39 protein-coding genes (2 of these 39 cut by a window edge) are annotated in these 57,671 nt (G+C 45.2%); 34 read left to right on the top strand and 5 right to left on the bottom strand.

What is annotated here, in order from left to right; translation table 11 throughout:
* The 14 genes from ctaG to V8F51_RS09475 all read left to right on the top strand — a co-directional run.
* A protein-coding gene (gene ctaG, locus V8F51_RS09540; protein ID WP_337099965.1) for a cytochrome c oxidase assembly factor CtaG crosses the window boundary here: on the top strand, positions 1 to 586 show its 3' portion. 314 nt of this gene lie to the left of the window's left edge; 586 of the gene's 900 nt are visible here — the last part of the coding sequence; the start codon falls outside the window, past its left edge; the stop codon is at positions 584 to 586.
* A gap of 59 nt (positions 587 to 645) precedes the next feature.
* Positions 646 to 1,107 carry a DUF420 domain-containing protein gene (locus tag V8F51_RS09535; protein WP_337099964.1) on the top strand — a complete coding sequence of 154 codons (462 nt, stop codon included), beginning with the start codon at positions 646 to 648 and terminating at the stop codon, positions 1,105 to 1,107.
* Between the two features lie 171 nt (positions 1,108 to 1,278).
* Complete coding sequence (locus V8F51_RS09530; RefSeq protein WP_337099963.1) at positions 1,279 to 2,007, top strand: hypothetical protein; 729 nt, start codon at positions 1,279 to 1,281, stop codon at positions 2,005 to 2,007.
* 30 nt (positions 2,008 to 2,037) lie between these two features.
* Entirely contained in the window at positions 2,038 to 2,424 is a 387-nt protein-coding gene (locus V8F51_RS09525; protein ID WP_337099962.1) for a GntR family transcriptional regulator, read from the top strand.
* A 17-nt stretch (positions 2,425 to 2,441) separates the two neighbouring features.
* The gene (locus V8F51_RS09520) at positions 2,442 to 3,356 is read left to right on the top strand and encodes an ABC transporter ATP-binding protein (protein WP_337099961.1); all 915 of its coding nucleotides are present in this window, start codon (positions 2,442 to 2,444) and stop codon (positions 3,354 to 3,356) included.
* 17 nt (positions 3,357 to 3,373) lie between these two features.
* The gene (locus V8F51_RS09515; RefSeq protein ID WP_337099960.1) at positions 3,374 to 4,279 is read left to right on the top strand and encodes an ABC transporter ATP-binding protein; all 906 of its coding nucleotides are present in this window, start codon (positions 3,374 to 3,376) and stop codon (positions 4,277 to 4,279) included.
* The gene (locus tag V8F51_RS09510) at positions 4,272 to 5,591 is read left to right on the top strand and encodes an ABC transporter permease (RefSeq protein WP_337099959.1); all 1,320 of its coding nucleotides are present in this window, start codon (positions 4,272 to 4,274) and stop codon (positions 5,589 to 5,591) included. The genes V8F51_RS09515 and V8F51_RS09510 overlap by 8 nt, the downstream gene beginning before the upstream one ends.
* A 1,039-nt stretch (positions 5,592 to 6,630) precedes the next feature.
* On the top strand, positions 6,631 to 7,575 hold the full coding sequence (locus tag V8F51_RS09505) for a glycoside hydrolase family 43 protein (RefSeq protein WP_337099958.1): 945 nt from the start codon (positions 6,631 to 6,633) through the stop codon (positions 7,573 to 7,575).
* 280 nt (positions 7,576 to 7,855) lie between these two features.
* On the top strand, positions 7,856 to 9,280 hold the full coding sequence (locus V8F51_RS09500) for a family 43 glycosylhydrolase (RefSeq protein WP_337099957.1): 1,425 nt from the start codon (positions 7,856 to 7,858) through the stop codon (positions 9,278 to 9,280).
* A gap of 236 nt (positions 9,281 to 9,516) precedes the next feature.
* Positions 9,517 to 10,800, top strand: a complete 1,284-nt coding sequence (locus tag V8F51_RS09495; protein WP_337099956.1) for an alpha-L-fucosidase — start codon at positions 9,517 to 9,519, stop codon at positions 10,798 to 10,800.
* Between the two features lie 398 nt (positions 10,801 to 11,198).
* A complete protein-coding gene (locus V8F51_RS09490; RefSeq protein ID WP_337100231.1) occupies positions 11,199 to 12,113 on the top strand; it encodes an ABC transporter permease in 915 nt (304 codons plus the stop codon).
* 16 nt (positions 12,114 to 12,129) lie between these two features.
* A complete protein-coding gene (locus V8F51_RS09485) occupies positions 12,130 to 13,023 on the top strand; it encodes a carbohydrate ABC transporter permease (RefSeq protein ID WP_337099955.1) in 894 nt (297 codons plus the stop codon).
* 108 nt (positions 13,024 to 13,131) lie between these two features.
* On the top strand, positions 13,132 to 14,793 hold the full coding sequence (locus V8F51_RS09480; protein WP_337099954.1) for an extracellular solute-binding protein: 1,662 nt from the start codon (positions 13,132 to 13,134) through the stop codon (positions 14,791 to 14,793).
* A gap of 658 nt (positions 14,794 to 15,451) precedes the next feature.
* Complete coding sequence (locus V8F51_RS09475; RefSeq protein ID WP_337099952.1) at positions 15,452 to 18,922, top strand: carbohydrate binding domain-containing protein; 3,471 nt, start codon at positions 15,452 to 15,454, stop codon at positions 18,920 to 18,922.
* 190 nt (positions 18,923 to 19,112) lie between these two features.
* Here V8F51_RS09475 and V8F51_RS09470 read toward each other — a convergent pair whose 3' ends face one another.
* Positions 19,113 to 19,952 (bottom strand): helix-turn-helix transcriptional regulator, encoded by an 840-nt coding sequence (locus tag V8F51_RS09470; protein ID WP_337099951.1) that lies wholly within the window; start codon positions 19,950 to 19,952, stop codon positions 19,113 to 19,115.
* A gap of 150 nt (positions 19,953 to 20,102) precedes the next feature.
* Here V8F51_RS09470 and V8F51_RS09465 point away from each other — a divergent pair, with 150 nt between their 5' ends.
* The 8 genes from V8F51_RS09465 (at position 20,103) to V8F51_RS09430 (ending at position 33,298) form a co-directional block, all read left to right on the top strand.
* Positions 20,103 to 22,553 (top strand): glycoside hydrolase family 2 protein, encoded by a 2,451-nt coding sequence (locus tag V8F51_RS09465; RefSeq protein ID WP_337099950.1) that lies wholly within the window; start codon positions 20,103 to 20,105, stop codon positions 22,551 to 22,553.
* A gap of 60 nt (positions 22,554 to 22,613) precedes the next feature.
* Positions 22,614 to 24,995, top strand: a complete 2,382-nt coding sequence (locus V8F51_RS09460) for a glycoside hydrolase family 95 protein (protein WP_337099948.1) — start codon at positions 22,614 to 22,616, stop codon at positions 24,993 to 24,995.
* Positions 24,996 to 25,133: 138 nt separating this feature from the next.
* Entirely contained in the window at positions 25,134 to 27,437 is a 2,304-nt protein-coding gene (locus V8F51_RS09455) for a helix-turn-helix domain-containing protein (RefSeq protein WP_337099947.1), read from the top strand.
* A 328-nt stretch (positions 27,438 to 27,765) separates the two neighbouring features.
* Positions 27,766 to 28,620, top strand: a complete 855-nt coding sequence (locus V8F51_RS09450; protein ID WP_337100230.1) for an ABC transporter permease — start codon at positions 27,766 to 27,768, stop codon at positions 28,618 to 28,620.
* 12 nt (positions 28,621 to 28,632) lie between these two features.
* A complete protein-coding gene (locus tag V8F51_RS09445; RefSeq protein WP_337099946.1) occupies positions 28,633 to 29,529 on the top strand; it encodes a carbohydrate ABC transporter permease in 897 nt (298 codons plus the stop codon).
* Positions 29,530 to 29,638: 109 nt separating this feature from the next.
* Positions 29,639 to 31,306 carry an extracellular solute-binding protein gene (locus V8F51_RS09440; protein ID WP_337100229.1) on the top strand — a complete coding sequence of 556 codons (1,668 nt, stop codon included), beginning with the start codon at positions 29,639 to 29,641 and terminating at the stop codon, positions 31,304 to 31,306.
* A 146-nt stretch (positions 31,307 to 31,452) separates the two neighbouring features.
* Positions 31,453 to 31,656 carry a hypothetical protein gene (locus tag V8F51_RS09435; protein ID WP_337099945.1) on the top strand — a complete coding sequence of 68 codons (204 nt, stop codon included), beginning with the start codon at positions 31,453 to 31,455 and terminating at the stop codon, positions 31,654 to 31,656.
* Positions 31,657 to 32,032: 376 nt separating this feature from the next.
* Complete coding sequence (locus tag V8F51_RS09430) at positions 32,033 to 33,298, top strand: glycoside hydrolase family 1 protein (protein ID WP_337099944.1); 1,266 nt, start codon at positions 32,033 to 32,035, stop codon at positions 33,296 to 33,298.
* A gap of 37 nt (positions 33,299 to 33,335) precedes the next feature.
* On the opposite strand, the gene V8F51_RS09425 is transcribed toward V8F51_RS09430, so the two are convergent.
* A complete protein-coding gene (locus V8F51_RS09425; RefSeq protein ID WP_337099943.1) occupies positions 33,336 to 35,018 on the bottom strand; it encodes a sensor histidine kinase in 1,683 nt (560 codons plus the stop codon).
* Positions 35,019 to 35,122: 104 nt separating this feature from the next.
* On the opposite strand from V8F51_RS09425, the gene V8F51_RS09420 reads away from it, so the two are divergent.
* The 7 genes from V8F51_RS09420 to V8F51_RS09390 all read left to right on the top strand — a co-directional run bounded on the left by V8F51_RS09420 (position 35,123) and on the right by V8F51_RS09390 (position 47,148).
* Positions 35,123 to 36,730, top strand: a complete 1,608-nt coding sequence (locus V8F51_RS09420) for a response regulator transcription factor (protein WP_337099942.1) — start codon at positions 35,123 to 35,125, stop codon at positions 36,728 to 36,730.
* Between the two features lie 116 nt (positions 36,731 to 36,846).
* Positions 36,847 to 38,385 carry an ABC transporter substrate-binding protein gene (locus V8F51_RS09415; RefSeq protein ID WP_337099941.1) on the top strand — a complete coding sequence of 513 codons (1,539 nt, stop codon included), beginning with the start codon at positions 36,847 to 36,849 and terminating at the stop codon, positions 38,383 to 38,385.
* A gap of 220 nt (positions 38,386 to 38,605) precedes the next feature.
* Complete coding sequence (locus tag V8F51_RS09410) at positions 38,606 to 39,568, top strand: ABC transporter permease (protein WP_337099940.1); 963 nt, start codon at positions 38,606 to 38,608, stop codon at positions 39,566 to 39,568.
* 17 nt (positions 39,569 to 39,585) lie between these two features.
* Positions 39,586 to 40,473 carry a carbohydrate ABC transporter permease gene (locus V8F51_RS09405; RefSeq protein ID WP_337099938.1) on the top strand — a complete coding sequence of 296 codons (888 nt, stop codon included), beginning with the start codon at positions 39,586 to 39,588 and terminating at the stop codon, positions 40,471 to 40,473.
* A 33-nt stretch (positions 40,474 to 40,506) separates the two neighbouring features.
* Positions 40,507 to 42,783 (top strand): beta-glucosidase family protein, encoded by a 2,277-nt coding sequence (locus V8F51_RS09400; protein WP_337099937.1) that lies wholly within the window; start codon positions 40,507 to 40,509, stop codon positions 42,781 to 42,783.
* Between the two features lie 34 nt (positions 42,784 to 42,817).
* The gene (locus tag V8F51_RS09395; protein WP_337099936.1) at positions 42,818 to 44,587 is read left to right on the top strand and encodes a family 43 glycosylhydrolase; all 1,770 of its coding nucleotides are present in this window, start codon (positions 42,818 to 42,820) and stop codon (positions 44,585 to 44,587) included.
* A 41-nt stretch (positions 44,588 to 44,628) separates the two neighbouring features.
* Positions 44,629 to 47,148 carry a glycoside hydrolase family 3 N-terminal domain-containing protein gene (locus tag V8F51_RS09390; RefSeq protein ID WP_337099935.1) on the top strand — a complete coding sequence of 840 codons (2,520 nt, stop codon included), beginning with the start codon at positions 44,629 to 44,631 and terminating at the stop codon, positions 47,146 to 47,148.
* Positions 47,149 to 47,621: 473 nt separating this feature from the next.
* Here the strand turns inward: V8F51_RS09390 and V8F51_RS09385 are convergent, their stop codons facing one another.
* A complete protein-coding gene (locus V8F51_RS09385; protein ID WP_337099934.1) occupies positions 47,622 to 49,646 on the bottom strand; it encodes a kelch repeat-containing protein in 2,025 nt (674 codons plus the stop codon).
* Between the two features lie 224 nt (positions 49,647 to 49,870).
* Positions 49,871 to 50,188, bottom strand: a complete 318-nt coding sequence (locus V8F51_RS09380) for an ArsR/SmtB family transcription factor (protein WP_337099932.1) — start codon at positions 50,186 to 50,188, stop codon at positions 49,871 to 49,873.
* A 147-nt stretch (positions 50,189 to 50,335) separates the two neighbouring features.
* Here V8F51_RS09380 and V8F51_RS09375 point away from each other — a divergent pair, with 147 nt between their 5' ends.
* The gene (locus tag V8F51_RS09375) at positions 50,336 to 50,707 is read left to right on the top strand and encodes a nuclear transport factor 2 family protein (protein WP_337099931.1); all 372 of its coding nucleotides are present in this window, start codon (positions 50,336 to 50,338) and stop codon (positions 50,705 to 50,707) included.
* Between the two features lie 93 nt (positions 50,708 to 50,800).
* Here V8F51_RS09375 and V8F51_RS09370 read toward each other — a convergent pair whose 3' ends face one another.
* Entirely contained in the window at positions 50,801 to 51,670 is an 870-nt protein-coding gene (locus V8F51_RS09370; RefSeq protein ID WP_337099930.1) for an AraC family transcriptional regulator, read from the bottom strand.
* 158 nt (positions 51,671 to 51,828) lie between these two features.
* On the opposite strand from V8F51_RS09370, the gene V8F51_RS09365 reads away from it, so the two are divergent.
* From V8F51_RS09365 to V8F51_RS09350, 4 genes are all read left to right on the top strand, one after another.
* The gene (locus V8F51_RS09365; protein ID WP_337099929.1) at positions 51,829 to 53,589 is read left to right on the top strand and encodes a sensor histidine kinase; all 1,761 of its coding nucleotides are present in this window, start codon (positions 51,829 to 51,831) and stop codon (positions 53,587 to 53,589) included.
* A complete protein-coding gene (locus V8F51_RS09360) occupies positions 53,582 to 55,204 on the top strand; it encodes a response regulator transcription factor (RefSeq protein ID WP_337099928.1) in 1,623 nt (540 codons plus the stop codon). The genes V8F51_RS09365 and V8F51_RS09360 overlap by 8 nt, the downstream gene beginning before the upstream one ends.
* Before the next feature lie 114 nt (positions 55,205 to 55,318).
* The gene (locus V8F51_RS09355) at positions 55,319 to 57,007 is read left to right on the top strand and encodes an extracellular solute-binding protein (RefSeq protein WP_337099927.1); all 1,689 of its coding nucleotides are present in this window, start codon (positions 55,319 to 55,321) and stop codon (positions 57,005 to 57,007) included.
* A gap of 104 nt (positions 57,008 to 57,111) precedes the next feature.
* On the top strand, positions 57,112 to 57,671 hold the 5' portion of the coding sequence (locus V8F51_RS09350) for an ABC transporter permease (protein WP_337099926.1). It continues 343 nt past the right edge of the window; 560 of the gene's 903 nt are visible here — the first part of the coding sequence; it begins with the start codon at positions 57,112 to 57,114; its stop codon lies off the right edge, out of view.

Below are 57,671 nucleotides of genomic sequence, written 5' to 3'. Positions count from 1 at the left end.
CAAAGCATTCGCTGCAGCCTTCTGGAGCAAGTTCAGCAAGCTGATGCATCCTATTGTTACGTTAGTTTTGTTCAATATGCTGTTTTCTATCTATCATGTACCGATGATTCATGATTACGTCATGACGCATTTCACTGTTCATCGTCTCTATTATTTGATTCTGTTCATTACTTCATGCATGATGTGGTGGCAGATTACAAGTCCCGTATCAGAGTGGGGCCGACTGACGGATCTGAAGAAGATGGCTTATGTATTCGCTAACGGCGTATTGCTTACGCCTGCGTGCGCTCTTATTATTTTTGCCAAAGAATCTATGTATGCAATCTACAGCGATCCAAGCGTATGGGTAACGGCTATGGGCTATTGCGTATCGGGTGACCCTAGCAGACTTCTTGATCTGGGCGGCTTGGGCGGAGGCCCTCAATTCTTCAACATGATGAATGTTGTGGAGGACCAACAGCTCGGCGGTATCGTGATGAAGCTTGTACAAGAGCTGATGTACGGTATTATCCTGGCGTATATTTTCAAGCTATGGTTCAAGAAAGAGCATACCGAGGATGAGTTGCCTAATCCAGGCACCGCTTAATGAATAGATAAGGCATGTGCTGAACCAATATTATTATGATTACAATAGGTGGGGGATTTATGGACAAGTTTACGATTGTGCCTTCAATTAGCACTTTCTTTATCGTTCTGAGCGGCATACTTGTCGCGATTGGATGGCGTCTGGCGATTAAGCGCAAGCTGGAGCAGCATCAGAAGGTTATGTTCGCTGCGGCTGTCTCGGCGCTGCTGTTCTTCATTATTTATGTATCGCGTTCGGTGTTCCAAGGGAATACGGAGTGGGGCGGACCGGATGAATTGAAGCCTTATTATCTCGTCTTCTTGCTGTTCCATATTGTGACGGCGACAGTCGGCGGGGTATTCGGTATCACGACACTGACGCTGGGCTACCGCAAGAAGTTCGCAAAGCACCGTAAGTGGGGCAGAGTAACATCGGTGGTATGGTTCGTAACCTCGATTACGGGCACGGCGGTATATGTGTTGCTGTACCTTATGTATCCGGGCGGCCATACGAAGCCGGTTTTCGACGCTATTTTTGGCTAATATAGGTGTAAGTGAACTAGGCATATCAGACGGTTAATTCGTCAGATGTGCTTTTTTTTTTGCTGCAAAAAAATAAAAAGGAAGTCATTGACAACTGTGTATATCGTGAGTATACTGTGTATAAAGATATATACAGTATACTTACTGATCACATCGAGGGGAGCCAATAAGGTGAGCAAATGGAAAGGTGCATGGTTTCTTGCCAAGCAAGAGTTAGTGAGGGATCGATGGAGGAGCATTATAATGGTGGCGATGATCGGATACATCCTTTTGTTCACCCTTCCGGTATTTATTGATTCACTGACAGATAGTGAAGAGGACTCTATGTCATGGTTCACAGACTTCATTTACTTATCGTTGCTGCCTTGCCTGGGCTTCGTCCTTAATAACACGATGATGAATTACTTCAAGAAGGATACCTACTCGAAAAAGCTCGCATACTTGCGAACATTGCCTATCACACCGCAGCAGATTGCATTAGGCCGACTCATTCAACTAACAATTGTTTTATTCGCAGCACAGCTCATCTATTTCATAGCGCAATATGTCATCATCCATTTCGCTTCTTCCGTAGTCATCGATATTGGCGACTTCGTTTTATATGCAATATTCTGGTTCGGATATTCGCTTACGATTGCAACCTCTTATGTGTACTGGGAGATGGGGTACAGCGGTAAAATTTATATGGTTGTTTGCACCTTGGTAGCGATTCTCTTCCTAGGTATTGCAATAACGATAACTTGGCTAGGTCAAGGCAATATCGTCATTGGAATATTGGAAGCAATCGAAGAGGGCAAATGGTGGATTGCGCTTATTACCCCGGCAATCTCTGCAATAACGATTCCTCTCGGTTACCGTGTGCTTTCGAATCGAATTGCCAAGCGCAACTATATCGTCTAGATGAATTGAAACTAAGAAGAAGGTGAAGCCATGCGGTTGCCCATACAAATTAACGAGCAAAGCGCCGAGCCGCTCTATCATCAAATAGAAGTTCAACTGCGGGCTTTAATCGTAAGCGGACAATTGCAAGAGGGCACGCTGCTGCCATCGATTCGAGAATTGGCACAAACGGTGAAGTGCAGCGTAATAACGGTTAAGCGAGTATACAGTGACTTGGAGGCAGAAGGTTTACTGAGAACTAGGCAAGGAACTGGCACTTATGTAGCTCTGGTTGGCGAGCAGGAACGTGATCGACACCGGTTATCGGCTGTGACCGAGGCGATGGAGCAAGCGATTATCGCCGGCAAGCGAGTTCAATGTACGGAAGAGGAGCTTCAGTTGCTGTTCAAGGAAGCGATGAATAAGCATTTTGATTAGGGCAGGAGGCTATTGCGATGACAGAAGAGTTGGCGGTTAAGATGAAGGGCGTCGTACAGAAACGCTCGAACTTTCATCTAGGACCGATGGATCTTATGATTCCAAAAGGCTATATTACTGCGATTGTCGGACCGAACGGCAGCGGCAAGAGCTCAACCTTCAGACTGCTGCTCGACTTGGTTAAGGCGGACGAAGGCAGCATTGAGCTGCTGGGACAGCAGGTAGGCAATGGCGTGGATATCGAGCTGAACAAGAGGATCGGTTATTTGCCGGAAGAGTCTTGGACGCATGAAGAGAAGATGAAAGCAACCGAGAAGGCGGAATTCCAGCGGTTCTGGTACGACAATTGGGATGTGAACCGTTATCAGGAGCTGCTGAGAGTTCTAGAGGTGGATCCGAATCAAATGCTTGGCAAAATGTCCAAAGGCAGTCGGCGCAAGTTCGAATTCGCCTTGGCCCTTGCACATGGACCGGAGCTTCTGCTCCTCGACGAGCCATCCTCGGGGCTTGATCCTCTGGCTTGGAAGACGATGATCGATGTGCTGCACCGGTACATGGATCGCGGCGATCGGACGATACTGATGACTTCGCATATCGTCGAAGAAGTGAAGCGCCTTGCCGATTACATTGTCTTCATGTCGCAAGGACATGTGCTCGGCATGTATGAGAAGGATGAGCTGTTCAGCAGCTGGTTCATCTACTTCCTTAGCGGAGATGAGCTAACGGCTGGAGTGGCAGCGAAGATGCCGGGGCAATGCGGTGTCGAGCATGCAGGGGGAACAACCTACCGCATTACGACGAATCAAGCCGGGCAAGCCGAGCAATGGTGTTCCGAGCAAGGACTTACGTTAGTTAGCAGGCAAGCGATGGAGCTGGATGAAATTATGGCCGCTCTATTAATGAAAGATAGATTGAACGCGAGATCCAACTAAAAGAGGGGAGCAATAACATGAATCCATTAAAGGTTGAGCAGATCGTTAAGCAATATGGGGAGAAGACGGCTGTAAACGGCATTAGCTTCGAGGTAAGCGAAGGGGAAATATACGGATTGTTAGGCGCCAATGGTGCGGGAAAAACAACGACGATGCGTATGGTATTAGGTCTTATTTATCCCGATGAGGGCAATATCTATTATCACGGCAAGCCTTACAGCAGCGAGCAATTGAAAGGTCTTGGCTATCTGCCTGAAGAGAGAGGTCTCTATCCAAAGGTTCGCGTAAGCGATCAAATCATATACTTAGCGCAATTGCGCGGCATGTCGAAGAAGGACGCGGACGCCAACCTGAAGCGCTGGCTCGATCGGTTCGAAGTGCCCGAGTACTACAACAAGAAGGTTGAAGAGCTGTCTAAGGGTAATCAGCAGAAGATTCAATTCATCGCATCCGTTATCCATAATCCGAAGATCATCATTCTCGACGAAGCTTTCAGCGGACTCGATCCGGTTAACGTGGAGCTGCTGAAGTCGACGGTTAAGGAGCTTCGCGATTCCGGCACAAGTATTCTGTTCTCGACTCACCGTATGGAGCATGTCGAGGAGTTATGCCGCAACATTACGATTCTTCATCGTTCGAATGCCGTTCTTAAGGGCAGCTTGAAGGAAATTAAGAAGCAATTCCCGAAAGAACGCGTCATCCTGAGCACGGAGAGTGAAGTGACGGGACTGGAACAAATTCCAGGTGTAACTGGCGTTACGCGTCATGAGTATGGTTATGAGATTGGCATAACGAATGAAGCAACAGGCGGACTTATTTTGCATCATGCGATTGGTCAAACGACGATTACGCGCTTCGAGATCAAAGAACCGACGTTAAACGAGATTTTCATCAAAACAGTAGGCGGTGACGGCCATGAATAACTTCTGGACAGTAGTTGGCTTTACGATTAAAAACAAATTCAGAGGCAAGGCATTCCTCATCACAACTTTGATTATTGCAGTCATTATATCCATAGTTGTTAACCTTCCTTATATATTTTCGTTATTCGGAGACGGCAACAAAGTAACGAACATCGGTTATATTCAGTCGTCCCAGTCGGAGCTTGCGGCAGGTTCTGCTATCGGCGATCAATTGAAGGCCTATTATGAGGCTCAGGAAGACTCATCGATTAAGCTGATTCCTTTCGAAGATAAAGGAGACGCTGCTGCCAACGAAACCGAGCTTAAGAAAGCAATCACGGATAAAGACATTAAAGGTTACTTGGAATTCGGCGAAGTTACAGCAGAGAGCGGCTTGCCTAGCATGACCTACAAGTCGGAGAAGCTGATGGAAATGGAGCTTACAAGCTCGCTTCAAAGCACCTTGCAAGCGATTCGTATGGAAGCGGCGCTGCAAAGCGCAGGCCTGACGGACGAACAAAAAACGCAATTGTTCACGCCGGTTGATATTGAAACGGTTCAAATCTCTGCAACAGAAGGTGCAGGCAGTATTGGAGAAGGCAAGACGCCTGCCGAGCAAGCCATGAATATGGGCTTCGTCTATGTGCTCGTTATCCTACTCTTCATGACGATTATGATTACAGGTCAATTGATTGCTTCGGAGATAACGGCTGAGAAGAGTTCGCGCGTCATGGAGCTGCTCATTACGAGCGTCGCACCGCTGAAGCAAATGTTCGGTAAAATTCTAGGTATGTTCATTGTGGGCTTGATTCAAGTTTTTGCTTACGTAGCGGTCATCCTCATAAACGTAAGCCTTCCGCATAACAGTAAGACGTTGAAGGACCTTAACATCGACTTCAGCCTGATCGATCCATCGCTTATTGTTTATGCATTGATCTTCTATGTGACTGGATACTTCCTGTTCGCAACGCTGTTCGCGGCGATCGGCTCGATCGTAAGTCGGACGGAGGATCTTGGCCAGGCGGTGCTGCCGATCACGATGATCTCGCTCGCCGGCTTCTATATCACAATCTTCAGCATCGCGAGCCCGGACAGCATGCTCGTGAAAGTGACATCGTATATTCCGTTCTTCTCGCCATACGTCATGATGCTTCGTCTAGGCTTGGCTGATCCGCCAATGTGGCAAGTACTGACTTCCATCGGCATCCTGCTCGTATCGATCTATGTATCGGTATGGATCTCGGCTAAGATCTACCGTACGGGCGTACTCATGTACGGCAAGCGTCCGAGCTGGAAAGAGATTCGCAAGGCTATGAGGGCTTATAAGATTTAATGGGTGTCGCATGTTCTTTGTGAGTAATGCTTATAACTGAGACAGATTTATGTAATAACTGAGACTTTTTACACTACATGTTTGAGATAAATGAAAACCCCTGATAAATCAATTACATTGATTTATCAGGGGTTTTCACATTTTCCTATAGGATAGTGTGAAAAATATTTGTTAGATTGCTGTTCAAAAATAGTAATAAATTTCTGCAATTATAACTGATATAAATTGTAAGAATAGACTTTGGTCATAATCGTTTTAAAGCAAAGTTTGATTGGATACTAATAAGCTCACAGAGTGAGAGCAAAGGTACCCGAATAATAATAAGATACTCTCTTGCCTGGTTCATTTTAATTTGGTACAAATACTGACCTGGCGTAATACCCAAGGTCTTTTTGAATCGATTTGGCATATCCTGTGGAGTCTGGGCCCCTTTTCTGCGTTATAATAACGGCAGATTCTACATGGTGACAACGAATCAGAGGATACATCATACTAGCGAGTGAAAAAGTAATATTGTTATACTTAATGTAAATCCGTTTTATATTCACATTGAATTATGGAAGATATAATAGAAGTAAATATATGAATATTGTATTAATTTTAAAGTGATAGTTGGATTTGATATCCATTTACAATCATGGGGATAACTCGGAACAGACGAAAGCACCATGATGGCAATTGTCAATTTCGGACTGGATAAAGCTTTTTTCGACCAAGAGAGTAGTATTATTAAATCCCGGTGGAAACTTCGTCACCGGCCAGTTTGGAGATCCAGCAAAATCTGCAGTTGTTTGATGTCCGATTTGCCAGGGGCTATCATCATTTTCTATTGACCACCTGGAGAGAAAAAAGTCAGCATGACTTTCCACTTGTTTGAAGATGAGAGAATGATTCGAGATTACCTAAAGCTCCAGACATCATGAGTTGCCAATGACATGCTCAGATGCCTTTGAGCAGCCCGAAGTGCGTTTTAATTGAGAGATTGCTTTGCTAATTGCACAGATAACATGTTCAATAATAATTATATTGGAGGAATCATATGTCATCCGATGCGTGGAAAGAACAACTGTATAAAGCCTACCTCTTTGTATACTTTACGGAGGATGAGGAGAGAGGAGAACAAGTTTATTTCTCATTAAGCCAAGATGGCTTATATTGGAAAGATTTGAATAATGGTGAACCTGTATTAAGTTCTGGTATAGGGGAATGTGGAGTACGGGACCCATATATCCTTCGTTCTTCATTGGATCAAAAGTATTATATCATTGCGACGGATTTGCGAATGTCAAACGGAAAAGGCTGGGATGTAGCGCAATATAGCGGAAGTCGCGCTATCATCATATGGGAATCCACAGATCTTGTCCATTGGTCAAAGGAGAGGAGCATTGAGATAGATCTCCCTGAAGCAGGATGCGTATGGGCTCCAGAATCAATTTATGATGAGAAAACAAAGGAGCATTTGGTTTTCTGGGCATCGATGATAAAAAGGGACGAGCAGCCGGCGAAGCAAATCATCTATAGCTCCAGAACGATAGATTTTATGAACTTTTCCAAACCTGAGATCTACATTGAACGAGATAATCATATTATCGATACGACGATCATTAAAGTTAGAGATGTTTATTATCGCTTCTCTAAAGATGAAACAAAGAAATGCATTACGGTTGAGCAAAGTAATTCACTCGTATCTTCATCGTTCAATACCGTCCATTTTCCTATTCTGAATAATATTTTCGGAGTGGAAGGTCCTGCGATATTCAAATACAACGACCGTAATGAATGGTGTCTATTGATTGATCAGTTTGCGGCTAATAAAGGTTACTTGCCTTTGGTCACTGACAATTTATCCAGTGGTCAATTCCGAATATTGAACGAGCATGAATATAATTTTGGGGATACCTTAAAAAGGCATGGTTCAGTCTTGAATATAACTCAAGCGGAGTTTCGAGCACTAGAACATGCATGGGGATCTTCAGTACAATGAAAAATGTCTGTCATACGTCGATATTCCTGCTCTGATTAGAGTGGGATTTTTTAAGTGGTGGTCATAATGTATGAGGATAAACTGCAATAAAGTTTGCTTATAGGACAGGGCGCTTGCGCTGGCCGGAAGGTTCATTGAACCTATCCGGTCTTCTTTGTATTTAAATCATAATATAGTTTTATTCGTTGTAGAATTTTATCATTTTAGTCAATTATTTAGTGGAGTATAATTCTTCATATAGTCGTATGAATTTTGAATGATGCACGAAGGGAGCTTGATTATGGCGAGATCGGGAACGATCGACAACAGTCAAATTTGGCATGACAACGACGGGAATGCCATTCATGCGCATGGTGGGGGCTTCCTGCAGGAGGGCGATTATTATTACTGGTTCGGCGAAAGTAGGCAAGGAAGCAAGAAAGTCGCATGTTATCGTTCGACGGATATGGAGCATTGGGAATTTCGCAATCATGTGCTGAGCGTGGACTCCGCCTTTCAGTCGGTCTATTACAGAACATTTTCGGAAATGGACCCATATGGGACTATCGATAAGGGATACGGAAGCGGCTCCGTCATTGAGAGGCCAAAGGTGCTGCATAACGCGTTTACCGGCAAATATGTGATGTGGATGCATTGGGAGAACGGACGCGATTATCTTGATGCTCGCTGTGCAGTAGCGACTTGCGATACGATCGACGGGGACTATGACTATCACGGGAGCTATAATCCAATCGGTCAGATGTCGAGAGACTGCACTTTGTTCCGTGACGACGATGGGACAGGCTACTTCATATCGGCGGCACGCGACAATGCCGATCTGATGATCTATCGGCTGTCGGACGATTACCTCAGTATTGATGAACATGTGAAGACACTATGGCCCGGACAGTATCGCGAGGCACCAGCACTCTTCAAACGGGGCGAACTGTATTTCCTCGTGACATCCGCATGTACAGGTTGGTATCCGAATCAAGGAGCCTACGCCTATGCATCAAGTCTGACGGGCAAGTGGTCGCAGTTGTATGATCTGGGAGGCCCGACCACTTATGATTCGCAGCCGGCATTTGTACTTACGGTTCAAGGGATAGAGCATACGACTTATCTATATGTGGGAGACCGCTGGGATCCGTCGAATTACAGCCAATCCTCTTATGTGTTTCTACCGCTTGAATTTTCAGAGGATCATATTATGAGCATGGATTGGCAAGATATCGTAACGATAGATACCGATACGGGAGCGGTTGGCGGCGAGTATGTGGATAGCGGCTTATACAGAATTTATTGTAATGGCCCTGACCAATATCTGGCCCCGGATGCCAGGCATATAGCAGAAGTTGAGGGGGCGGTTGGGGCCACGAAGCTAGCTTACGCCTCAGAAGATCTGAAGTGGATGTTGGTAGATGTGGGGGCGGGAAAGGTGCTAATTCAGCACGCCGAAAGCGAGGGTTACTTACAGCCCTTAGGTCAGTCGGATTCGGAAGGCGCAGCAATTGTGCTAGCAGAGCGGGTCGGTCATCCCTCAGAAGAGTGGGAGTGTGTCACACTCGATCAGTGTTGGTGTCGATTTCTCAATCGCCATTCTGGCCTGGCGCTGACCATCTCGGGAGAGAAAGGTGGGAAGCTGGTCCAGAGTGACCGGCGCTCCACGTATGATACGCGCAGAGGGTTCGATTCTCAATTGTTTCTGCCCGCAAAGGTATATTAGCTTATGTTCGAGAATGTGCGGTTCGAAGGGCTGTGCGAGAATCCTTCCGTCGTGCAAGGATATGATGAGGAACGTGCTGTGCACAACTTCATGTTCAAGGGCTTGTGGATTAATGGTTAACACATTTTAGATACCAAGTCGGGCAATATCTTAATCGGCGAGCACGCATCTGATATTGTTTTTGAGTAACAAACGCTTCTGAGAGAGCTATACGAAGATAAGGGGCTGCCAAGATTATGGAAATCAAAGATTTGAAGGATGCAGAACTGGCATCTATGCTGAAGAGCAAGCTGATGAGAAACAGGAACTCTGGCCTCGAGGCATCCGAGCTTCACTTGAATAGTGAGGATATGGAATGGTGGCGGGATGCCAAGCTTGGTTTCTTCAGTCATTGGGGCTTGTATTCCTTGTTGGGACGCGGTGAGTGGGCCATGTTCAACGAAAAGATTCCGCCGGAAGAATACGCAAAGCTTGCCGATCGCTTTTGTCCCAACAAATTCGACGCAGGCGAATGGGCGGAGCTTGCGAAAGAAGCCGGTATGCGTTACGCCATTATGGTAACGAGGCATCACGATGGTTTCGCGATGTGGGACAGCCCGGGCAGTTTCGAAGGTTTTCACAGCGGCAATTCTGCTGCCGGCCGCGACTTTGTCCGAGAGTACACGGACGCGTTCAGGGAAGCCGAAATTCGGACGGGTTTGTACTATTCGCCGATGGATTGGCGCTTCCCCGGCTACTTTCAGCCCCAGGAGTTGGCTGACAATGCCGAACTGATGAAGCGGCAAACCTATGAACAAGTGCGGGAACTGACGACGCGTTACGGGATGATCGATATTCTCTGGTACGACGGAGGATGGCTAGCTCATTCCGGCTCGGATGCCGATGCAGCGTGGTTCTGGGAGCCAATTAGGTTGAACGAGATGGTCAGGGAAAACCAACCTCAATGTGTCATTAATCCAAGATCTGGTTGGGCTGGCGATTTCCAGTGCGATGAAGGGCTGCATGAGGTGGTCGGAGATATAATTCCTTTCGATTGGGAGAAGTGCTTTTCGATAGCATATCACTGGTCCTACGAGGCTGAAGAGAGGGCGCTTCCACTCGAACGGACGATCCGTCTTATGCTCGACTGTTTCGTTCGAGGAGGCAATGTATTGATTAATGTCGCGCCTAACCCGGAAGGGGAAATTCCAGCAAACCAACGAGAGCTTCTTAAACAGATTGGCCGGTTTATGAATAAGAACGGTGAAGCGATTTATGGAACAAGACCGGGGCCGCTTCAGCCCGTTGATGGCGTATACGGCATGACGAAAAAAGGCAGCCAGTTATATTTGCACGTGATGGATACAGCCGCGTTTGACGGTATGCTTCTGCCGCCATTTCCATATCCTGTTGCAGATTGTCGTCTGTTGGACGGAACTCCTGTTGTATTTGAGCAGCATGAGCAAGGTTATATCGTCAAGATCCCTGTTGAGAAATGGGAGCCTTATGATACTGTGGTTGTGTTTACAATCGCGGAATAGCAGGAAGTCCGACACCGAGGGTAGTCGATTGGCTGTTAAGTCCTTCTCTGTAATCTTGCCTGAGTTCGGTTCTGGAGGCAACTACGGAGAAGGGTTGTCGGCTGGGAGAAAACGTAGAAACGTAATTTAGTTTTATAATTCATAATAAACTAATATTTATTTTATTTTCTAAAAATGATAAAATAAAGAAAGGCAAATGGATTATATTTTTCGTTATTATCATAATAAATATTTTCAATATGTAATATTAAGTTATTTATATTATATCAAAAAGAAAGCGGTTTCGGAAAAGTTGGGCTTTGCCAAATTAGCTTTTTGTAATTGATGCGAAGCTTATTCAGCGGGAGGAAAGCAAGTTGAAGAATGCTCTAGCAGGTAGTATCCAACCTCAAGGGAAAATGAGCCAACGCAGCTCAGCTTGGAAAAGAATAAAGAGACATTGGCAATTTTATCTGCTGATTCTAGTGCCCATGGTTTTGCTTGTTACATTTCATTACGTTCCCATGTACGGCGCGTCCGTGGCCTTCAAAGAATATAACATCATTAAAGGCATAGCGGGTAGTCCATGGATTGGCTTAAAGTATTTTGATTATTTTTTTAAAGGCCCGTATTTTTGGCAGATTCTGAAAAATACGATTTTAATCAGCTTGTACCAGTTGCTTGTTGGCTTTCCCATTCCTATTATTTTTGCACTGGCGCTTAATGAAGTCCGAAGTGCATTTTTTAAAAAATGGGTGCAGCTAGTCACCTATGCGCCGCATTTCATCTCGACAGTAATTGTTGTATCGATGATGTCACTATTACTGGGGCCGCAGATCGGGATTGTCAACAATTTGCTGGCAGATTTAGGGCTGGATCGAATTAATTTTATGGGTGAGGCTTCCTATTTCAAGTCTCTGTATGTCTGGTCGGGTGTTTGGCAGGGTACGGGTTTTAGCGCAATCATTTATTTGGCAGCGCTATCAGGGATTGATCCCACGCTGTATGAAGCGGCTCGAATAGACGGAGCCTCGCGATGGAAGAAAATCATTCATATTGATATTCCGGGAATTATACCGACCATCATCATTTTGCTGATTCTATCGATTGGTGGCATTATGTCCGTAGGTTTTGAAAAAGTATATTTGATGCAAAACTCCATGAATGCGGATTCTTCTGAAATAATTGCTACTTATGTGTATAAGGTTGGTCTTCTTAATTCCAATGTCAGCTTCGCTACGGCTGTAGGTTTGTTCAATTCCGTCGTCAATCTGATTTTGCTTGTTAGTGTCAATGCTATTGCTCGAAAAGTAAGTCAAACCAGCTTGTGGTAGCGGAGAGGGTGCAGGGATGAATAATACAATTAGGATAAAGGAATCTCCTGGAGACAAGTTGCTTCTATTGGGGATATATGTGTATTTGGTTGTTTGTTCGTTAGTTGTTTTATATCCACTGATTTACATTTTAAGCGCTTCATTTAGTAGTCCGTTCGCTGTGATATCTGGGAAAGTATGGTTATACCCGGTTGATATTACGCTTATCGGATATGAGGTAGTATTTAAAAACTCGCAGGTGATAATTGGCTTTGCCAATTCATTGTTCTATGCGATAGTCGGCACTCTGGTAAGTGTTACAGTCACATTGATGATCGCATACCCCTTGTCCCGTAAAACGTTCTATGGGCGAAACCTGATTATGTTTTTGCTGACATTTACCATGCTATTTGGCGGAGGAATGATTCCGTTGTATCTGGTTATTAAAGATTTGCATCTTATCGATACCAGATGGGCGCTTATAATTCCTGGGGCACTGGCCGTATATTCCGTTATTATTGCCAGAACCTTCTTCCAAAGCAACATTCCTGATGAATTGTCGGAAGCTGCTGAAATTGACGGCTGCAGTGATATGGGCTTTCTGTTTCGAATTGTACTTCCGTTATCGAAGTCGATTATTGCCGTACTGGTTCTGTTTTCGGCAGTAGGCTATTGGAACGCATATTTTGATGCTTTGCTCTATCTGAAAAGCGTTGACAAGTACCCGCTGCAGCTCATTCTCAGAAATATTTTACTGCTTAACGCATCCGAGAATCCGACCAATATAACAGAAATGATGCAGAGACAAGGCCTTGCGGATCAGATGAAGTATTCGCTTATCGTGATTTCGACGGTTCCAATTCTACTCATCTATCCATTCGTACAGAGGCATTTTGTGAAAGGGGTCATGATCGGCTCACTTAAAGGCTAAATCGAAACTTTGACAGGGGGGTGAGACCGGCTCCAGCTGATGGGCGCTACAGTATCGATTGAGCTACAAGATAAGACAAGGTTTTAATTTAAAAGGGAGGTTAACGCATTGAGAAAAAAAACGGGTTTATTGTTGAGCGTAATGTTGTGTATAACCATGGTGTTGGGGGCTTGCTCCGGTAATAATGGAGGAAGCAGATCGGAGAGCACGAACAAACCGGACAGTACTGGAGAAACAACCGAGACGTCATCGCCGAATCAGGCTCCTGTGCCGTTGACTGTGTTTATGGCGGGCAATCCGGAGGTGGACTATGACACCAATTCGTTTACGAAGGAATTAAGCGAGAGACTAAATGTTGATCTAGAGATACTGGTAAATAATTCACAGGTTATTAAGGAGAAGAGACAGCTTTCCTTGACAAGTGGAGACTACGCAGATGTGTTTTTGCTGGACTGGACAGATATCATTACTCCTGCGGAGCAAATGAAGCTGGGACAACAAGGGGTTTTAATCCCGCTTAATGATTTGATAGAGGAGCATGCCCCTAATATTAAGAAGCTGATAGATGATATTCCGTATTACAAGGAAGGCGTGACGGCTCCTGACGGAAATATTTACGGCTTAGCGTCCATTAACGAATGCTACCATTGCTCCTATCCTGCAAAGATGTGGGTGAATACGGAGTGGCTGAAAGCCTTAAATATGGAGCTTCCGAAAACAACCGAAGAATTCAGGCAAATGCTTGTTGCTTTCAAGAACAACGATCTTAACAATAACGGTACCAAAGACGAAGTTCCTTTCTCCAGCTTGAAGGGCGAGTTCTTCACATATCTTATGAATGCATTCATGTATTCAGACGGAATAGCAGGGTCTTTCTTGCAAGTTAACGACGGCAAGGCAGAATTGGTGGCGGACAAACCGGAGTTCAAAGAAGGTCTGAAGTATCTTACTTCTCTGTACAAAGAAGGGCTGATTGATCCCGGCGCAATGACGAATGAATGGGATGCTTTCAGAAGTCTGACCAATCGCGATGGCATTGCAATGGTCGGGGCGATTGCGGCGATGCATCCATTTGTATTTGCTGCAGGAGACAATCCGATCAATACGCAATATGCGGCGCTTCCTCCGCTGACAGGTCCGGCCGGGCATTCGACGGCTCAATATGGCGGAGAGCAAATTTTTGGGGCAGCATTCGCCATTACGAATAAAGCGAGCAAGGAACAGCAAATAGCAGCCATCAAACTGGCGGACTACTTGGCATCAGAAGAAGGAACGCTTCGTGCGACATTTGGCGAGAAAGATGTCAATTGGGTTGATGGAGGAGATAGCGACATCGATTTGAACGGTAGCAAGGCAAAGTTTAAGGTACTGTCCCTTCCTGCCGAGGAATCTGCAAAGCTGAACAACATATGGGGCGAGGTTGGAACCTTTGTCAAAACAAAGGAATTCCGCGCTTCTCAAGCGGCCGATCAGAATGAATTGACTCCAGCCGGTTACGAGCTGCGATTGTTTAATGCTACGAAACTGTATGATGGACATCAGCCGCAGGAAATAGTGCCAGGGGCATTGTTTATCGATGAGGCCGATCTGATGGATTACGGCTTGATTCAAACCAATATTAAGAAATATATTGAAGAGAACGCCTATAAGTTCATAACAGGAAACAAAAACCTAGACAAGGATTGGGAAGAATACGTAAAAGGATTCAAGAAGCTGGATGCCGAACGTTATGTGAGCATTACTCAAACAGCAATGGATAATCAAAAGTAAGGAATGACCAGAAAAGCATGCAATTTAAGTAAGCATTAATGGATAAGGCACGAACAAAAACAGCCGGTACGCGGGACTAAGGTCAGTTCGCTGCCGGCTGGCTTTGATTTTAACTGGCTATCCGAGCCTAGGGGATCGTAAGACTGACTCATTCTGCCCCTTGTCAATCCTTTTATGGGCAGCTTTACGCCACGGCAGGCAGAAAGCAAGTTTGCGATAAAGTAAGATTACCAACGGTTGAGTAAGTATTAAGTTGTAAGCGTTTACGATACGAGGGGGGTTCCAGCCAATCTACTTCTTTCTAAGACCTTATCTCCTCAAGAAGATCATCAGAAACGATTTCCGTCACGTTATTGAGATTTGTCGATCCTAATTAAACTCATGTTAAGCGACTCATTTAGATATAAGAATCACCTTAAAATATGAATTAAGAGCGATTACAATTTCGAAGTACAGTCTGCAAATATACAATGAAGAAAACCTCGAATCTATTATATTATTGGTTAATTACCAAGGCTGGAGGTGAGTTTAGAATAGATTTAGATAATAGAAAGTAAGAAAATCTCGCAAACAAATGTATGAAGTAGGAGGTGTTATTGAGCAATTGCATAGTAGGATTAGTTATGTCTAAAACAAAAAAAGCGAGGAGATGTAAACTATGTTTTCGATAAGAAATACTAATAAGTCTAAATGGTTAATCATATTTTTGTTAACGCTTACAATATTGGCTTCCTTGTCGTTCGTTCATTCAACCGAAGTTCATGCAGCCGAAACGACATTGGTCACCTATCCCAACCCTCCGGGCGGTGCCGCACTTAACACTGACTTCACCGTAAAGGTACGTGCAAATGGTGGTGCTTGGCAGGATCTGGATGAGTATGATACAACGGTAGGGGGGTATCATCCCTCTCATGCATCCTTTGTTTATTTCGATGTTGATGGTCCCGTTGATGTATCGGTGACCTATAATGCTGGTACAATTACATCAGGTGCAGTCCGACCAACAAGTAAAGGTATCACCCCGAATATCAACGGCAATACAATGACATTTACCATACCTGGTCCTACTAAGCTTTCGGTAGAGGTTAATGGGGATATTAACCACAATCTTCATCTTTTTGCAAATCCATTAGAAGTCAATCCTCCAAGTCCTAGCGATCCCAACGTCATATACCTTGGTCCCGGTGTTTATCAAGGAGACCAGACGGTGCCAAGCGGCAAGACACTTTACATCGCCGGCGGAGCGGTTGTAAAAGGCGGTGTGTTTTTGGATGGCGCCACTAATGCTGCAGTTAGAGGCCGTGGAATATTGGATCGTCCTTCATGGAGAGGGATATCGGTCAACTATGCCGAAAACATCACGATCGAGGGTATCATCGTAAACGATTATGGCATGGGGGGCGGGGGTGGTGATTTAGTCGATCTGCAAAATGCCAATAATGTTACGATAAATAACATCAAAGGCTTCAGCTACAAGAGTTGGACCGACGGTATTGATACTATGGGTTCTTCCAATGTTACCGTCAATGACGGTTTTATCCGCTCTGGCGATGATTCTATGGCAATATACACCGCTCGCCCGGAATCGAATTTTTGGGGCAATACCACGAATCTAACGGTAACGAACATGATTTTGATGCCTGATGTTGCTCGTCCGATTAATTTTGGTACTCACGGTGATCCGACTGAATATGAAGGCGGTCTATTGATTGATTCGATAAGCTTTTCGAATATCGACATTATGCTAAATAATACGGGAAGTCCAATGGCTCCCATCCAGTTTACGAATGGTGACGGCAATCTAATCCAAAATGTTACTTTTAATGATATACGTATTGAGGATAATTATGTAAATTCGATTGTTAATATAAATAATGTTTGGACCGCTGGCCAGACTGGCCCGGGGCGTGGAATTAAAAATGTCTATTTCAAGAATATCACCTATACCGGCAGCAATAGTACGGGTTCCAGCTTGACTGGATATAGCCCTAACCGTATGGTTGAAGACATCACCTTTGAAAATCTGGTGGTCAACGGTAATCTGATTCTGACTCCCGCTGCGGGAAATATTAATATCAACAGCAATACCAGCAACATTAAGGTCGTAGCTCCAGGTGCGGGAAGCTACACGCCGATTCCGGCCCCGTCCCCTACTTATACCAATCTGGCGTTGAATGCGACTGTCAGTTCGGATAGCGAAAAGCCCGGTCAACCAGCTACCGGCGGCAACGATGGCAATCATAGGACTAATTGGACCGCTAATGATACGAACACCGGCCACTGGTGGAAGGTAGACCTTGGCAGCAACAAAACGATTCATGGCACCAAAGTTATTTGGGATTCTAACAGTATAAACCATTTATATAAGATTGAGGTATCGACAGATAATACCAACTGGACTACAGTAGCGGACAGGACTGCAAGCAATAGCACTTTCAAGACGAATAACGATCTCTTCAACGCTTCTGCCAGGTATGTGCGGATTACCATAACTGGGTCCGCTGGTGTTCCAGCTTCTTTCAATGAGTTCAGGGTGCTTCAACACAGTGGATCATCATTAGTGAAAAATGGTGATTTTGAGAACGGTCATTTCGCAGTTTGGACAGGCAATGGACTGTTAACGCACATTTCTGCCGCAGTCAACAGCTCGTTTGGCCTTGATCTCCGTAGCCCTGGTAACTACGCAGAGCAAAAGATAACCGGACTCAGTCCTAATACTTCATACGTTCTTACGGTCGACGCCAAAGGAGTATCAGGTACCGGTCGTGGCTACATTTATATAAAAGATCATGGCGATGTCCAGATCAACAAAAGCATTATTTCCGATAATAATTTTCACAGCACGTCCATTATCTTTGTCACAGGACCCAACGCTTCATCTGCAAATATCGGAGCATATGACACAGCCGGAAGAGTTCAATTTGATAATTTTGTCTTACGTCCGCTGATTCAAAACAGCAATTTTGAAAACGGTACGATCTCTGGATGGATAGGCTCAGGAGCTGCCGCTCAGGTCTGGGCTGCAAACAACAGTGTTTATGGCATTGAGCTATGGAACTCAGGCAACTACGCAGAGCAAACGATAACAGGACTGAGTCCCAATACCTCATACACGTTGACGGTCGATGCCAAAGGCGTATCGGGCACGGGAAAAGGCTACATTTATGTGAAAGACCACGGCGGTTCCCAGATCAACAAAGGCATTGTTTCAGATAATAATTTTCACAGCACGTCTATTACCTTTGTCACAGGGCCCAATTCTACAACCGCAACGATAGGAGTTCACTGTACGGCCACAAGGGTCGCATTTGATAATTTTGTAGTAAAACAAACGCCTAAGCTGGTTACAAATGGGGATTTTGAAAACGCTACAATCTCTGGATGGACAGGCTCCGGAGCTGCCCCTCAGGTCTGGGCTGCATACAATAGCTCTTATGGCGTTGAGCTTCTGAACCCAGGTAACTATGTAGAGCAAACGATAACCGGGCTCACTCCAAATACCTCTTACACGTTGACGGTCGATGCCAAAGGCGTATCGGGTACAGGTCAAGGCTACTTTTATGTGAAAAATTATGGCGGCACCCAAATCAACAAAAACATTATTTCCGATAACGCTTTTCACAAAATGACCATCACCTTTGTTACTGGACCAACCTCTACATCCGCAACGATCGGTGGTTACTGTACGGTCAAAAGAATAGCGTTTGACAATTTCGTCTTAGATTTAAGTCCTGTACTGGTCCAAAACGGCGATTTTGAAGTTGCGAATATCACTGGTTGGTCAGGCTCTGGAGGTACAGCCCAGGTATCGGCTGCGAACAACAGCGGATATGGACTTTCGCTCTGGAACCCGGGTAACTACGCAGAGCAAACGATAACCGGGCTTAGTCCGAATACCTCCTACACGTTGAAAGTCTATAGCAAAGGCGTATCAGGCACTGGTCAAGGCTACGTTTATGTGAAAGATTACGGCGGTACCCAGATCAATCAAAACGTTATTTCCGATAATACATGGTACCTCACTACAATTAACTTTGTCACAGGTCCCACATCTACAACCGCAACGATTGGAGCTTATTGCACGACAACAAGAGTCACATTTGATGATTTCGTCTTGAATCCCAGCTAATTAAGCAGAAAATGGAAAAGACGATTCAGAAGCGGAACAAGGAAGCATGAAATTGAAATTTAGGGCAAAAGCTCGGTACTATACCGGGCTTTTGCCCTCTTTAATAAGAGCAGAATGAGGGATAAGTCAGATTAAGGACTCTTATTTGCCTAGTACTGCCCTTTTTTGTTATACCGGGACAGTATAATATTTATCCTTTTATATGATTGCTTCTGAATTCGCTCGGTGTCATACCTTCGGATTCCATGAATTTTTTGTTGAAATAGCTGAATCCCGGATAGCCAGCTCGTTCTGCGACCTCTTTGATTGGAATGATCGGATGGCTGACCAATAGATGCTTGCTTAGCTGAATTCTGCATTTTGTAATATAAGAGACGGGCGTCATCCTTGTTACTTTCTTAAATAAGCTGCAAAAATAATTAGGAGTATAACCGGCTGCCGAAGCCCAATCCTCAAGGATGAAAGGAAGATGGGCTTTGCGCTGCATATCAGGCAGCAGAGCAAGCATTTTCTCTACATTGTCCACTCCACGATAATGAGAGAACGGATGGGCGGCACTGAGAAATTCAATAAGGACGCTATAAGTAAGGGCGGATATGCGCGATGGGCGCAGAAAGTTATTTTGTTCGATTTCATCCAGAAGGCTTACGAAATTGCTTATGAGCATACTGCCGTCCTTAATGTTCCAAATACCTGATTGATGAAAACCATTCTCCGCGACAAACGCAGGTAACGTACTTCCGTAAAGCTGCAACCAGTAAATATTCCAAGGCTCCTCTTCTGAGCGGTAATATCGCATTCTGTCATTCGGGATATGCCAGAATACATCTCCTTCGTGAAGCTGATACGTCTCATTACCTAGTTCAATATACCCCGTGCCGCTGGCCACATAATGCAGGCTGTAATCTCTTACGCCATCGGGGCGGTTTACGTTATGACCCATAGGTTGGTCGTAATTTCCAACGGAATGAGGAAAGCAGAAGAAACGAAACTCAGAGAAGTTAGGTAGGTAGAATTCGCGTTCAGGCAAAGGGATTACCTCCAATATGGTATTGTATATAAATCATAATATAGTTTCAACATAATTAAAATAGAATTATATAAATTGTTTTTAATTGTGAGTATACTTGAATCATCAAATCATAAATTAATTTTACTGACGAGGGGACGTAGACAGATTATGGCAGCAGTATTGCCCATAAGGCATCAGGCACTAATTAACAATGATTGGACATTCATGTATGGAGATATTATCGATGGCAAAGAAGTTTTATTTGATGATTCGAACTGGTATGATATCGGCATTCCGCATTCGTTCGGCATTCCTTATTTCATGGAAAATGAATTTTATGTAGGCTACGGCTGCTATCGCAAGCATCTTACCATTCAGCCAGGGTGGATAGGAAAGAGAATATCACTTGATTTCCAAGGTGCATTCCAAGATGCCGATATTTATGTCAACGGTAAATGGGCCGGTAATCATAAGGGCGGATATACGGCATTCCATATCGATATATCTGAGCTTGTACATGAGGGAGATAATTTGCTCTTTGTACGGTTGAATAATTTGTGGAATCCACGTCTCGCTCCTCGCGCCGGTGAACATGTGTTTAACGGAGGCATATACCGCGATGTCAGTCTCATTGTTACGGAGTCCGTGCATGTCGATTGGTATGGTACATTCGTTACGACTTCCGAAGTTTCCACTGAAAGCGCTAGCTTAAAGATAGAAACTGAAATCGTGAATGAAGAAGGAACAACGGTAGACTGTTTACTTGTCTCCGTCGTGGAATTCGAAGGTACGAGCATCTGCGAAATGAGAAGTCGGCAGTCCATCGAGTCGGGACAATGCTTTGAATTTAGTCAACAACAGTTGCTATTCGAGCCGAAGTTATGGCATCCAGATTCACCTAATCTGTACCGATTGAAAAGCTACGTTTATGTGAACGATGCCTTGCAAGATGAGTATGAAACAAGTTTTGGGGTGCGTTCTATTCTTTTTGATGCCAAGGAAGGATTCTTCTTGAATGGTGAGCATTATGACATTATCGGCGCTAACGTGCATCAGGATCATGCAGGGTGGGGCGACGCTGTAACAAGAGCCGGCATATCACGCGATATTAAGCTGATCAAAGACTGCGGTATGAACTTTATAAGAGGCTCTCACTATCCGCACCATACGTACTTTTCTGCTGAGTGCGATAAGCAAGGGTTGCTGTTCTGGTCGGAGCTCTGCTTCTGGGGAATCGGAGGCGCAAATACGGAAGGCTATTGGGCAAGCAGCGCGTATCCTGTTCGTAATGAAGATAAAGAAGAGTTCGAAGCAAGCTGTATGAGGGCGTTGCAAGAGATGATACGAACGAATCGCAATCATCCGAGCATCATTACATGGAGCATGAGTAATGAACCGTTTTTCAGCGATGAAGAGGTAATGGATGAAGCCCGTGCGCTTATCGTTCGTCTCGTTGAAGAATCTCATCGACTTGACCCGTCACGTCCTGCGTCTGTCGGCGGTGCCCAGCGGCAAGGATTCGATGTGCTCGGGGATGTCGCAGGCTATAACGGAGACGGTGCAGCGTTATATCAGGATCCAGAATTCCCTAGCTTTGTTTCGGAGTACGGCAGCGTAATAGGCGTTAGGCCGGGTGAATACGCACCAGGCTATACAGACGGAGTAGAGGCCAACCCGAAGTGGAGATCAGGTAAGGCATTATGGTGTGGATTCCATCATGGCAGCATTGCATCCAATATGGGTTATATGGGAATGATCGATTATTATCGCTTGCCATTGAATTCGTGGTATTGGTACAGGAATGAACTTCTTGGCATCGAGCCGCCGCCCCTAGCATTTGAAGGGTTGGCTTACGCTCTTAAGCTAACAGCCGATAAGCATGCTATTCTTACCGACGGTACTGACGATACCCATCTTATTGTGGAGGTCGTGGATCGAGAGGGCAATCGAATTAGTAATACATTGCAAGTGGAGCTTGAGATTGTACAAGGAGGGGGCCTATTCCCTACAGGGAAATCGATGCGTTTCTCGCCGGACAACAATAGCTTCCTCGATGGTATGGGAGCAATTGAGATGAGATCGTATTTCGCGGGGACGATCAAGATTCAAGCAAAGGCAGAAGGGGTGCATTCTGCAGAAATCAGCATTGAGGCCGTTGGAGGGGAATTATGGAAAGGGCAGTCAATTCGCCTGCAACCTGCCGCCCCTTCAGTTTTGAAGGCACCGACGCACGGATCAAGCTACAATATTGCAAGAAGCAGGCCAGTCTTTTGCAGCAGTTTTGCAGAAGGGTATCCGGCTATGAGCGTAACTGACGACTTGGCGGATACGTGCTGGAAGCCTGGTAATGAAGCGGAAGGTCAGTGGATCATGATTGATCTAGAAGGACTTAAGAAGGCTGAACAAGCAGCTATAACGTTTGAAGAAGCGGATACTCCTCCTTATTATGAACTGTTTTATTCATTGGATGGAAAAATTTTCTTCCCGCTTGAAGGTAACAAAAAAGAGGGGACGAACACGGTAGTCGTTGATGAACTGCCGAGTGGTGGCCTCCGTTATCTGAAGGTGTCGTTTCCGACAGCGCCTGTTGCAGTAAACAAAATTGAGATGCATACCTAACTTGCGCATCTCGAATCAGGTATCATATTTATCAATTATTCACAGAAAGCAGGGTGGAAAATGAAACTACAATATGCAGTACCGGCAAACGTATGGACGGAGGCTCTTCCTATTGGGAACGGAAGATTAGGTGGAATGGTCTTCGGAGGTGTACACCAGGAACGAATTCAGTTTAATGAAGATACGTTATGGTCAGGTTCCCCCGTAGATGGCAACAACCCGGATGCGAAAGAAGCTTTACCTCGTATTCGAGAACTCATTAATGACAAAAACTATAAAGAGGCCGATAAGCTCTCGAAGCAGATGATGGGGCCTTACACGCAATCCTACCTCCCTTTTGGCGAGCTTCTTATGACGATGGAGCATGGAAACGTATTCCATTCGTATAGCCGAGAGTTGGATCTTGAAGAAGGGATAGCGTCTGTTCGGTATACGGTCGGAAGCATCCAGTATATACGTGAATATATAACCTCCTATCCGGATCAGATCATGGCAGTTCGGTTAACCGCAAGCGAGCCTGGAGCATTGAGTCTTAAGGTCAGACTTGACAGTTCTCTGCGATATGATACTGCATACGAGCAAGACGTCTTCATTATAAAAGGATTTGCGCCCGAACATGTCTCTCCAAGCTATATGAATGCAAGCAACCCGGTGAAATATGGAGACGGTGAGCTTACGAGGGCGATGCGTTTCGACGCTAGGTTGACCGCTTCGCATGAAGGAGGATCACTGAATATAACCCATAGCGGCATTCAAATCAATGAGGCAACATCGGTTACGTTATATCTTAGCGCTGCAACGAGCTTTAATGGTTTTGATCAATTGCCGAACCAGAACGGGCGGGATGAAGCATCGCTGACTTTTTTAGCTCTTTCGCAAGCTGTAACCAAAGGCTATGACGCCATTCGTCTTGCCCATGCTGCGGATTATAAACCCCTCATTGAACGCGTTTCACTTAAACTAGGGGATCGGGTATCGCCTCCTGAGATGTCTACCGATCGAAGAATAGAAGAATACGGCGTTAACGATCCTGAATTGGTTGAACTGTTATTCCAATACGGGCGCTATCTGATGATTGCCAGCTCCCGACCGGGAACGCAACCTGCCAACCTTCAAGGTATATGGAATGAAGAACTGCGTGCACCTTGGAGTAGTAATTATACGCTCAACATCAATGCGGAGATGAATTATTGGCCCGTTGAAAATTGCAATCTAAGTGAAATGCATATTCCACTTCTTGATTTTATTGGAAATGTAGCAAAGAATGGCAAGAAAACAGCAGATATCAACTATGGCGCTGAAGGATGGGTCGCACATCATAATTCTGATATCTGGGCGCAGTCAGCCCCGGTTGGAGGCTTCGGAGACGGTGATCCTGTATGGGCGCTTTGGCCAATGGGTGGCATATGGTTGACTCAGCATTTATGGGAACACTTTTCTTTTGGTCGAGACTTGGAATACTTGCGCACTTATGCGTATCCAATCATGAAGGAAGCAGCTATCTTCATTCTTGATTGGCTGCAAGAGGATAACGACGGTAACTTAGTCACGTCTCCCTCTACATCGCCCGAACAAAAATTCGTCAAAAACGGGGAACGATTTGCTGTTAGTAAATCGGCCACAATGGATACCTCGTTAATATGGGAGTTGCTTACAAACTGCATCGAAGCGTCGGTGCTATTGTTAGCTGACGATTCATTCCGTGAAAAGTTAAAGACAGTCCGTTCAAAGCTATATCCCATGAAAATCGGTTCTGAGGGCCAACTTCAAGAGTGGTACGAGGACTTTGAAGGAGAAGCACCGGATCATAGGCATATTTCGCATCTAGTAGGCGTGTATCCCGGAAGACAGCTTACTGAAAAGGGAACGCCTGAGCTTTTCCAAGCCGCAAAGCGGTCTATGGAGCTTCGTGGAGATGGCGGTACGGGCTGGAGTCTTGGCTGGAAGGTGAACACATGGGCAAGATTTAAAGATGGAAACAGAGCAAAGGCGTTGATTTCAAATCTTTTGTCGTTAGTTAAGAGTGATGATCCGATTAGCTTTACGAAAGGCGGCGTTTATGCCAATCTGTTCGACGCGCATCCGCCATTTCAAATCGACGGCAATTTCGCTGTGACTGCAGGAATAGCGGAAATGCTTGTACAATCACATCAAGGATATATTGAACTGCTCCCTGCGTTACCCGATGTATGGGCGCAGGGATATGTGAAAGGATTAAGAGCAAGAGGCGGCTTTCAGGTTAATATTAGTTGGACGGACGGAAAATGGGATAATGCGGAAATAAAATCAAGTGAGAACGAGGAGTGTGTGCTGTATTCGGAAAATCAGATTGCTGTGTACGAAAATTTGAGCGGTGCCGTTGTTGGACATTATTATAACGGTGAGGGACTATACCGATTCCCTGCAGCAGCTGGGAAAACCTATCTACTCAAAGTGATTTGATTGACGCGTTATTAAGCAGTGGATATAATGACTTGTGAAGCAGAGACTGCCGATTCATACAATACGGTTAGTCTTTGCTTTTATTCATTTCAATCTCGCTTAAATTTTGTTTCATCCAATAGAAGGGGGGCCTTCTTTATGAACACAAAAATGACTAGGGTATATAGGCGATTTTTGATATCCTATTTAATCGTACTGCTTTTGCCTAATATTGCAGGATATTTGTCATACCGTGTATCTATTGATGTTGCACAAACCAGCTCGATCGAAAATAGCCTCCTGCTCCTAAGCCAAAGCAGCGAGATGATTGAGGCGCGTCTTGCAGAAGTTACTGCATTCACAAATCAGTTGGCCTTGGACCATGACTTAGATAAGCTTATAAGCGGAAAGAAGCAAGAACCAGAGGAATATGACGTTTTTAATTTGTGGAAGACAGCAAGAGATATTTCCACATATAGCAAAACGAATGATTACTTGCAACATTTCTATATATATTTAAGCAATAATGATGCCATTATTGCCCCTAACGTCGTCTATTTTCGCCCGCGCCAATTTCACCAACTTCATCACTACAAAGAAATGGAATACGATGAATGGATTGAAATGCTAACGAAAGAAACGCATGAACATGAGATTGTGTCGGCGCGTCCCTATATAACAGAGAGTAAAGAAATATCGGTGTTAAGCTATATCCAGTCGCTGCCGCTTAATAGCTTCCGTGAGCCTAAAGCTACCTTGGTCGTCACCATCGACAAGAGAAAGATAAGCACCCAATTAGAAAAGCTTGCAAAACTGTATGGAGGTTGGGCGTACATTTCTAATGGTGAAGGGGAGATTATTATTTCGGAAGGCATCGAGGCCGAAGAAATTGGTAATCTACCCCACATACCATCTGGTGAAGAAGGGGATAAAACCTTACTTCATAACGGGAACTTGCTCATCTCGAGTAAGTCCGAATTATTGGGCTGGGTCTATACAGCCAGCATTCCCGAGAAAGCGTTACAAGCTAAAGGCGATGTCATTAAAAATCTGACATTAACATTTACCTCGATTACATTAGTGATAGGTTTTTCGATTATATTGTTTTTCACATACCGCAATAGCAAGCCTCTTTATAAGCTTATACAAGTGCTCAAGGAGCGTTTCGAGATCGAGCCCTCGGATATCCGCAACGAATATGATTTTTTAGCGGGTAATATTACGAGCCTTATCGCAAATAATGAGCGGTTGCAGACAGAACTGAAGGATCAGTTGCCGCTGCTGCGAGATGCGTTTATAAAAAAACTGTTAGTTGGCGGTATGTATTCCATAGAGGAGATCAAGGCAGAGGCTGCTCAGGCAGCAATGATGGATATCGGCCATTCCGGCATCGTGCTTATCATTCAAATGAATGACTACACTGGTTTGGATGCAAAAGAATTCATTAATGAATTGAATGTAGGAAGGCTATTAATCAAACAATCGCTAAGGGACTTAAGCCCAGATGCTCTTGTAACTGATTGGGGCACAGACAAAATCGCCATCATTGTTCAGGACGCAAGTGGAAATGGAGATCAACAATTGCGCAACGAACTAGAAATTAGCTATACTCGGTTTCTAGAGCATATCTATGAGCAATATCATCTATCCATCATGATTTCCTTTGGGACAGTGTTTCGAGAACCAAATGCCGTTGGCCAATCGTTTTCCGATGCATTGATTACTCTTGAATATGCCGTTCAGAACGGAATCAAAGGAATAAGCCGATACGAGTATTCCGTCAAAGATTCGGACTTGTACTATTATCCGATTGAGATTGAGCAGCGCTTGTTTCATGCTCTTAAGTCGGGCTACGAGGAGGAAAGCAAGCGAATCCTCGTTCACATCTTGCACCGTAACTTCGCGGAACGGATACTGACACACGAGACAATGCAGAAGCTTACTGGCGAGATCTCCGGTACGATGTATAAGCTTTTGGATCAACAAGGAGTTTATGACGAACAATTTGTAAAGCGAATGAAGCAAGCGCTTGAGAACATCAATCCGATGTTAGGGAGTAAAAAACTACAGGACAGCTTTGTTTTGTTGGCAGGAGAACTATGCGATATCGTTGTCAAGAAAAAGTCGGACTTGAATCAGGAGATGATCCAAACTGTAATCATGCAATTGGAAAATGAATATGCGGATTCAAATCTGACGCTCTATCGCATTGGTGAGAGAATAGGTCGGCCAGAGAAATATTTATCTCAATTATTTAAAGACATTACCGGAGATACGATATCTGATTACTTGGAGCGGCTTCGTATTGACCAGGCATCGTATCTATTGACAGGCAGTCAACTGACAATTGACGAAATAGCTGAGCAGACGGGGTATAACAGTTCGCATTCGTTTAGGAGAGCATTCAAACGAGTAACGGGCGACTCGCCGAGCAGTTTTCGAGAGAAAGGCAGATCGGGATAACCGATCTGCCTTTTTTCTATGTAGAGCAGGATTAATGTACGTTGACGGAATATTGTACCCTGATGCTTTGAAATGCAAAAATTGTACCGTGTTTTGGATCAAAATGTACCTTAAATCACTAAGTAGGATCAGGTATCGTAGGGGTATGAAAGCGTTATCTAAATGTATGGCAGACAATCAACTGGAGTAGACCTGATTAGGGGAGGAACCAAATTTGGAAACAGTAATAGAAGATAAGAAAGGAATACGACGGAGAAAAAAAACGAACGCCACGATTGCCTATTCAGCCAAGAAGAGTCTAAGGCTTCATTGGCAACTCTATTTATTAATGTTACCACCGCTTCTTTATTTCATCATTTTCAAATATATTCCGATGGCTAATTCCGTGCTAGCTTTCAAGGATTACAACATCATTAAAGGGATATGGGGAAGCCCATGGGTAGGTCTAAAGTATTTCAGATTATTTTTCGATAATCCGGTAGCGTTTACATTGGTGAAGAACACGCTATTCATTTCTCTTTATCAATTAGCAGCGTCTTTTCCTGTACCGATCATTCTAGCTTTGGCTCTTAATGAAGTCAGAAGCGGCCGATTTCGGAAGTTGGTTCAATTGATTACGTACGCGCCGTATTTTATTTCAACCGTGGTCATGGTATCCATCATCATGCTGTTCTTTGCTCCTAGGCTCGGGATTGTCAATATCGGGCTTAATCATCTCGGTATTGATTCGATTAACTTTCTTGGAAGTCCTGATATGTTTAGATCGGTGTTTGTGTGGTCAGAAGTATGGCAGACAGCCGGGTATTCTGCTGTTATTTACTTAGCAGCTCTCGCGGGTGTCGATCCCTCCCTTTATGAAGCAGCCAAGGTTGACGGTGCAACGCGCATTCAAAAAATAATAAACGTTGATTTACCTGGCATTATGCCTGCAGCGGTTATTATTTTAATTCTTAGCGTAGGAAATATAATGGCTCTCGGCTTCGAAAAGATCTATCTACTGCAAAATTCTTTAAACTTGCAAACTTCAGAAATCATTTCGACTTACGTGTATAAAATGGGCTTGTTAAACGCCAATTACAGCTTTGCGACAGCAGTTGGGCTGCTAAACTCGGTAATCAATCTCGCATTGATTATCCTTGTCAATAACGTCGCGAAACGAGTGTCAAATAATAGCCTATGGTAAAGGAGAGTTAATATGAGAGCCGCTGCACTTCAAATAAAAGAATCCTCTTCGGATCGGATTTTTCTGGGGTTTGTTTATCTGTTTTTAACAGTCGTACTCATAGCTGTATTGTATCCGCTTGCTTATATTGTTAGTGCTTCGTTAAGTAGTCCAGCAGCTGTAAGTTCTGGTCGGGTATGGCTATATCCTGTTGAACTTAGCTTCGACGGCTATATCGCTGTATTCAAAAACCCACAAGTCATTACAGGATACGCCAACTCGTTATTCTATACGATCATCGGTACGTTCATCAGCGTAGTGCTCACCATTATGATAGCGTATCCGCTCTCAAGAAAAACAATTTTCGGAAGAGGTCCAATTACGTTATTCATCATGTTCACCATGTTGTTCTCAGGAGGACTTATACCGACATATCTCGTCGTCAAGACGTTTGGTTTGATTGATACTCGTTTTGCGTTACTGCTGCCAAGTGCGATTTGGGTCTGGCAGGTCATTATTTCACGCACCTTTTTCCAATCTTCGATTCCGGATGAACTTGCAGAAGCTAGCCAAATCGACGGCTGCAGCGATATTCGCTTTATAACAAGCATCGTTATCCCCTTGTCGAAACCAATCATAGCGGTTATTGCGTTAATGTATGCCGTTGGACAATGGAACGCCTACTTCGATGCGCTTATCTACTTGAAGACGCAATCTCTTTACCCGTTACAACTCATTTTAAGAAGCATTCTCGTTTTGAATAACGCCTCCAGTAACGTTGATGCATTGGAAATGTTGAAACGGCAGCAGTTAGCTGAACTTATGAAGTATTCGTTGATTGTAGTTGCCAGTTTACCTGTTATCTTAATATATCCATTCGTACAGCGCTACTTTGTACAAGGTATGCTGATCGGATCAGTTAAGGGCTAAGAGGTTTGTTAATGGGTTACTATGGAAAGGAGTGGTGTCTATGTAATGACTTTAGGAGCTATGCAAAGCTTTGATTATTATTCATACTTATAAAAAAGGGAGTGTACGTATGAAAAAGAAAGTATGGTCTACTGCAGTCGGTATTATATTGATTATTAGTCTAGTCGTGACAGGATGTTCCTCGAATAACAACGGCAATGCAGGCAGCACCAATGGGGAGAATAACTCAAATGGCACTAATGATGCTGCCCCCGTAAACGTATCCGTCTTCGCACATTTGCCTGCAGATAATGATTTTGCAACGAATAACTTTTCGAAGCTGCTTGAAGAAAAATTCAATATCTCGTTCAAATGGACGACAGTTCCATTTGATGGCGCTGCGGAGAAACGTCAAATTTCAATTTCCAGTGGCGACTATCCGGATGTGTTCATGCTTGTTCCATGGGTAGATAAGTTCTCTCAAACCGATTTGATCCGTTTCGGACAACAAGGTGTCGTCGTTCCATTAAACGATCTAATCGATCAGTATGGACCGAATATCAAGCATGCACTTGATAGCGATCCTTATTATAAGGCGATGAATACGGCACCTGATGGAAACATATATGGACTGAACCAATTTAATGAATGTTACCACTGCTCTTATCCGAATAAAATGTGGATCAATACTACCTGGCTTGAGAAGTTGAAATTGGATACGCCTAAGACGACAGAAGATTTCGCTAAGGTGCTTGAAGCATTTAAAACGCAGGACCCTAATGGAAACGGCAAGCAAGACGAAGTTCCATTGAGTGGCTCGGTAGAGACGTTCGGAGTACGTATTATACCGTTTTTGATGAATGGATTTATTTACGACGATGATCGAACGTATTTAACATTAAACAACGGGAAAGTCGACATCGCGGCTAACAAGTCTGAGTGGAAAGAAGGCTTGCAGTACATTAAGTCGTTGTATGATAAAAAACTGATCGATCCGGGCGCTTTCACGCAAAATGCTGAAGCGTACAAAATGATCGGTGAAAACGCCGACGCGCAGTTGCTCGGAGCAGGTGCTGGCATGCACCCTGCCATCTTTATAAATACGGGCGAAGGCAATTTGTACAATAAAGATTATAATCCGATTGCTCCTTTAAAAGGCCCATATTCCGAATATGCAAACTATGCCTATCCGGTTGATCCAGGCGCGTCTTTCGTTATTACGAATAAAGCAAGTAAAGAAGCTCAGATTGCTGCAATCAAAATAATTGATTACTTATTTACCCAAGAGGGGCAGATGCGAGGGAATTTCGGTGAAGAAGGAATCAACTGGCGCAAGCCGACAGATGGAGATATTGCACTTGAAGAATCTGTGGAACCTATCTTTGCTATGATTCCAGGTAAATCTGGAGGAGAGCCGTTGAACAATAGCTGGGGACCAATCGCCCAGTATTATCAACCGAAGGCATTCAGAGATGGCCAGGTTCAGGGAACGGACCCTTATTTACCATCCGGCTTTGAACGCAGGCTGCAAGAAGCTACGCATCTCTATGACGGCAAACAGCCGAAAGAGATTTTCCCAATTTGGGCGGTATGGATCGATCCAGCGAGTGTAGACGAAATGAGTATGACCCAAACGAATATCAAAGATTACATCGATCAAAGTGCGCTTCAATTCATAACGGGTAATAAGAGTTTGGACAAAGATTGGGACAGTTACGTGAAGGGTCTGGAAGATTTGAATTTGTCTAGATACCTTGAAATTATGCAGAAGTCGTATGACGACTCCGTAAAACAATAGGCATTATCGAAAAGAAACCTTGGATAAACCAAGGTTTCTTTTGTTAAGGAGTTTAATGAGATGGATCGCATAATTGTATATGATGCATCTAAAGGGGCAGTACGAAATGATGATTTCCAAGTAAGCGTACGAGTAGCCGAAGGTGAGTGGAAGGGATAAGGCCGCTGTCATATGGATATGGCATCCCATTCAATCAACAAGGGATTCAATTGTACTTCGTGCTCAATCAGCCGAAGAAGCTCGCAATTGAAGTGAATGACATGTATCGTTTGGCAGCAACGCCTGCCAAAGAGCGATACGACGTACGGATATTGTCTGGAAGGCAAGTACTGGAGATGATAGTTGAATAAAGATTAGATTGCAGCCGATCAGATTGATCGGCTGCTTTTTTCAATGAAGTCTTATGCTATCTTTATTCATGTTTGCCTAATAATCATCAACAAATGTAGAACGTACGGGTGGGATTCCAATCTCATCTTCATTGGTGAATAGAGAAGAATATAGTACTTGAAGATCTGGATAAAGCGGATGCGGTATTGTAAAAGATTGATATTGATTTAGAAGGCTTCCATCTGGTCGTATGGTGAATAGGGGCGTGTTTGGCTTCTTTTTGTCGGAAAAGTAAATCGAATCCGTCGTTTTGCGTATAACGTGAAAGTAATCCTTCATATTAAAATAGTTACTATAAAGGGTTTAATAGACTGCAAGAGAGGGGTAACTATTATCATGACACGTGAATTTCCAAAGCAATTTCTATGGGGGGCATCCACTGCCGCTCATCAAGTAGAAGGAAATAACCTGAACTCTGATTATTGGTTGATGGAGAGCATACCAGGAGGCTCGTTTACGGAGCCATCCGGCAACGCGGTTGACCACTACAATCTATACAGGGGCGATATTGGTCTTCTGGCAGGGCTCGGTTTGAGTGCGTATCGGTTCTCCATCGAATGGGCACGGATCGAACCGGAGGAAGGGCAATTCGATGAATCGGCCATTCAGCACTACCGTGACGTGTTGAAAGCATGCAACGAATACGGAGTGACCCCAATCGTAACACTTCATCATTTTACGTCCCCGCACTGGCTTATTAGAGAGGGTGGATGGCATTCGGAAGAGACACCGGCTCGATTCGCCCGTTATTGCGAGTATGTCATGTCCAAACTTGGTGATGCAATCCCGTATGTTTGTACAATTAATGAAGCGAACATGCCCGTCGGAATCAAAAAAATCATGGAAAGATATAAAGAAGCAGGGAACGCGCAGGTCGGGATCAATACGGACATGTCCAACATACAAGCCTATTATGCCGAACTAGGAAAAGCTTTTGGCGTATCGCCGCTCGAAGTGCATACCTTCTTGGCTCCGGCTACCGATCAGGGAATGGAAATCATATACCGTGCGCATACGGAGGCTCGAACGGCCATTCGCAAGGTTAGCCCAAACACACAAATCGGAATTACGATGTCGCTGTTCGACGTCCAATCCGTTCCGGGCGGAGAGGCGCTGGCGGCGGAAGAATTGCATGAGGAATTCCTTCAGTTCCTCCCGTATCTTGAAGAAGACGACTTCTTCGGGTTGCAAAATTATACACGTTCGGTGTATGGTCCCGAAGGTTTGCTCCCCGTTCCGGAAGGGGCGGAGACGACCCAAATGGGCTATGAATATTACCCTCAGGGGCTCGAGTCTGTCATCCGCGTCGCCCACGAGCATTTGAAGAAGCCGATTGTCGTAACGGAAAACGGCGTTGGAACGGACAATGACGAGCGGCGGATCGCTTTCATCGACCGTGCCTTGGAGGGGGTTCATGCTTGTGTTGCCGACGGCATTCCCGTGCTAGGATATATGCATTGGTCCCTATTGGATAACTTCGAATGGCAGCTCGGATTCTCGAAAACTTTCGGGTTGATCGCCGTGGATCGCACTACTCAACAGAGGTTTCCTAAGAAAAGCGCCTATCATTACGGAAGTATTGCAAGAAACCGAACAATCTGATTGCTGCTCGAAGAAAAAAGCCATTCCTAGGAATGGCTTATTCTTTGTCTTCATGGATAAGTTCCGATTGCTCTGAGAACAGAGCAGGAATCGTGAGTTCGCTTACAGCCCCGTTCCGATTATAAAAGCGCCATTTCGCCTGTTCATGAAATAATAGAGCAAGACGCTGAACGCTATTTCGGATGCCGATGTGCTCGCCACTGTGGTCAATAATGACCTTGCCTTGATTCAACCGTTCCAGTTGGTTCTCCGGGTAGCCGCTTCCACTGTCAGCAATGACAATGTTGGCGTAGGGGTAGAAGTCGATTTCGAAGGAATCGACCTGTATCGAAATATGGATGCTGCGATCCGCTTGGATCGCGTATTTAATTGAATTCTCTACGAAATTTTGAATGAGCATAGGAGGGACGAGCATGTCCGCAATCATTTGATTCGTCTCGATCGAATACGTAAACTTGTTATTGTAACGAATCGATTGAATCTGCAGATACGTATTGACATGTTCAATCTCCTCATATAGTGGGACGAAATCGGTTTCTACTTTGACCATATAACGATAAAAGTCAACGGAATGAACGATCAGTTTTTTGGCCGTCCAAGCATCTCCATTCTCCAGAAGGTTATAAACCATGTTCAAGGAATTAACAATAAAATGAGGCTGGATTTGCAATTGAAGATTGCGAAGCTGAGACTTCTGAGCCTTAATCTCCTCTTCGTATACGTTAATTTTTAATTGACGGACATCATCCATCATCTGGTTAAAAGTCTGATTAACAATCGAAAATTCATTCGATACCGAATAAGAAGGAATGCGGTATTGCAGATCTCCGCGTTGGATAAGCTTCATTGCTTTATTCAATCTTTGCAAGGGCATCACGACGACTTGTCTTAGAACGAAAAACGCGAGAGGCAACAGCAAGCAAACAAGGACGGAGATGACGACCATATATTTCTGCATGAAAGGTAAAGATTTTAGGATGATGCTCGATGGGATAGTCTCCACGAATGAGATTGGCACGACGGCGGAGGGGACCGTAATTACGATGCTATCCTCGGGATGTTTGGAACGAACGGCTGCCGCATCCTTATCAGACAATAATGACAAGGAAATGGTTCTGTCATTAGGTGTATAATGGCTTACAAGCCTGTCCAGATTGACATACACGCCGGATAATACGCCATTGTCTCCTTTGCTAAAGTGAATCATGCCCGATTGGTTATTTAACCTAATCAGATACCAATTCGATTGCATGCCGCTTATATCCAAAGTCGAAGCAGCTTCCAAGACGTAGGACTTAATTGCGTTTCTCTCATCCGGCTTCTGGCTGGTCTGCCCAGCCGAGATATAATCATTGTCTGTATATACGAACAAGGAATCGATGACGTTGACGCCGTTCGTGATTTGTTCCGCAAGATCAAGCGCAATTCTTTGCTTGGCTAATGCAGACACCGATTCAACATTGCTAAAGGCTAGTACAGGGTCGGATTCGAACCATGCGGTATTGACCGCGAAGGTGACCGCATTGTTGAGTTGATTATCAATTTGGATCCAATAGGACTCCAACATGTTCCTGTGCGTGCTCTGGACTTGATTCTCAAGCGTGATCCTGGTTTGGTAGTTGCTATAGATGAACATCCCAATGATAGGAATCAGAATCGTGAATAACGCAAGAAGCTTGAAAAGAATGGAATTGGTAAAACCTTTATCGGGTAATCGCATCATAGGGGTTAGCTCCGTATCCTTTGTACTCTACCGGGGCAGGGTTAGCCCCATTATACTTGGAAATCGAATGTTGTCAAAGACGTAACAGGAGGGAAAGCAACATGAATGTACTTATCGTCGACGACGAAATTAGCTCGATCCAAGCAGTATCGAACGGGATTGGATGGGATCGGTTAGGGATTGAACACGTTTATACAGCTGCGAATGTACAGGAAGCAATTCGACAATTCGACGGGAGTCCAATCGACATTCTGCTCAGCGATATCGAAATGCCGATGGGTTCCGGCCTCGAATTGTTACAATGGACCAACAAGCACTATCCGAATGTGAAATGCGTCTTCATGACTTGTCATGCGGAGTTTCACTTGTTGCAGGAGGCCATGCGATTGGGCAGCGTCGATTACATTCTGAAGCCATTGGACTTCTCGAAAGTGGAGCTAGTGCTGAAAGAAACGATGGAGAAAATTCGAACGGAGAGAATGTTAAAAGATAACAGCAGCTCCTGGATCCAAAACAAAAACACCGTTGTTAAGCAGTTTTGGAAAGATTTTTTCCTTGGCGAAATATCGCCTAACAAGGATAGTCTGACGAACTACTTCCGCCAGAAACGACTGGATGTAAATCTCGAGGGTTTATACGTTCCCATCTTGATCGTAACAAAGAAATGGACAGAGAATGTCAGTAAGGAGGATCAGAAGCTGCTGCAATATGGACTCCGAAACATAACAGAAGAGCTGTTCGTGATCCCGGAAACCGAAAGTGAAGTCATCTCATTCTCGGATACATCGATCTTGGTCATGCTGCAAATGGATGGGCATTCAGAAGGATATGATCTTAATCGTCAGATCGAGAAATGCTGCCGACAGGTGATCGATGCGGCAAAGATATATATCAAAGAGATCGTCTGCTGCTATATTGGCGTCAATGACGCCATCTACGAAATGCCTTCGGTTATTGAATCGTTGCAGGAGATGGACTTTAATAATGTCATTCACGAGCCTAACGTTTATTTTCTTCATCAAGACCAGAACAACAAGGAAGGTTATGCGTATTCCGACAATCGTATCGGTCAATGGAGAGAATGGTTAAAACAAGGAAGATATGCTGAGGTAAGGGAGAAAATAGAAGATCAATTGACCCCGCAGGGACAGAAGTTCAACATCAACCGTGTTTTTTTACGAAGATTTACGAGTGATTTTTATTATCTTATCTTCGGATTTACCGCCGATCGAAACATTTTCGTCAATGAACTATTTGCCCATGAGCAGTCGAATCGGTTGTTGGAGAAAGCTTCGGAGTCATTGGACGGGCTGTTGCAATGGGTCAATCATGCGATGGATATGATGCAAAATTTCGATCAGGTGAATGCGAACCGCGATAATCCGGTGGAGAGGACGAAGCAATTCATTCGCATGCATCTGTCCGATGAGCTTTCGATGGAACAAATTGCAAACAATGTGTATCTTAATCCAGATTATCTAACACGAATTTTCAAAAAACAGGTTGGCGTATCGATTAGCAAATATATGATCAACAAAAAAATGGAAGCGGCGAAAGATCTTCTGATGCAAACCGATAAAAGCATCGGGGAAGTCGCCATGCTGGTCGGCTACTACAATTACTCAAGTTTTAACCGAATTTTCACTAAAGAAACAGGGATGTCGCCGCAGGAGTTCAAAAAGCAGCAACAGAAGCAATACGATCGGTGAAGTAGTCGGAATTCGGAATCCTTTTAGTCGGATCATGTATAACGCGGTAGGTTCCCTTGCTCCTATAATGCTCATTAGAAAGACAAAAACGCTACTTAATTTGAGGGGGATCTGAATTGAAAAAGAAACTTTTACCCGTGGTGTTAGCATCATCGCTGTTGGCAGTCGGCATCATTGGATGCAGTAACAACAACGGCAACAGCACGGAAAACTCAACGGCACCAAATAATGCAAGCGTTTCCGAGGAAAGCGGACAAATCGACTTCAACGAGGAGCCTTATACGATCAAAGTCAATTACGCCGTATTGGGACAGGAGCAAGCGGATCTGCCTAAGATCGAAGAGAAGCTGAATGAGATTACCCTTAAGGAAATCAATGCAAAGGTTGATCTTGAGGGAGTCAGCTTATTCAATATGGCGAATGTCTATGCGCTCAAAGCCTCAAGCCGAGAGAAAACGGATCTGATGCTTCTCATGCCTGGAAGCAGTTATCTTCCTACCTTCGCCAACAATAAAATGATTCGCCCGATTAGCGAAGAGTTGGCCCAGTGGGGGCCGGCTATACAGGAAACAGTCGGCGACCTGCTCCCTGCAGGCAAATTCAAGGGGGAACAATATACAATTCCGCAAAGAATGGATCAACAACTTACGATAGGATTTAATATGAACAAAAGTATATTGGATAAGTACAATATAGATATCGCATCGATTAAATCGCTCGACGATATGGATGCTGTCTTTGCCAAAGTACAAGAGGGTGAACCCAATATGACCATGCTAGCGCCGGAAACGAGTTCGGCCAATATTGCGGGGAGTTTGGTTTATTCCGATATGCTTGGGAGCAATTACGGCGTCCTAATGGATGGAACAGGAACAAAACTTATTAACCAGTACGAATCCGAGCAAATGATTAACACGATCAAAAAAGTCCGGGAATGGTATCAAAAAGGGTACATTTCCAAAGACGTAAGCACCTCGCAAGATGATGGCAGCACGTTATTGCACAATGGGAAGGTATTTGCAAATGCTGTTTATTCCGTGGGATTCGCTGGAGGTCTATCCGTACCGATCGAGACGAGAACTGTAGCTATGCACCCAGCGGTTCGCAAGACTACCGATTCCCAGTTGTTCTTGTGGGCGGTAGCATCATCCAGTGAACGTCCCGATAAAGCGATCCAATTCCTTAATCTCCTAAATTCCAGCGCGGAGTTAACTAAATTGCTTAGCTTAGGTATTGAAGGGGAGCATTACGAGGTTAAGGCTGATGGTATCATCGATACTTCCAAAAATACAAATTACAACCAAAACAACTGGCTGATGTTTGGTGATTATAACAAGTTACCACTTAGACAACTTTATGTTGAACCTACCGGACTTAGTCCGGAAGCGTATAAAGAAGGTTTGAAAAAATGGAACGAAGATACAACGTTGTCACCGGCATATGGATTCTTGTTCGATCCGTCATCCGTAAAAACGGAGATCTCGGCGTTGGATGCGGTAAACGAGCAATATGCGAAGATCATTGGTAATGGCGGCGTAGATCCGGATGAGTTGCTGAAGAAATTTAATGATGAACTCTATGCTGCCGGATTGCAGAAGGTAATTGATGAGAAACAGCGTCAGCTTGATGCTTGGCTCGCCGAAGAGAAAAAATAAAATCTGATTGCTAGAAGTGTGCTTAATCAACGTGGTGGTGAAGAAGGAGTTGTTCCAGATGGGATAGCTCCTTTTCGTTTTCGCTAAGGGAGAGATTCAGTAAGTCGGAAAAGGAGATCTTTTGCGTCGTACTATGTATAACGGCAAGTGCCAATCCACGTGTAAGATACGTGTAGGAGTCAATTACATCAAGAAAGAACGAAATAGGAGGCGGAAATAAGTGAAAGCAACTGTAGATTTGGAGTTGCAAAGCGTACCTAAAAAAACGCGTAAAAAAAAGAAAAATTGGAAGTCCTATATTCCATTGTATCTCATGGCTTTGCCGGCGTTAATTTACCTGTTCATTAACAATTACATGCCCCTGTATGGCATGCAGATCGCTTTCAGAGAGCTTGATTTCTCGGGGAGTATCTTTGATGGAAAGTTCGTATGGTTCGAGAACTTTAAGTTCCTGTTCACGACCGACAATGCTTGGATGATGACACGAAATACGATTCTGTATAATCTCTTGTTTATCGTGGCGGGCACCGTTTTTTCAATCGTTGTCGCGATTCTCTTCAACGAGATTATTAGCCAAAAGCTTGCCAAGGCTTATCAATCTGCTGTGTTAATTCCTTATTTTATCTCGATGGTTGTTGTCGGTTACCTCGGCTTCGCATTTCTAAGCAACGAGAACGGATTTATCAATAATTCCATCTTGGAACCGCTTGGTATCGATCCTGTCTCTTGGTACTCTGAACCTAAATATTGGCCGTTCATTCTATTGTTTATTCATATCTGGAAGGGTATGGGATACAGCTTGCTGTTCTACATGGCAAGGATCTTTACGATTAATTCGGATTATTATGAGGCTGCCAAAATCGATGGTGCGACGAAGCTGCAGCAAATTATCCACATCACGCTGCCGCTCCTCAAGCCGGTCGTCATTCTTACGACGATTCTTGCTATCGGCAGAATATTTTATTCCGATTTCGGATTATTTTATCAAGTTCCCATGAATTCCGGTGCGCTATATGATGTAACGACGACAATCGATACGTATTCGTTTCGTGCGTTGATGAAGCTTGGCGATATCACGATGTCTACGGCAACAGGGGTCTATCAATCGGTGGTTGGATTTGTATTGATCCTCATTACCAATATGGTCATGCGCAAATACAGCAAAGAAGATTCATTATTCTGAGGACGGAGCGATCCATAATGATTGAAACTAAAGATAAAAAATGGTCCATGTTTGGACATATTCTCATGATCATTTTATCCATTCTGTCTCTAGCCCCCTTTGTTCTTCTTCTCGTATCGTCATTTACGGACGAAGCAACGGCGCTCAAGAATGGATACAGCTTCTTCCCGGAGAAGCTCTCTCTCGAAGCTTATCGGTATATTGCCGAGCAGTGGGAGTTGATCGGCAATGGATATTTGGTATCCATTATCGTCACCGTTGTCGGTACGCTAGCAGGTGTGATGATTTCTGCGATGCTCGCGTATACCCTGAGTAAGCATGATCTGCCCGGGCGCAGCGTACTCATGCTCCTGTTAACCTTTACGTTGCTCTTCAACGGAGGATTGACTTCGACTTACATTGTCTATACCCAAATCTTCAACATCAAAGACACTATTTTCGGTTTGCTTCTCCCGAATTTGCTAATGAACGCCTATTTCGTCGTCATGCTAAAAAACTACTTCGAGCATACGATCCCGAGCGCGCTCCTTGAATCGGCGCGAATCGACGGAGCAACGGAATTCCAGCTGTTCTACAGGATATCCATTCCTCTGTCTGTACCGATGCTTGTCACAGTCGGGATGACGGTCGCACTCAACTATTGGAATGATTGGATGAACGGGATGTATTATCTATCTGCCAACAGCAACATACAGAGCATTCAAACGATATTGAATAACATTAACGAGAATATCAGGTTCCTCCAGCAAAACAATGTAGGTACTGCCATGACAACAGCGGATCTGCCGTCAGCTACCGTGCGAATGGCTGTTGCCTTTGTCGGCATACTGCCGATGCTTGTATTCTTCCCCGTCTTCCAGAAATGGTTCGTCAAAGGGGCGACGGCAGGAGCTGTTAAAGAATAATTACAAATAAGGTCAAAGAGGAGGAGATTATCAATGAAACGCGATTTGGAACAATTGATTTCGCAAATGTCGTTGGAAGAAAAAGCGGGTATGTGCTCCGGACTGGATTTCTGGAGACTCAAAGGTGTGGAAAGGCTCGGAATTCCGTCCATTATGGTAACGGATGGACCGCACGGTCTGCGCAAGCAGAGAGAGGGTGGCGATCATCTCGGTATATTCGACAGCGTGCCTGCGACTTGTTTCCCTTCAGCTGTAGGAGTAGCAAGCTCGTGGGACCGGGAATTGATCGAGAAGATGGGGCAGGCGCTCGGCGAGGAATGCCAGGCCGAGGATGTTGCCGTTTTACTTGGACCAGGTGCGAACATCAAACGTTCCCCGCTCTGCGGTCGGAACTTTGAATATTTCTCGGAGGATCCGTTTCTTTCCTCCGAAATGGCTGCTCATCACATACAAGGCGTGCAAAGCCAGGGCATCGGCACATCGCTTAAACATTTCGCCGCTAATAACCAAGAGCATCGCAGAATGACGTCCGACTCCGTCGTCGACGAGCGGACGCTTCGGGAAATCTATCTCGCGAGCTTCGAAGGAGCCGTTAAGAAGTCGCAGCCATGGACGGTGATGTCTTCTTACAACAAGGTGAACGGGGAATTCGTTTCCGAGAACGAATACTTGCTGACCGATATTCTGAAAGATGAATGGGGACATGAAGGCTTCGTCGTATCCGACTGGGGCGCAGTGAACGAGAGGGCAGATGGGCTTGCCGCTGGCCTTGAACTCGAAATGCCATCCAGTAGTGGGATCGGTGAACAAAAAATCGTGGATGCCGTTCGCAACGGGAAGCTGTCGGAGGAGAAGCTCGATGGGGCAGTCGAAAGGTTGCTTCGCATCATCTTCAAATCGGTGGATCACAACAAGCAAGGAGCTAGCTATGACGTGGATGAGCATCATCAGTTGGCAAGAGTAGTCGCGCGCGAAAGCATGGTGCTCTTGAAAAATGAGGACGGGATTCTCCCGTTAGCCAAGGAAGGTCGTATCGCCGTCATTGGAGCTCTCGCGGAATCTCCTAGATATCAGGGTGGCGGAAGCTCCCGAATCAATCCGACCAAGCTTGAGGATATACGGGAAGAAATTCAGAAATCAGCGGGGACTGCTGCGAATGTCGTATACGCCAAAGGCTATGAATTAGACAGCGATGCAACGGACGCCAAGCTGGTGGAGGAAGCGGTTCGTACGGCGAGCGAAGCGGATACGGCCATCTTATTCGTCGGATTGCCGGATCGGTATGAATCGGAAGGTTATGACCGTACGCATCTTCGTATCCCGAATAATCAGATCGCAATGATCGAAGCGGCTGCCAAAGCACAGCCGAACCTAATCGTCGTATTGAGCAACGGATCTCCGGTGGAGATGCCTTGGATTGGGAACGTGAAGGCTGTATTGGAGGGGTACTTAGGCGGACAAGCGCTCGGCGGGGCTATCGCCGATTTGTTGTTCGGAGATGCTAATCCTTGCGGCAAGCTGGCCGAGACTTTTCCGAAGCGGCTTGAGGACAACCCGTCTTACCTGTTCTACTTCGGGGAAGAAGATCGGGTCGAGTACAGGGAAGGCTTGTTCGTCGGTTATCGCTATTACGATAAGAAGAAGACTGAACCGTTGTTCCCATTCGGTCATGGCTTAAGCTATACAAGCTTTGCCTATTCCGACCTATCCGTTGCCAACAAAGAAATACTGGAAGATCAAACGGTAGACGTTCAGGTTAAGGTGACAAATACGGGGAATATGTCCGGTAAGGAAATCGTTCAGCTCTATATTCGCGAAGTAAATAGTAAGGTTATTCGTCCCGACAAGGAATTGAAAGGATTTGCGAAGGTGGAGCTACAACCGGGCGAAGAACAAACGGTCCATTTCACATTGGATAAACGATCATTCGCTTACTACGATGTCGAGTTGAAGGACTGGCGCGTCGATACCGGTGAATTTGAAATTCAGATAGGGAAATCGTCTCGGGAGATCGTGCTGACGGGTTCCATTAAGGTGGAATCAACGAAGGTATTCCGCAAAAAAGCAACGCGCAATACGACAATCGGCGATCTTCTGGCCGATCCAGCAAGGCGCCCGATCATAGAAGGAATTATGAAGCAGCAGCAACCTACCGGGGAAGCTGAAGCAGCGAATCATGGGGATGCTTCTGAGATGGTGGAGGCGATTATGAAATATATGCCTTTGCGCGCGCTCATCTCCTTTAGCGGCGGGGCCATGTCGGAAGCGCATCTCGATCAAATATTAGATGCATTGAATGAAGTAAAATAAAGGCTTTCATCTTATTTCCTGGAGGAGTATGAACATGACTTATGTATGCAACCCGATCAATATGGAATATAAGTATCAGTTGACTGAAGCGAATGGCACAATGGTTACTTACAGAGAAGCAGCTGATCCGTCGTTAGTTCTATTCCAAGGCAAATATTATTTATTTCCTTCAATGACCGCAGGATTTCTGGCTAGCGACGATCTAGTGGACTGGACGTTCCATCCGCTGAATCATTTGCCGGTTTATGATTATGCTCCGGATGTTCGGGTCATAGGAGATTATCTTTATTTTTCCGCATCACATTTAACCAAGAATTGTTCCTTTTATCGAACGAAAGATCCGATTAGCGGTGAATTTGAGGAAATAGAAGGGACTTTCCCATTCTGGGATCCTAATCTGTTCGTCGACGACGATGGCAGGCTATACTTCTACTGGGGCTGCTCCAACCAGACGCCGATCTATGGGGTCGAACTTGATCTGAAGGATATGAAACCCAAAGGAGAGTCTATTGCTCTGATATCAGGCAACAATACGGTGATTGGGTATGAAAGAAAAGGCGAAAACCACATTCCTATATCGCAAGAAGAAATTGAGAGAATAGTGCAAGGGTATACACGCATGAATCCTGACATTTCGGAAGAGCAACAGAATATGATCCGAGTGGCCGTAGGGAATGATCCTTACATCGAAGGGGCATGGATGGATAAGCATAATGGGAGATATTATTTGCAATACTCAGCTCCGGGGACGGAATTTAACATATATGCTGACGGCGTTTACGTAGCGGATCATCCGTTAGGGCCGTTCACATTGGCTAACAATAATCCATATTCATATAAGCCGGGTGGTTTCATTCCGGGTGCAGGGCACGGATCGACCTTGGAGGATAAACATGGAAACCTATGGCATACCTCTACGATGCGCATTAGTCTCAATTATATTTTCGAAAGAAGAATAGGACTATGGCCTGCAGGCTTCGATCAAGACGGCGAGTTATTCTGCAATCAACGTTACGGGGACTGGCCACTCAAGATTGAACAGGCACAGTTAAATCCGTGGAACGATCCGGAATGGATGCTGCTATCCTACGACAAGCCTGCTAAGGCATCTTCCTCACTGGAAGGAAAAGACCCTTCGAATGCGACGGATGAGAATGTCCGGACCTGGTGGAAAGCAGCTTCTTCCGCATCCGGAGAATGGCTGGAAGTTGATCTGAACCGTGTATGCGATGTGCACGCCATACAAATCAATTTCGCTGATGATCAATTAAAGGTTGATCTTCCTGCCGGAGCTGTATTACAAGAAAGAAGATATATCGACGAACGTCGGCATTACACGAGATGGCTACTCGAAGGTTCGGTAGACGGCAAAACCTATTTCGTCATCGAGGATAAATCGGATGCCGAAACAGATTTGTCTCATGATCTCATTGTAAGAGAAGGCGGTATAAAGGCAAGGTATATCCGATGCACGGTGAAGGAGCTGCCTTTCGACCAACACGCATGTGTTTCCGGTCTGCGTGTGTTTGGGATCGGAGAAGGTACACTCCCTGAACAAACAAGCGGAGTCCAAACCGAACTTGTAAGCGAGCTCGATCTTTCCGTAACGTGGGGGAAAGACGAAGTGGTCGGATACAACGTGCTTTGGGGATTCGCGCCGGATAAGCTGTATCACAGTCATATGGTGTTTGGCGTTAATCAATTGACGATTAAAGCACTTGTCAAAGGACAGCCCGTTTATGTGAGAGTGGATGCTTTCAATGAAAGAGGAATAACCGAAGGGGAAGTATATAAAGCAGTCTGAGAGTGCCGAGAGGTTATTTGAAATTCAGGAGGAATGTACCAGTGTTAGGTAAATGGTATACAGTGGTGCCATCACAAGTGGGCAAATTAATACTAAAATTCACAATCCAAGAACACAATGACAGTATTGCGATTGAGCTTAGTACAGAACCTTTCCCTTTGGGGATAGCATTTGACCGTGTATCCGTGGAAGGGAATCGGATTATTGCTACGGGTAAGGCGAATGTGATGGAGGAAGTAGACGTATCGCTAGAGTTACACTTTACGGACAATCTGTTCAGCGGGTCTCTAGTGCTTCCACCATCTGGAACAATAACGTTTGACGGGCAACCTGGTGAGGGACCGCCCCTGTCTGAAGAGTTGATACAGGAGCTGGAGGTCTATCGGAAGAACCTTGTAATTGAACGAACGGATGCAGAAATTGCGGAGGAAGTAGAGAAGTTACTTCGCAAGATGTCCATTGAGGACAAGATCGGTCAGATGAGTCAATGTTTGTCGTCAAATTACTCCTTCGGCGACGATATTGCTTCTGAACCTTCGGAGAAGCTCGTCGAAGAGGGGAAGGCTGGTTCAATACTTGGCGCATTCGATATCGAACGCGTGTTTGAGCTGCAGCGTATCGCCGTTGAGAAATCGCCACACCGCATTCCGCTACTGTTCAATGCTGACATTATCCATGGTCATCAGACCATCTTTCCTGTACCACTTGCATGGTCGTGTAGCTGGGATATAGATGGTATCCGTAGCGCATGCGTAGTTGCAGCGAAGGAAGCGTCCGCGTCTGGTATTACGTACAATCACGGGCCGATGGTGGATATTACCCGTGACCCGAGATGGGGGCGTGTCGTAGAAGGCGCTGGTGAAGATCCATATCTTAGCGCGCGGATTGCTGAGGCACAGGTCCAAGGTTTCCAGGGCGATAGCTTATTCAGTCAAGAGACGATAATCGCTTGTCTGAAGCATTTCATTGGCTATGGAGCCGGGGAAGGCGGCCGCGATTACAATACGGTCGATATGTCAGAAGGAACACTTCGTAATGTCTACCTGCCACCGTTCCAAGCGGGAATTGAAGCAGGAGCGGGTTCTGTGATGAACTCATTCAATATTTATCAAGGGGTGCCAGTTGCAGGAAGTAAGTTGCTGCTCAAGGACTTGCTTCGGGATGAGCTTGGCTTCGATGGCATACTGATATCTGATTATGGCGCAATAGACGAGATTCGAATTCATGGTTGCGCCGAGGATGGGAAAGAAGCTGCACGCATGGCACTCGAAGCAACGATGGATATCGAGATGGTGACAAGAGCGTATGCAGACCATCTGCCACAATTAATTAAGGATGGTGTCTTGAAAGAGGAACAGTTGGATGATTCAGTACGCCGAATCTTGACTTACAAATATAAGATCGGAATCATGGACGACCCGTTCCGCTACATCCGACCTGAGAAAGAGAAGGAGTATCATTTCTCTCCCGATCATTTGCAGGAGAGCAGGGAACTTGCTCGCAAGTCAATCGTGTTGCTTAAGAATGACGGCGTGCTCCCGCTGTCACCGGCATCCGGTAAGGTCGCTGTTGTTGGTCCGTTCGCGAAAAGCAAAGACCTACTCGGTCCATGGCAGTTCTCGCGATATGGCAATGAAACAATAACGTTGGAGCAGGGCTTGCGAGACATTGTCGGAATAGAGGACTTACTTGTAACTGATGGCTGTTTGGTAGACAGCCAGATTGAAGGCGGCATTGAAGAAGCCGTCCGCATGGCGAAGGAAGCGGATGTTGTCATATTGGCACTAGGCGAGTCGAGTAACATGAGCGGTGAAGCGGCGTCCCGGATGGAAATCACGCTTCCGGACATTCAAAGAAAGCTGGCTGAAGAGATTGTGAACCTTGGCAAACCGACGGTACTTGTGTTAACGAATGGACGGCCAATCGTGCTTGATTGGTTCGATCAGCACGTGAACGCCATTGTGGAGACATGGTTCCTGGGTTCACAAGCAGGATGTGCGATCGCTGACGTGCTATATGGTTTGTATAATCCTTCGGGCAAGCTGACTATGAGTTTCCCGACCAGAGAAGGACAAATTCCGGTTTACTATAACCATTTTAATACAGGAAGACCTGTAACAGTGAAGAATAAAGACTCAAAGTACATTTCCAAGTATCTTGATGGAACAAACGAACCATTGTACCCGTTTGGCTATGGATTAAGCTATACAACGTTTGAGTATTCAGAACCCGTACTAAACAAGACGGTTATGACAGCTTCAGACACGCTTACGGTTCAAGTGAATGTTCGGAATACGGGAACGGTCGCGGGTGAAGAGATCGTACAACTTTACATTCAAGATTTGGTTGGATCTGTTGTAAGGCCGGTGAAAGAGCTAAAGGGATTTCAAAAGATCGCGTTGCAGCCAGGCGAGAGCAAGACGGTTGTTTTTATGATCTGCGAAGAAGATTTAAAATACTTTACGGCTGAACAGACGTACAAGGCGGAAACTGGCCATTTTCATGTATATGTCGGTTCAAGTTCGAGGAATGTTAAGCAGGCAAAATTCACATTGATATAATCACATGGGGTGAATATTCAATGGGAATGCCGGTGTGGGCTCAAAGTAATGCCATTGAGATTTTAAAATTAACGCAGGATGGATGGTGAAGGATACAGTGATTCGAATTTCATTCAATCACGATTGGACGGTAGGCAATAAATGCGGCTTTTTATCAGAAATGACGAGTACGCCGGTGCAGCCTAAGCCTGTTACTTTGCCGCATGACGAGATGATTGAAAGCAACAGGCGCAGGCCTCATCACTGTTAAGGTAACGGCGGAAGGCTGCGCTCCAAAATCAACGAAGATTAATGCAAAATAAAATGATAAATAAGAAATGATGAAGTTCTTGTCGCATCTTTCGAGGACGGCTACATTTTTGCGGATCAGTATATCTTTGGATTAAAATTTCAACTCATTAAAGCGGCAGACCAAATTCTGGTCTGCCGCTTTGTCATTAAACAGTTCAGTTCATAGGGCTTTTTTTCATCGTCTATGGCCGGTATGTATAGACACGAGTCCATGGTTTTTCTGTCTGCCAGTTATAGTTGCCTGTCACTATGAATAATACTTCCCCGTTCGGTCGTGTTTGTATTTTATCCTCTGTTACGTTTATATAAAAGCCTATGTTGGGATGGCTAAGCGCCGTGAATGCGCCAGTGTTGGCATCAAAGGCATACGTCTCCTGCTTGCCAAGCATCATGAATCGACCATCGAGTAATCGAGTCATGAGGAAGATCCCGTCCGAGCCCGGCGTCGCATACTCCTTGACTTGCCGCAGCTCCAAATCGTAAACGTATAATCTCGAATTAGCGTGTATGACTACTTTGGTCGAACTGACTGTTAGCACTTCAATAGTACCATTATTAACATCGTTTACTTCAGGGAGCTCAGCAGCAAACGGTTCCCATTTTTGCGTCTTGAAATCATAGACTTCCAAATCGGTTCCAGCTAATGTACGACCCCCAGCTACGAATACACGGCCATCGGGCAATTCCACACCTACCGGTGATAGGCGATGCTCGTTCATGTTCGATAACTTGGTCCATTTCTTCGCATACAAATCGTAGACATAAGCGTGGTTATAGCCCGAATTATCATCGGCTTCATCGCCAATGAACATAATTCTTCCCTTTGAAAGAGGTACGATACCGACATTCCTATCTAAATTCTCCGGTGCTTTCGGTAACAAGTACGACTTTTGCGTGTCGACATTTATTATTCGAAAGTTCGTCCCCCCATAACGAATAGGATCATTCTCTACTTGTAAAATGCCCCCGTTTAAGAGAGGAAATAGTTTGATAGCATCATGCACGATTAATAACGGTTTTCGTGTATATTGTTTTTTGGCTGGATCATATAAGAAAGAATCATTATAACCGGTCGTAAACAAACGCCCGTCCGACAATACCGTCGACCATGCCTCTTTCGAGGTTTGCTTATAATCCTTGAAGCTCCAGGCACCTTCCACCTTGCTGGATATCATGAGTGGAATGCGAACCGGCTCCGTGATTGCGGTCACAGGCGAATTGATAATCGTTCTTCTTCTGTTGTCTCCCCATCCCCATAATACGCCTGATTGATCGAGAGCATAATCGTTGGATATTTGAACAATATTCGTTAGCCCTTTCACCTTTACAGGAGTAGGATGTGGAGTAGAGCTTACAAGCGTGTATGGAAAATACCATATGTTCCAAGGGTCGTAGGAGTTCGATGTCTTCGCCCATACATCCGGTGTTGCGGGCGAACCATCACCTAGCTGCCCCCAAGTATTATCTCCCCATGTCCATACCGTTCCGTCCACGGCTAAAGCGCGCTTGTTTCCAATCGCTTTGATCTTAGGCAAGCCCTTTACCTTTACGGGAGTGCTGCGATCGATGGTCGTCCCGTCGCCCAAGTCGCCACTACCGTTATCCCCCCATGCCCACACTTGACCGTTACTATCCAGAGCAAAATCCGATAAAAAACCTGCATATACGGAAACAATATTTTTCAGCCCAGTTAATTTACTCCATTTATATCCATTGCTAAAATCTTGCTTCCCTACGGTGCCATCCTTGAAAACAACAAGCAGTTTTTCGTCACTGGAAGATATTTCTTTAACCTTAGTTTGAAAAACCTCGTTGCTTTCATATCGGAGCACGCCGTCTTTATCTATCGCATAAACTCTATCGTAATTCTGTGCGATGGCTGTTATTTTATTGAGCTTGGGAATCTGCATAGCTTTGGAGTAGTAAGAATCGAATTTCCAAACTGTGCCGTCTGCTTTAAGAGCGTAAGTACCGTAAATAGAGTTACCAAAGGACAACGATATAATATTATCAAGCCCTATCATCTGGTGCGATTTAACAGCGCCATACTCCCATACCTTTCCCTCTGTCGTAATCATTCTCGGAGCATAACCGCTAAAAATACTTTTGACCTTAAGTTCAGCTTGCGCACTTGTTTGGTCTGGTACAAATAACTGAACGGAGAGGATCATAAGTAAGGCCAACAGAGTAATCATAATCTTTTTCATCTATCATCATCTCGCCCTCTAGTCTATTTGGACTATTTTCCCATTAGAAATACTAACAGACAAGCAACAACCTGTCTATATTTCCATACCGGCGAGTAAGGCATATCGTTTTTCAACCAATAGGATGCAGCTAGGGGAATAGAAGGCGTAATCCGCGTAAACGAGCTTCGCGAGGGCATGAGCAACGTAATTAGCGATTTAAGATTTTTGCATTTGCCGTAAGCTTAGTCGTGCCATACTTCTGCCTCGTTTAAAATCAGATCCAATAGTTTGGGGAATCGGGCATGCAAATCTTCTTTTCTCAAAAAATAAATATGTTGCTTCCCTTCAATTCGGGGTTGAATTACTCCAGCCTCTCGTAAGATTTTTATATGGTGAGATAGCGTTGATTTTGGGATATGTCCTACCTCAAAAGCAGAACAGTTCTTCTCGCCTGTGGCGGCCAAACAACAAGCGATCTTCATTCTAATAGGGTCTCCAAGCGCATTAAAAACAGTCGTCAGATTTATTTCCGAAACATCAGGGATTTTTGGCATTTTCATAATTTAACGTTACCACAAGGGACTTATGGAATCAATGTTCGATTTTTTTCGAACTGAATATTGAAAGTGAGAAGGGAGTGTGTTAACATGTTCGTTATCAGTTCGATGAAATTCGAAATGTAATCACAGCTCTTTAGGAGGATTTTTATGACCACCACTTTAAATAACTATTTCCGATTATTTGACGCTTCACGTACAGAGAAACGAGCAATGGACGATTTACTTTCTATGTTTACACCAGATGCGGAAATAATTCTCAACGGGATAACTAAAAGAGGCATCGAAGGATTTATGAAAGCCTTTTATGAGTATAATAGCGATGTCAAACATATGTGGGACAAATGGGAACTGCAGTCGGACGGTAGCTATCGGACAAACTGGGCAGTTTGCGGCCAAGCGGTAGACGGTACGGTATATGCGAAAAAAGGTATCGATATAGCTAGGTTAAATGAAGAAGGAAAGATCGTGTATTTGGAGAATGTCCAAGAGGACAAGAATGCATTTAGCAAATATAAATGAGCTTTTACCTAAACCAAACGCACAAATGATGGCAATCTACATTTATTCTTTAAGGACTCCGTGGAAAAAACCGCGGAGTCCTTTTTTGCGTTCTTACTCCTTATAGAGCTTGCGATATTCAGTAGGCGACTTCCCGACTATTTTTTTGAAGACTGCGTGGAATGAACCGTTATCATGATAGCCGACGAGCTGCGATATCACACTGATTTTGTGCGAGGATTCACGTAATAGCTCACAGCTTTTTTGGATGCGGGTATTTTGCAAATACGATCTAAATGGTTGACCGAAATGTTTGAGAAACAGACGCTGTAGGTGCCTATTGCTCCATTTTGAATAATGGGAGAGGTCCGTCAAGGTGATGGATTCAGATAAATGTTGTTCAATAAAGTTTATTATTCCGGTGAAGTCGGCATTATCCGTTGTCGACTTTTCGTTAGTTGCGACCTTAAGCCTGTATACAAGAGTAATCAATTGGCTTAATAGTGCGTGGAGCATCGTTTTGGTACCGATACTTGGAACGGACATTTCGCGGTAGAGCGTACTCATCAGTCGCTCAATCGAGCCGTCTCTATCGAATACGGTGAAATAGGAATGCGTTTTATTTTCCAGCGTCGCTAGATGCTCAATAATCGAAGCATCCTCGATTTTCGAAGATAATAATTCAATCATTTGCTTATCAAATAAGCAATTATAGACGATTAGCGGTTCTTCGCTGTACTGAGGAGTGGATGGACGGAACACATGAGAAACGCCGATGGGTATGGCATACAACATGCCTTTATGCACGGGAAAAGTCTCATGTTCAATATGGTGAAATCCCTTTCCTTCAGCGACATAACAATACTCGATAAATTCATGAGAGTGAAAGGGAACGGTAAAGTCTTCTGCATAGCGGTTAATGTATAGATGCAAGTTGTTTTGCAAGAAAAACTCACTCTTGAAAAGTGCACTATTCCGATTCATTGGAAATTCACCTCTATTATTAAAATGACGCATTCACAGATATATTTTGTCCTGATTAGCACATATTTTGTCGATTTCAATCGTTATTATTATAAAGGAAGAGCAATGAAAAAATCTATACAGATCATTGATCGTGAGAGGAGTCACCGAGAGAAAAGATGAATGGCATATGGCGAAGATCGATATTAACAAAATTGTTCATGCTCTTTTGCTTGACGGTGTTGCCTACCTATGTGCTATCTGTCGTCCTATACAAATGGGGGACGGAGGAAGTTATCGAGAAAATCAACACGTCCTCTTATTCGCAGATGACGCAGTACATGGATCGGCTGGAGCAAGAGGTGCTGCGCATGCAGGCGATTCAATACGAATTTCTGAATGATAGGGACTTGGATCGATTGTCTACCATCGTCGATTATATGCCTTGGCTCGAGCAATTCTACGCGCTTAGGGGGTTAGGGCAACGGATCAATATGATCAAGAACAGCAGCGCTTACGCCAAGGATGTCAGTATTTTTTTGACGCGGGCGGGTAAAGTGATTTCGACCTCCGGGGGAATTAGTCCCCTTGAGGATGTGTCAGGGCTCGATATAAGGAATTTGGATCCGAGCTCTAAGTCTCTGGTCGCCTACCGCCAGGGAGAGTTGTACGTAGACTTCTATAATATCGTAACGGACTTCTCAGACACGAACCTGCCCTTGTTCAAAATCGAAATCATGCTGGACAAGGCCGTGTTTCAAGCCGACCTCGAGCACTTCGGAGGGGAAGAGGTTAACGTTCTCATGTTGTCGGATTCAAGCGCCAGCCGCGTTATCGGCAAGAGCAATATCGATGAGCCGAATCTGGCGGAGATGCTCGACGAGGCAAATAAACGTAAAGGAAATGGGGAGAAGCAAGGTTGGGTCGAACCGATTACGATTAACCAAATCGATTATTCGATGTTGGTCGTCAAGTCTGAAGAGCTGAACATGACGTTCGTTAAGTTCGTTCGCAAAGGTCAATATCTGGAATCGTTGGAGAAATACACGGCCTGGTTTTGGGCGTTTTCCGTTATATCGTTTCTAGCTATTTCAATGTTCATTATCTCGATGTATAAAGTAGTCTACAATCCGCTGCGCAAGCTGTCTTCGGCGTTCAAGCGGGTAGAGAGCGGCAATCTGAACATGACTATAACGGATTCCAGCAATAATGAATTCGGATTTATATATCGCTCCTTCAATCGGATGGTCCATGAGCTTAAGGTGTTGATTGAACAAGTGTACGAGCAGCGGATCTTAACGCAGCGGGCGCAGATGAAGCAGCTTCAGTCTCAGATTCATCCCCATTTTCTCTATAACAACTTTCAGATTATATACCGAATGGCGAAGCTGGAGGATCATGAGAATTTGGCTGATCTGTCGCTTAAGCTCGCGCAGTACTATCAGTACGTCACGCGCAACACAAGCGATGATGTACCGCTCGCCAGGGAAGTGGAATTCGCACGCATGTACGTCGATATTCAATCCGTCCGATTCCAGAATCGGCTCGTCGTGCAATTCGCGGAATTGCCCCCAGACTGTGGGCATATTATGGTGCCTCGCCTTATTTTGCAGCCGGTGCTGGAAAATACGTTCGAGCATGGGCTGAGGGACAAGGCGGCGGATGGCCGATTATCGGTTTCCTTTGAGATGGAAGATGAACAGTTCACGATCTCGATTGAGGATAATGGAGACGCTTTGACAAGCGAGGAGCTGCAGCGGCTGCAGACTCTGTTCAATACCAGTGGTTCGGCAGATGCGGAAGTAACAGGTCTGGTGAATATTCACCGAAGAATCCAGATTAAATTCGGCAAGACGAGCGGCATGCGGGCGACCCGCGGCAGTTCGGGCGGTCTGAAAATCACGATTGCGTTATCGAAGGAGGCGAATAACGATGTATAGGCTGCTCATCGTCGACGACGAGCCTGTCATTGTCGAGGGACTGTACCATTTATTCCAGCAGGTTACCGATATGGAGCTTGATATTATAACGGCTTATTCGGGCAACGAAGCGCTGGATTGGCTGAACCGTACGCGAATCGACATCGTGCTGTCAGATATTCAAATGCCGGGCTTGAACGGTATTCAGCTTATGGAGGAAATACAGCAACGCTGGCCGGCATGCAGAGTCGTCATGTTCACGGGATACAGTGATTTTGAATACGTATATCGTTCGATCCGGCATGAAGGCGTCCGTTACTTGCTCAAGAGCGAAGGTGACGACGTCGTATTAGATACGGTCAGAAAAATGGTTGCGGAGATCAAGGACAAGCTGAAGGCGGAACAATGGACGGAGCTCATCGAGAACCAAATGAGGAATGAGCTGCCCCTCTTGCAGAAGGAGTTCATCCTGGACGTTCTCTATGATCCCGCGACGGCAGAGGAACTGACGAATGGACAATTGGAACGTCTGAACATTTCGCTTAGCAGCGATCGTCACGTTATTCCGTTAATCGCACGTCTTGACCCTAGCGATAATCCAATCACCATGGATGAGCAGACGAGACAGCTGTATGCGCTTAAGCAAGCTCTCGAGCGATGTTTGGAGGAACGATTTCGTTTCGTTGCGATCTCGTTAAAACATACGTTTTGGTACGTAATTGTCCAGCCTATCGAACTTACGCCCGTTAGCGATGCCGCCTTGTATGTCAGGGAAGCTTTGGCTGTCGCGCAGCGTATCTGTTCGGAGTCGTTCGAGCTGTCCGTCTCGTTCGTCCATTCGGCAAATGAGGTGAGCTGGAAGGGGCTGGGACGTGCCTTTCCCTATATGAACGGGCTTCTTGATTACCGAATCGGACAGGAAAAGGAAGTGATTTTGTCCGAACCGTTGGAACAAGCGGACGTCTCGAAGGGACTTTCCGTGGAAAGGCTCAAGCTTGTGGAAGGTTATTTAATGAGCGGCAATGATAAAGGCTTTGTTGCATTCGTAGAAGAATGGATCGGCAATGAGGAAAGCTTTGGCGGAAGAGCAACGCAAGCGTATGCGGAAAATTACTATACGCTGATCGTTTATTTGCTTCAATCGTTTCAACGTTGGGGCTTAACGGAAAAGCTGTCTACGATCATCGATCTGCGTGCGTTGCTCCGATTGGACGGCTATCGTTCGTACGAGGACATGCTCGGCTTATTCCGTAGGCTGGGTGAAAGCGTCGTACGCCTCCGGAAGGATGAGGAGGCGGATCAATTGGAGCGGCCGATTCGATTTCTGCAGACCTATATGAAGGCACATCTGGCGCAGGATTTATCGCTGGTCAAGCTGGCGGAGCTCGTTCACTTCAATCCTTCATATTTATCCAGGCTGTTCAAACGAGTAACGGAGGAGAACTTATCGGATTACATCAACCGGATGCGGATCGAGAGAGCGATCGAGCTGCTGCTAAATCCCGACATGAAGGTCCAACATGCAGCGATGTCCGTAGGTTTCGTATCCGTTTCCTATTTCAATCGGGTATTTAAGAAGCTGGTGGGCAGTACGCCGCAGGCGTATAGGGACGCACACCAAAGCAAGTCAATATAGGAGAAGAAAACAGAGGCCAAGGTCAAGATCGGACGATATGAAAGCGTATTCCCAAGCGGGATAATAAAGGAGCAACATCATTCAAGAAAGCAAAACGATGGGGAGGTCGGAATAATGAAGATGAGAAAGAAGTCCGGCATATTGCTGCTTGTTGTTGTTCTGCTCGTTTCTTTGTTGGCTGCGTGCTCGAATAAAGCAGACAATGACGGCAAGAACACGGAGTCTGGCGAGCAAAGCGGCAGCGGGGCAAATGGGGCAAATGCACCAAGCGGAGAAGTAGAGGCGGGTGATCCTTTCGGAAGGTACGAGGAGCCGGTTGAGGTTACGTTCGCAGGTTATATCGACGATACGATGCAAAAGAATTTGCTCGTAGACGGCCTTTCTTACGAAGACAACCAATGGACAAAAATTATTGAAGAGAAGCTCAACATCAAAGTGAAATACAAGTGGATTTCCAAGACGGGAGAGCAGTCTGCGCAGAAAATGAACCTCGCGCTCGCATCGGGAGACATTCCCGATATACTCGTGCTTGATCCCGTGCAGCTCAGCCAAGCGGCACGCGCCGATATTTTGGCAGATATAGGCCCTTACATGGAGCAATATATGTCGCCTGAAGTGAAGGGACTTGTGTCGCAGATCGGAGAATCGGCGAAACAGGCGGCCACCTTCGACGGCAAAGTTCTAGGCTTCCCGAGCACGAATGACCTTGCTCCGGAAACCGGATTCCTATGGTTACGGACCGACTGGCTGAAGAAGCTGAACCTGGAGCTGCCGAAGTCTTGGGCGGATGTCAAGGCGATCAGCAAGGCGTTCGCTACGCAGGACCCGGATGGGAACGGCAAAAATGATACATTCGGGCTTTCTCTTAGCAATGACTACAACACGATCGAAGGCGTAATGAACGGCTTCCATGCCAATACGAAAATATGGGTGGAGAAGGACGGCAAGCTGGAGTTTGGAGGCATTCAGCCCGAAGCGAGAGCTGCTTTGGCCGAGCTGGCCGACATGTACAAAGCCGGAGAGATCGATAAGGAATTCGGTCTTAAGGGCGGCGACAAAATCGCTGAAGGTGTAGCGAATCAGCAGATCGGAATGACATACGGCCCGTTCTATCTGTCCCTTCATCCGCTTGGCGAGGCGCTGAAATCGAATCCGGATGCGGATTGGACACCGGTCTTGATTCCATCTATCGACGAGAAGCCGGTTACGAGCACCTTCACGCTCGGCTACGGCAGCTTCATCACGGTACGGAAAGGCTTCGAGCACCCGGAAGCGCTAATCAAGCTGCTTAACCTCTATTACAAAATGTATACCGAGGATTATAACCAGTACGGTGTCAGCGAGAACGGCAAAGAAAATTGGAGGCTCTCGCCTGTCGAGATTCGCGATGTATCGAAAAACGTCAATACGTACCTGGCGATCAAGGATGCTGTTGCAAGCGGCGATACGAGTAAACTGATCGGCGAACAAAGGGCGATGTTCGACAACGTGGACAAATTCCTGAAAGGCGACGCGTCCATGTGGGGCTGGAACAAAGTGTTCGGAGAAAACAGCACGGAAGCGGGCATCAAGCAGTTGATGGACAACAAGCAGTATGTTCAAGATAAGTTTGTAGGCTCGCCAACGAAGACGATGATTACGACGATGTCAACGCTGAACAAGCTTCGCGAGGAGACGTTCTACAAAATCATTATGGGCAACTCGCCGGCCGACGAATTCGAAGCTTTCGTGCAAAGCTGGAAGAAGCTTGGCGGCGAGCAAATTACGAAGGAAGTCAACGAGTGGTACGACGGCGTAAAGTAACGAATCAATAGCGATCAAGGTCTAAGCAGCGGTAGTTAGCCGGGTACTATGGCGCTTCCCTGCTTAGACGATCGCGTTATGACAATCAACCGAGGGGGACGATTATGAAGGGCTTCAGAAGTTCCAATACCTTTCCGCTGCATATGATGCTTCTGCCCGCTGTCCTGCTTGTGCTCATTTACAGCTATGGCCCGATGATTGGCGTGGCCATTTCATTCCAGGATTTCATTCCTGCGAAGGGGTTGTTCGGCGAGCAGGACTGGGTCGGATGGGACAATTTCAAATACGTATTTAATATGCCGAATTTTATGCAAGTCATTATGAACACGATTACGATCGCTTTATTCAAAATCGTGCTTATCCTCATCGTTCCGATTTTGTTTTCGCTGCTGATTAATGAAATCAAAGGAAAGACGCGCAAGAAGCTGGTACAGACAAGCATTTATCTTCCCCATTTTCTCTCATGGGTCATACTGGCGGGCATTTTGCTTGATGTTCTGTCTCCTTCCACGGGCATCATCAACAAATTTTTGTCCGTTCTCGGCATCGAGCCTATTTTTTTCCTTGGAGACAACAATTGGTTTCAATTCACCATTATTACTTCGGATATTTGGAAAGAGTTCGGTTTCAGCACCATCATTTATTTGGCTGCCATTACGGGAAT

It is taken from the genome of Paenibacillus sp. YIM B09110 (assembly GCF_037167145.1).
GTDB lineage: Bacteria > Bacillota > Bacilli > Paenibacillales > Paenibacillaceae > Pristimantibacillus.
This window is presented reverse-complemented; position numbering and strand designations above follow the sequence as displayed.

What these genes read in the sequence shown, in the direction of transcription:
- V8F51_RS09405 (WP_337099938.1), top strand. Translation starts at nt 39,586, where the DNA reads ATGATTGAAACTAAAGATAAAAAATGGTCCATGTTTGGACATATTCTC.
- V8F51_RS09440 (WP_337100229.1), top strand. Translation starts at nt 29,639, where the DNA reads ATGAAAAAGAAAGTATGGTCTACTGCAGTCGGTATTATATTGATTATT.
- V8F51_RS09425 (WP_337099943.1), bottom strand. Translation starts at nt 35,018, where the DNA reads ATGCGATTACCCGATAAAGGTTTTACCAATTCCATTCTTTTCAAGCTT.
- V8F51_RS09355 (WP_337099927.1), top strand. Translation starts at nt 55,319, where the DNA reads ATGAAGATGAGAAAGAAGTCCGGCATATTGCTGCTTGTTGTTGTTCTG.
- V8F51_RS09400 (WP_337099937.1), top strand. Translation starts at nt 40,507, where the DNA reads ATGAAACGCGATTTGGAACAATTGATTTCGCAAATGTCGTTGGAAGAA.
- V8F51_RS09535 (WP_337099964.1), top strand. Translation starts at nt 646, where the DNA reads ATGGACAAGTTTACGATTGTGCCTTCAATTAGCACTTTCTTTATCGTT.
- V8F51_RS09485 (WP_337099955.1), top strand. Translation starts at nt 12,130, where the DNA reads ATGAATAATACAATTAGGATAAAGGAATCTCCTGGAGACAAGTTGCTT.
- V8F51_RS09525 (WP_337099962.1), top strand. Translation starts at nt 2,038, where the DNA reads ATGCGGTTGCCCATACAAATTAACGAGCAAAGCGCCGAGCCGCTCTAT.
- V8F51_RS09395 (WP_337099936.1), top strand. Translation starts at nt 42,818, where the DNA reads ATGACTTATGTATGCAACCCGATCAATATGGAATATAAGTATCAGTTG.
- V8F51_RS09495 (WP_337099956.1), top strand. Translation starts at nt 9,517, where the DNA reads ATGGAAATCAAAGATTTGAAGGATGCAGAACTGGCATCTATGCTGAAG.
- V8F51_RS09510 (WP_337099959.1), top strand. Translation starts at nt 4,272, where the DNA reads ATGAATAACTTCTGGACAGTAGTTGGCTTTACGATTAAAAACAAATTC.
- V8F51_RS09385 (WP_337099934.1), bottom strand. Translation starts at nt 49,646, where the DNA reads ATGAAAAAGATTATGATTACTCTGTTGGCCTTACTTATGATCCTCTCC.
- V8F51_RS09460 (WP_337099948.1), top strand. Translation starts at nt 22,614, where the DNA reads ATGAAACTACAATATGCAGTACCGGCAAACGTATGGACGGAGGCTCTT.
- V8F51_RS09380 (WP_337099932.1), bottom strand. Translation starts at nt 50,188, where the DNA reads ATGAAAATGCCAAAAATCCCTGATGTTTCGGAAATAAATCTGACGACT.
- V8F51_RS09475 (WP_337099952.1), top strand. Translation starts at nt 15,452, where the DNA reads ATGTTTTCGATAAGAAATACTAATAAGTCTAAATGGTTAATCATATTT.
- V8F51_RS09365 (WP_337099929.1), top strand. Translation starts at nt 51,829, where the DNA reads ATGAATGGCATATGGCGAAGATCGATATTAACAAAATTGTTCATGCTC.
- V8F51_RS09370 (WP_337099930.1), bottom strand. Translation starts at nt 51,670, where the DNA reads ATGAATCGGAATAGTGCACTTTTCAAGAGTGAGTTTTTCTTGCAAAAC.
- V8F51_RS09500 (WP_337099957.1), top strand. Translation starts at nt 7,856, where the DNA reads ATGGCGAGATCGGGAACGATCGACAACAGTCAAATTTGGCATGACAAC.
- V8F51_RS09520 (WP_337099961.1), top strand. Translation starts at nt 2,442, where the DNA reads ATGACAGAAGAGTTGGCGGTTAAGATGAAGGGCGTCGTACAGAAACGC.
- V8F51_RS09450 (WP_337100230.1), top strand. Translation starts at nt 27,766, where the DNA reads ATGTTACCACCGCTTCTTTATTTCATCATTTTCAAATATATTCCGATG.
- V8F51_RS09420 (WP_337099942.1), top strand. Translation starts at nt 35,123, where the DNA reads ATGAATGTACTTATCGTCGACGACGAAATTAGCTCGATCCAAGCAGTA.
- V8F51_RS09445 (WP_337099946.1), top strand. Translation starts at nt 28,633, where the DNA reads ATGAGAGCCGCTGCACTTCAAATAAAAGAATCCTCTTCGGATCGGATT.
- V8F51_RS09490 (WP_337100231.1), top strand. Translation starts at nt 11,199, where the DNA reads ATGAGCCAACGCAGCTCAGCTTGGAAAAGAATAAAGAGACATTGGCAA.
- V8F51_RS09430 (WP_337099944.1), top strand. Translation starts at nt 32,033, where the DNA reads ATGACACGTGAATTTCCAAAGCAATTTCTATGGGGGGCATCCACTGCC.
- V8F51_RS09375 (WP_337099931.1), top strand. Translation starts at nt 50,336, where the DNA reads ATGACCACCACTTTAAATAACTATTTCCGATTATTTGACGCTTCACGT.
- V8F51_RS09465 (WP_337099950.1), top strand. Translation starts at nt 20,103, where the DNA reads ATGGCAGCAGTATTGCCCATAAGGCATCAGGCACTAATTAACAATGAT.
- V8F51_RS09515 (WP_337099960.1), top strand. Translation starts at nt 3,374, where the DNA reads ATGAATCCATTAAAGGTTGAGCAGATCGTTAAGCAATATGGGGAGAAG.
- V8F51_RS09455 (WP_337099947.1), top strand. Translation starts at nt 25,134, where the DNA reads ATGAACACAAAAATGACTAGGGTATATAGGCGATTTTTGATATCCTAT.
- V8F51_RS09360 (WP_337099928.1), top strand. Translation starts at nt 53,582, where the DNA reads ATGTATAGGCTGCTCATCGTCGACGACGAGCCTGTCATTGTCGAGGGA.
- V8F51_RS09505 (WP_337099958.1), top strand. Translation starts at nt 6,631, where the DNA reads ATGTCATCCGATGCGTGGAAAGAACAACTGTATAAAGCCTACCTCTTT.